This window comes from Streptomyces sp. bgisy027 (assembly GCF_057710365.1).
Window position 1 is genome coordinate 57,672 of record NZ_JBYIVZ010000038.1, and the last position, 45,314, is coordinate 102,985.

Below are 45,314 nucleotides of genomic sequence, written 5' to 3' on the forward strand. Positions count from 1 at the left end.
TACTCATCGTGTCGTCCCTTCCCCGACACCACAGCACAACCCCACCGGCCGGAGCCCGGTGCATCGAATCCACCCAGTCATCAAGAACATGCGGTCCATCCTCGCCTGTGGCTCGGCCTGCGCCGAATCCGCCCGTGCGGAACGAGGCGACCGGGCGCCGGGTCAGGCCTTCTTCACCACGCCGGACTTCAGCTGCATGGCGCCGAACCCGTCGACCTTGCAGTCGATGTCGTGCCCGTCCACTCCGTCGACCAGGCGGATGTTGCGCACCTTGGTGCCCGCCTTGATACCGGTCGGGCTGCCCTTGACCTTCAGGGTCTTGACCACGGTCACGGTGTCACCGTCGGTTAGCACGTTGCCGACCGAGTCCCTGACCACCCTGTCGCCGGAGCCCGGCTTCGTGGACTCCTCGGACGGCGACCACTCGTGACCGCACTCGGGGCACGCCAGGAGTGCACCCAGCTCGTAGGTGTACGTGCCGGAGCACTGGGGGCAGGGAGGAAGGCTGTCGTTCATGACGTACATGTCTTTCGGTCGGTGAGCGGATGGAGCGGTCGTCGGTCGGTCACGCCTGCCGGTCGTCCTCTGGGTGCAGAGAGCGCCGGGTGTGGGCGGACAGCGCGGTGGCGAGGTCGGGGTGGACGGGGATGTCGGGGCAGTTGCCGGGCGGGACCAGGGAGCCGTCGGCAGGGATGGCGGCCAGTTCCAGCCGCCGGCCCGCTCCGGCCAGCCGACGGGCGGCCTCGGTGATCGCCAGTTGGCCCTCGATCGACCAGCCGCGCAGTTCGCCCAGATCGAGGATGATCACGCCGGTGCCGCGGGCGGCGGCCCAGCCGACCGCGCCGGCGAAGCGATGGACCGCGTGCGGACCCAGGTATCCGGCGACGGTGAGTATGCCGAAGCCCTGCTCGTCGGTGTAGCGCCAGTCGATGGTCATGCCGTGAACTTCCTTGAGAGTGCGGCCCGTTGAGGTCAGAGGGGCAGGGTGATCCAGATGCTCTTGCCCTGCTGGTCGGCGTCCGCGCGGACGACCGCGGTGCCGCCCAGTTCGTGGGTGAGTTCCATGACGGTCGCCAGTCCGCCACGGATCTCGCCGATCAGAGGGGGCCGGAAGGGGTGGCGGTCGTGGACGGCGAAGGCCAGGCAGTCCCGGCCGGCCGTGTAGATCACCGTCACGTGCGGGGAGCAGACCGCGGCGTGCCGGACGCTGTTGGTCACCAGCTCGCCCAGGATCAGCAAGGCCGGGTCCACGGCGGGATGCCGCGGGCCGATTCCCCATTCGGCCAGGGCCTGTTCGGCGGTCTCGCGGGCCAGCCGCACCGCGGCCGGCTGGTTCGGCAGGGTGAGGACGTGGCGGTGGGGGAGGGCTGCAAGTCGCATGGCCGTCATACCTCCGCTCGGAGCAGGCGGAAGCCGCTCACCGTCCTGGGACGCAGGCACAGCAAGGTGTCGTGCGGGCCGTGCGTCCAGCCGGTGAGGGTGCGCCGGTAGTGGGCCGCCTCGTCGGGGTCGTCGATCACCTCGGCGGGGCCGGACAGGGTGACGGTCCAGCCGGTGCCGCCCACCACCCGGATCTCGTCCACCTGATAGGTGACCGCGTCCGGCAGGGCAGCCGCCCGGACCGGAGTCCTGACGATGAGACGTCCGTACTCCCACACGTGCCGGGCCGGCCGTACGGCGGACTGTCCCCGCTGCGGGTACACCAGCCGCCCGAGGCTGCTGCCTTCCACCAGCCACAGCGCTTCCGCGCCGGAAACCTCGGCCATGCGCAGGGCCGCGGGAGGAAGGCTCATGGCGCGGGCTCCTCACGGAACTCGGGGGACTTGGCGGGGTTCGGGACCGCCTGCCGCTCCTGGCGGGCGGCACCCGCGGGCAGGACTCCGGCCCGTTCGAGATGGTCGCGAGCGCCCCGGATGGCCTCCGGAGTGGTGGCGTAGTCCCGGCCGTCGGGCCGCAGCAGGTCCAGCGCGCCGACGGAGTCCAGGACTTGGTGCTGGCCGGGACGGATGCCGGAGGCCAGGACGAGGATGCCGCGCCGCGTCAGCTTCTCCACCGCGTCCTTCACCACGAGGGCGCCGGTGGCGTCCATCGTCGACACCCGGGACATGCGCAGGATGACGACCCGGACGTCGGCCACCTCGGTGAGCTCCAGCAGGAAGCGATGCGCGGCGGCGAAGAACAGCGGCCCGTCGATCCGGTAGGCGACGATGTGCTCGGCCAGCAGGGCATGCTCCTCCACGCTGTGATCGCCCCGGTCGAGGGGCACCTGGTCGAAGCGGGCCTGCCTGGCCACGGCACGCAGCGCGAGCATTCCCGCCACGGCCAACCCGATGATCACCGCGTACACGAGGTCCAGCGCGAGGGTCGCGACAGCGGTGAGTACGAGGATCAGCGCATCCGCGCGGGTGGCCCTGGCCATCGCCCTGAGCGAGCCGACCTCGACCATGCGGACCGCCGTGGCCAGCAGCACGCCGGCGAGGGCCGCGAGCGGGATCTTCGACACCAGAGGCGCCGCCGCGAAGACGATCACCGCGAGGATCGCGGCGTGGACGAGGGCGGCCAGCCGGGAGCCGGCGCCCGTGCGGACGTTGACCGCGGTCCGGGCGATGGCTCCGGTCGCCGGGACTCCGCCGAACAGCGGGGCCGCGATGTTGGCCAGCCCTTGGCCGAACAGTTCGCGATCGGGGTCGTGCTTCTGGCCGACCGTCATGCCGTCCGCCACCGACGCGGAGAGCAGGGACTCCAGGGCCGCGAGCGCCGCCACGGCGACGGCCGGGGCGAGCAGAGTGCCGAGCGAACCGAGTTCAAGGAAACCGATCGAGGGCGCCGGGAGCCCGGAGGGAAGGTCACCGATCGGCTCGGCCGCGTCCAGACCGGCCAGCTGGGCGACGACGGTGGCCGCGATGACGGCGAGGACGGAGAACGGCACGGCCGGCCGCAGCCGAGCGCCGACCAGCATGACCGCGGCCACCGCGACCGCGAGCCCGACCGCTGTCCAGTTCGGATGCCGCGCGAACGACTCGACGGCCCGCCAGGTCACCACCAGCACCCGATCACCCTCGGGCTTCGGCACACCGAGCGCGTTCGGGATCTGCTGGAGCCCGATCACGCACGCGATCCCGAGCGTGAAGCCCTCCACCACGGGCGCGGGCACGTACTGCATGTACTTCCCGGCCCGCAGCGCGGCCAGCGTCACGAGCATGACGCCCGCCATCAACCCGACGGTCAGCACACCGGTCGGCCCGTACGCGCCGACGATCGGCACCAGTACGACGGTCATGGCCCCCGTCGGCCCCGACACCTGGAGATTGGAACCACCGAACAGCGCGGCGAGCGCGCCGGCCACCACGGCCGTCGCCAGGCCCGCCGCGGCGCCGAGACCGGAGGAGACACCGAAGCCGAGCGCGAGCGGCAGAGCCACGATCGCCACGGTCAGACCGGCGAGCAGGTCCCGCCGGGGCGCGCGCCGCATGTCCGTCAGGTCGGAACGGGCGGGCAGCAGCGCGCCGAACCGGGCCCCTGCCCGGCCGATCATCGATGTCATCGCGCGGAGACCTCGACGTCCCGCAGTTCGGCGAGCAGTGCGCCCTGCCCGGAGAGCACCTCGGTGAGGATCCGTCGCGCGGCCCTCATCAGGTCCGCGACGTCCCCGCCCGCCATGGCGTAGACGACGGTCGAACCCTCCCGGGAAGCGGTGACGATCCCTGACCGGCGCAGCACCGCCAGCTGCTGCGACAGACCCGACGGCTCCACGTCGATGGCGACCAGCAGGTCACGTACGGGCATCGGTCCGTCCTGCAACAGCTCCAGCACCCGGATCCGCACGGGATGCCCCAGCATCCGGAAGAAATCGGCCTTGGCCTGGTACAGCGGAACGGACACAACCCCTCGGCTTCCTCTACAGCGCCCCACCTCGGAGCGGAGACAGATGCTGTGCCCGCGGCTACCGGATCTGGCGGGCACAGCTTCTATAGCATCTAGGCAGTTGCGAAATTTTGCAATTTCGCATCCCGTGGAACCTGCATGTCCATCGGACAAAGGCCGGTCGACCCATACGGCGGACCGCGGCCAGGGCCGATCGACTCAAGCGGCGGTGTGCCCCGCATGGCACGTTGGAGGCAGTACCACCGCGAGGAAGGGCGACGACCATGCGAGCTCACCTCGGCGACCAGCTCGTCATCGAAAGCCCCGCCACCGGCGCCGCACGGCGCGACGGCGAGATAGTCGGACTGCACCACGAGGACGGGACACCCCCGTACGACGTGCGCTGGTCGGACACGGACGAGGTGACGCTCGTCTTCCCCGGCCCCGACGCGCATGTCCGCCATCTCGAGCACGGCCCGCCCGGCACCGACACGAGCGAGGCGGAGCCCGAGTCCACGGCCGCACCGCGGGCGGGCACACCGAACCCCGGAGATGTCGGGCGACGCGTCGCAGTCGAACGCCGCCGGCACGGGCTCAGCCGGGAGGAGACGGCCCGCCGCGCCCGTATGTCCCCGGACTACCTGGCCTATCTGGAGGAACACCCGGCGGACCCGACCGTGGCGACGCTCATCCGCCTGGCCGACGCACTGGGCACCACCGTCACCGCGCTGCGCGGGGCGGGCATCGACACCCCGCCCGGCCAGGGTCAGGCACTGCTCCATCCCCACCTGCGGGATCTCAGCCCCAAGGAGTGCCGCGCTCTGCTGTCGACGCACGGCGTCGGGCGCATCGCCGTGACGACCCCCGACGGACGCCCGGCGATCATCCCGGTGAACTACGAGATCGTCGACGACGACATCGTCTTCCGGACCGCTCCCGGCTCTGTCGCCGCAGCCGCCGTCGGAACGGATGCGGCCTTCGAGGTCGACCACATGGACAACGCCTTGAGCCAGGGGTGGAGCGTCCTGGCGGTCGGCCCCGCGAGCGCCGTGACGGAAGCCGCCGCCGTACGCCGACTCGTCCAGCACGCTCACACCGCACCGTGGGTCGGCGGGAAGCGGGAGATGTGGGTGGCGATCCACCCGGTACGTCTCACGGGCCGCCGCATCACTCCCGCCGATGCCTCGCAGTGGTGACCCGCCGAACTCCGACAGCCTTGACGCACACGGCACCGAGGTCGTGCCGGGCCCTGGTTCAGACCCCCGTGCCGCCTTGCGCTGCCATCCGACTCGGGCCGGTCGCGTACGCGGGCGAGGGCGGTGTCGTCGTCCCCGCGCACCGGCACGGCCTGCGGCGGATGACACGGATCGAGGACATCACCAAGGCCCCGATCGGCGCCCTCACCACCTGACGAGGACGCGGCAGGGCCGTCTCCTCGGCTGGGCGACGCCGTGGTGGGCAGCACGGCGGCGCGCCCCGTGCTAACGTTCGACGTTTGCGGCGTGGCTGTGCCGGTGCGACATTCGGCGTCCCGGCCGGTGGCCGCGTCCCCGCCGCGCCTTCCTCGGTACGGTCCCTTCGGAGGAAGGCTCTCTGTGAGCGAATCAGCACGTCCCGATGCCCGGCAGCAGGACGACGCGGCCGAGGCGGCCGACGCCACTTCGGCGGTGTCCTTCGCGGAGCTGGGGCTGCCGGCCGAGATCCTGCGGGCGCTCGACGAGCGAGATGTGACCGTGCCCTTCCCCATCCAGGCGGCGACGCTGCCGAACGCGCTCGCGGGACGGAACGTGCTGGGCCGGGGCCGCACCGGCTCCGGCAAGACCCTCGCCTTCGGCCTGGCGACGCTCGCCCGGACGGCCGGGCGGCGCGCACAGCCCAAGGAGCCGCTGGCGCTCGTTCTGGTGCCCACCAGGGAACTGGCGCAGCAGGTCGCAGAGGCGCTCACCCCGTACGCCGAGGCGCTGCGGCTGCGGCTGGCGACCGTGGTGGGCGGAGTGTCCATCGGCCGGCAGGCCGCCGTGCTGCGGGACGGCGCCGAGATCGTCGTCGCCACGCCCGGTCGGCTGCACGACCTGATCGAGCGCAAGGGCTGCCGACTGGGACGGGTGCGCATCACGGTCCTGGACGAGGCCGACCAGATGTGTGACATGGGGTTCCTCCCGCAGGTCACCGAGATCCTGGACCAGGTGCGTCCCGACGGCCAGCGGATGCTGTTCTCCGCCACGCTGGATCGCGACGTCGATCAACTGGTGCAGAACCACCTCCGGGACCCCGTCGTGCACTGCGTGGACCCCTCCTCCAGCGCGGTCTCCACGATCGAGCACCACGTCTTCGTCGTGCACGGCCCGGACCGGTACGCCGTGACCACGGAGATCGCCGCCCGGGACGGCCGCGTCCTGCTGTTCCTCGACACCAGGCACGGCGTCGACCAGCTCACGCGGCACCTGCGGGCCAGTGGTGTGCCCGCCGCCGCCCTGCACAGCGGGAAGTCCCAGCCGCAGCGCACCCGGACCCTGGCCCAGTTCAAGAACGGGCAGGTCACCGCGCTGGTGGCGACGAACGTCGCCGCACGAGGCCTGCACGTCGACGACCTCGACCTCGTGGTCAACGTCGACCCGGCCACCGACCCGAAGGACTACCTGCACCGCGCGGGCCGCACGGCCCGGGCCGGCCGCTCGGGCACCGTCGTGACACTCGCCCTGTCGGCCCAGCGCCGCGAGGCGGGCCAGGTCATGACGGACGCCGGAGTCGCCCCCAAGGTCACCAAGGTACGGTCCGGCGAGGCCGAGTCGAGCCGGATCACCGGCGCCAAAGCCCCCTCCGGAGTGCCTCTCGACGGCGGGCCGGCCGCACCGCGCCCCAAGAACCACAACACCCCGTTCCGGGGCCTGGGCAGCACCAAGGACGCGACGCGCGGTTCCGGCGGCAGGTCGTCCCGGTCGTCCCGCAAGACCAGCGAGGCCGCCAGGCTCGCGGAGGCCCGCAAGGCGGCCCGGGTACGACGCGGCGCCTGACCTCGGCTTTGCGTACTGCGCGCGGCTCGACCGGCCTCGGCCGGACGGGTCGGCCGGCTCCAGGAGCGGATGAACACTCCCGGAGCCGGCCTGACGGGCTGTCGGCGGGTCAGAACCAGCCGCTGCATTCGATGGCGCCGCCAGGGCCGTCGGTGCCGCAGGCCCGCATGACGAGGCCGGCGTCGTTCCACTGGCATCCCCACGGGTCTCAGTGCTCTCCCGCGAACGTACGGACCGCACCCGCCCATCGGTCCCTGTCATCCGTCAGGATGCGCCCGGCCCGCCGGCCCCTCTGAGGCGCGGCGCGAAGTCCCGGGCGCCGTAAGCCTGTTCCCCTCTAGAGTCGGTCCTATGACGGAGGCACCGGCAATGGACCGAGGCGCGCGGTCGCGGGACGCGATACTCGACACCGGTGGTGAGCTGATGTCGCGCCACGGGTACGCCGCCACGTCGATCTCGATGATCTCCGCCGCGTCCGGCCTGCCGACCAGCTCCATCTACTGGCATTTCCGCAGCAAGGACGGGATCTACGTCGCCGTACTGGAGCGTGCCAGGACCGTGCTGTTGGCGGCCTTGCCGCCGAGTGAGGTGCCCGGCGCCGGCGTCGCGGAGCGTCTGGACACCTTTCTCAGGGAGGTCGAGGACGCGTTCCAGCGTCATCCGCGAGGTGTGAAGCTGCTGTTGGGGCTGGGCATGGTGCAGCAGGACGCCAGTGCGGCCGCCGCGGCCGAGGTGCATCAGTACCGTGACGCGCTGCTGGCCTGGGCCCGGGACTCGTTGAGTTCCGTGTTCGGCCTGGGGGACCGGCCCGAGGTGGCGAACGAGTTGGCGCGCTTCACGCTGAGGATGGCGAGCGGGACGGCGGTGGCCCGCTGGTTCGAGCCGGACACCGTGCTGGACACCGGGCCGTTGCGTGTGGCGCTGCTTGCTCTGGCGGATCACCACGGTGTTCCGGTCCGGGGCGCCCCTGGCGAGGACGCCCCCTCCGGCGACGTCACGACCGGGGAATGACGACCCGGTACTGGAGGGATGGAACCGCCGACGTCATCTCACGGCTCTTGCGGGAATCGGGGCGGCTGCCAGAACTGACAGCGGTGGTCGGCTGCGAAACCGGTCGTCGCTCCGACCCGGTCCGGTGCCAGTACCTGGATGCGGTCTCCGCCGGCCGTGTGGCGCGCCCATGGCGGAGTGCCGGGTGCGTTGGGGTTGCCGGTGGCGGCGAAGCGGGCCCAGTAGGCGGTCATCGTGGCGGACAGCCGCCGCTGGGCGGGCGTCAGGGGCGCAAGCACGTCCGTGGGGAAGAGATAGGCCAGTTCGGAGGCGTGGAAGGCGCCCTGCGGTGTGTGCGGTGCCGGGATGAACGGCGGCGCCTGGGCGTCGTGGAACTCGTAGGCGTAGACGTGCACCCGGCTGCCGTACAGATGGCTGTCGGCCCGTGCCGGGCAGGCGAACCGCTGGTCGGTGCCGACGGCGGAGTAGGCCAGGTTGGGGGACGGGTACGCCGAGGCCGGGTAGGTGGCCAGGACCGCTGCCGCTCGGTCCCCGTACTGGAGCCTGATGAGGGCGGCGTACGAGTCGGGGGTCAGGGGGCCGCCGCCGAGCAGATCCACGTACAGCGCGGTGAAGTAGCGGTATTCGTCATGCGTGCTGCCGCTCAGTGTCGGGACGGTGTTCACTCGTCCCTCGGCCCATGCTGCCTGTGGCGTGCGGGGGAGGATGCGGGGACCGGTGTTCGGGGCCCACAGGGAGGCGGTTCCTGTTCCGGGGGCGCGGATCAGATCGGTGGGGGGCACCGAACGCAGGCAGGCCGCCGCGACTTTCGGCTCGGTGCAGCCGACCGAGGCCGCGAAGTCGTTTCCCTTTCGTTCGGCCGCGCCGAGTGTGAGAGGTGTCAGGCCGCCGTCCGTGGCGCAGGCTCCGCTCTGCTGGATCGCGCGGTGGAACAGGCCTTTCGCCGTCGGCGAGGCGACGTGGAGACAGGTGTCCGCCGATCCGGCGGACTGGCCGCCGAGCGTCACCCGGTTCCGGTCGCCGCCGAAGGCGCCGATGTTGCGCCGTACCCAGCGCAACGCGGCCTGCTGGTCCATCAGGCCGTAGTCGCCCGAGGCACGGTCGGCGCTCTCGGCCGACAGGGCGGGGTGCGCCAGGAACCCCAGTGCTCCGAGGCGGTAGTTGACCGTCACCACGACCACGCCGCGCGCGGCCAGCGCGGCGCCGTCGTAGTCGCTGCCCGCACCGTACGCGTTGGCACCACCGTGCAGCCACACCAGTACCGGGAGAGGCCGGCCGTTGGTGCGGGCGGGTGTACGGACATTGAGGTACAGGCAGTCCTCCTCCGTGCTGCCGGTGCGGTTGGACTCGCCGGGCAGGACGGGGCCTCCGTCGGGGAGCAGCGTCAGCGGTAGTTGGGGGCAGGGGTGGGCTGGTGCGGTGGCGTTCCGGGTGCCCGTCCACCGCGCCGCGGGTCGCGGCGGACGCCAGCGAAGCTCACCGACCGGCGGGGCGGCGTACGGGATCCCCTGGAAGACTCGGCCGCCGTCGTGGGCTGCCGTGCCCCGTATCAGGCCCAGGTCCGTGCGTACGACCAGGGATTCGGGGCCGGTTTCGGAGCGGGCGGTGGCCGGGGGGACTGTGAGTGTCAGGAGCAGGGCGGCGAAGGCGGCCGTGGCCCGGGCCGGAGCGAGGCGCGAGCGCGGGGCGGCGATGGCGGTTGCGGCGCGGGCCAGGGCGGGGCGCGGGGCCCTGATCCGTTTCGGGCAGGAGTCCGGGGTCATGACGTGTGCTCGTAGGCGCCGATGTCGCAGGTCGTGCCCTGGGGGCGTGTCACGCCTCGCTGATCTGTGGCGGGGCAGTCGTCGGCCGCGTCCAGAGCAGGGCTGCCGGGCAGTAGCGCGACCGTGTCGGTGGGGCCGCCGTTGTCCGCCAGCGGGCCGATCAGTGGGGTGCGGCTGGGCAGGTCGCCCGGTGCGGTCAGTCGGCAACTGCCGTCACTGTCCAGATTGTTGCTCAGCGACGCGATGGTGGCGAAGGCCTTCTTGCAGTCGGCCGGCGCGCCGTCGACGGTGTTGCCCGCGATGATGGAGTTGCGCAGCGTCATGCGCCCCAGGGGCAGATCGATGACGTCAGGGATCGGCGAGGGCAGGCTGTCGAGATAGGCGGGGGCGATGTTGATTCCGCCCCCGCCGTCGCTCGAACGGTTTCCGGTGATGGTCGAGTTGAGGATCTCCACGGGCCCCCTCCCGCGGATGTCGATGCCCCCGCCGTAACCGGCGAGGCTGCCGGGGCGGTCGCCGGGGTTCGTCACCCGGTTGTCCGCGATCGTCGAGTTGGTCACGGTGCCGGTGTCGTCGAACCGGATGCCACCCGCCTCTCCCGCGGCATTCCTGCTGACGGTGCTGTCGATCAGATCGAGGTGGGAGCCGGGGACGTTGAAGACGCCCCCGCCGTAACCTGCGGAGTTCCCGGTCACGGTGACCCGGCGCAGCGTCATGTGATGTCCGTTGGCGATCGCGCCGCCGCCCGTGTCGGTGATGGGCAGTTCGCGTTGCCTGGTCACTCCACCGGTGATCGTCAGGTCGGACAGCCGGCTGTCCGCCTGCATGCGGAAGGCCCGGTCCAGGTGGTTGGCGTCGATCACTGTGGTCCGTGCGCCGGCCCCCTTGATCGTGGTCCGGGCGGCGACGTTCAGGTCACCCGTGGTGGGGTCGGGGTTGTCGCCGATGATCAGTCGTGGGTCGGGCGGGATCGTCAGCCGGTAGTGGCCCGGAGGCAGGGTGATCGTGCTGCCCGGGCGGGCGTTGGCGGCCATCACCGCGGCACGCAGGCTGCACGCGCCCGAAGCCGTGAGACACCGGCCGTCCGACGCGTCGACGTCGACCGCGTCGGACGTGGTGTCCACGGTGAATTCGGCGGGAGCGGGGGCGGGGGCGGGGGCTGTGCCGGGGGCCGGGGGAGCGGCGGCAAGGGCGACGGGATGCGCCGCGGCGGACAGGAGCAGGGCGGCAGTTGCGGCCGTGGCGGCCATGGATTTCACGGGGTGAACCCCTCTCGGCGAGCATTCCGGGCGTACCAGGACTCTGCGGCTGCGAGGACTTCGTGCTGATGAGCGGGTGCGCGGCTCGTACGGGGAACGGCGTCGGCGCGACCGGGGGCGTCTCTTGGGTACTGCCCGCGGTCTGGAGCGAGCGTTCCATTCAGAGTGCCCGGTGTCCACGGACGGGCGGGGAATGGCCGAATGAGACTGCCGTGGCCCCAGAGAGAGGAAGCGGATCGCGTGCCGTGGGCGTTGGCCACGGCCGGGCCTGGCGATCGCGGTGTGCGGACGCTTCGGCACGTCAGGCCAGGGCGGGCGCGGGGTCGGCTGAACACGGCGACCGGGACGGCCCCGCGCGGGGCATGGCCGCGGGCCGTCGCGACGTCGCACGGCGGCCCGCAGTTCCGGCCATCGGCCCTCGCCCGCCCCGGCCGGCAACCCGGCGCCTCATGCGGTCAGCGCTGCCCGGGCAGCCCGCGCCAGGTCTGCCCGTGCCGATGAGAAGCCGATCCGGTCTGCACTGCCCAGCACAGCCCGCGCCAGGTCTGCCCGTGCCGATGAGAAGCCGATCCGGTCTGCACTGCCCAGCACAGCCCACGCCAGGTCTGCCCGGCCCGCTGAGAAGCCGATCCGGTCTGCACTGCCCAGCACAGCCCGCGCCAGGTCTGCCCGTGCCGATGAGAAGCCGATCCGGTCTGCACCGCCCGGCAGCCCGCGCCAGGTCTGCCCGTGCCGATGAGAAGCCGATCCGGTCAGCACCGCCCAGCACAGCTCGCTCCATGTCTGCCCGGCCCGCTGAGCAGCCGATCCGGTGACCGGTGGCCGCCTCGTCACCACCGAGGCGGTTCACGAAGAGGCGTCAGCGCGTGGGGTCGAGAACAACCTTGCGGACGCCGTCGCCACGGCCCGCGAAGAGTTCGTACGCCGCCGGGCCCTCGGACAGTGCGAAGTGATGGGAGACCACGGCCTCGGGCTGGATCCGGCCGGCCTGGGTGAGGGCGATCAGGGGAGGGAGTTCGTAGTGCACCGAGCACAACCCGATCGCGAACTCCAGCTCCTTGATCTGCGCCAGTCCCATGTGGAAGGGGAACGCCTTGCTCTGGCTGACCCCGATGACACTCACCCGGCCCGCCTGCCGCACGGCCTTGAGGGCGAGCTCGATCGTGGTGTCCGAGCCCACGGCCTCCACCACGGCGTCCGGCCCGCGTCCGCCGGTCAGCTCCCGAATGGCCGCCCGCACATCCTCGCCCTCGACAGGCTCGACACCCAGGGTGGCGGCGAAGGCACGACGCTCCGCGACGAGGTCCGTGCCCAGCACCCGCGCGGCGCCCATCGCGAAGGCGGACTGCGCGGCCATGAGGCCGACCGGGCCGAGGCCGACGACCAGGACGGTCTCACCGGGCTGGATACGGGCGCGCCGACAGCCGTACCAGGCAGTGGGTGCGTTGTCCGTCAGGACGACGGCCGCCTCGTCGGAGATGCTCTCGGGCAGCCGCACCAGATTGACGTCGGCGCAGGGCACAGCCAGGGCTTGGGCCTGGCTGCCCTGGAGCTGCGGGCTCACGCCGTAGCAGAGCTCCATGCTGGACTTGGCGCGCTCGCACCGGGCGGTGAACCCGGCCGCGCACGAGCGGCACTGCGCACAGCCGACGGACGCGGGCACCAGAACCCGGTCGCCGGGCTTGAAGCGGGTGACCTGGCCGCCGGTCTCGACGACCACGCCGACGCACTCATGCCCCGGTGTGTAGCCCAGTTCCGGGCTGAACGGGTGGCCGCCGTAGATGTGCAGGTCGCTGCCGCAGATGCCGGCCGCGGTCACCTGCACCACCGCGTCGGCGGGGTGGGTGACGGCGGCGTCGGGGACATCCCCGAACCGGATGTCGTGACGGCCGTGGTAGGTCAGTGCCTTCATCGGATCTCTCCTCCCCTCTTCGGCCCGGTCAGTCCGCGATCTTCAGCACCAACTTGCCGCGGTTGTCACCACGGAACAGGCGCAGCAGGGTTTCGGGGAACTCCGTGACGGAACCGGACACCACGTCCTCCAAGGACGTCAGCCGGCCCTCCGCCCGCCACTCGGCCAGTTGCGCGATGCCCTCCCCGTACCGGTCGGCGTAGTCGAACACGACCATGCCCGTCATGGAGGCGCGGTTCACCAGCAGCGACAGGTAGTTGGCGGGGCCTTGCGGCCGCGTGCTGTTGTACTGGGAGATCGCACCGCAGACGACGATGCGGGCACCGCGCGCCAGCCGCAGCAGCACGGCGTCCAGAATGTCGCCGCCGACGTTGTCGAAGTACACGTCGACGCCGTCGGGGGCGTGTTCGCGCAGCGCCTTGCGGATGTCCTCCTTCTGGTAGTCGATCGCGGCGTCGAACCCGAACTCGTCGACCATCAGACGGCACTTGGCCTCGCCGCCGGCGATGCCGATGACCCGGCAGCCCAGGATCTTGGCGATCTGCCCGACGACGCTGCCTACGGCCCCGGCCGCTCCGGAGACCACGACGGTCTGCCCGGGCTCGGGACGCCCGATGTCGATCAGGCCGAAGTACGCCGTCAGGCCCGACATGCCGAGTGTGCCGAGATACGTCGGCAAGGGGGCCGCCGCCAGGTCGACCTTGGTCACGTCACGCCCGTCCGACACGCAGTACTCCTGTACGCCGAACGAGCCGGACACATGGTCGCCGACCGCGAATCCGGAGTGCCGGGAGGCGATCACCCGTCCCACCGCGCCGGCGCGCATCACCTCGCCGAGTTCCACCGGGCGGATGTAGGACCTGCCGGCGTTCATCCAGCCGCGCATCGCCGGGTCGATCGACAGACAGAGCACCTGCACCAGGAACTCCCCGTCGCCCGGCTGCCCGACCGGCTCCTCGACGTGCTGCCAGTCGGTGGGCCGCGGCTCTCCCACGGGACGCGCGGCCAGGCGCACCTGACGGTTGATCCTGCTCATCTCCGGCGGCTCCTTCGACGGTCGCGGTACGCGTTGACTCGGCGGCCGATGTCACTTACCGGCCCTCCCACGCGTCATACCGGCTGGTCGGTACGGAGAGTGAGCGTACGGGTGGGGTGCCGCCCGAGACAAGAGGGGCCGTGTGTGAGGTGCGGTGGATCATTCTGCCGGTACGAAATCCGGGACGACCGCTGATGCTTCGGTCCGCTCGCGAACGTCTGACCGGGGCCGGGCCTGTGATACGGCTGTGCTATGGAAGCGTGGCCTCCACCACGATCCGCCTCCCCCGAGCCCTGACAGGTGCCCCCCACTCGCACAGCCGCCTTCCTCTCACCAGTACTCGCCCTGGCCCTCGCCCTCGCGGGATGCGGGCAGCGATCGGGCCCGCCCGCATTCCCCGCGAGCCCCACCTCATCCAAGGACCCGCGCTTCCTGCGGCTCGCCGCCCACGACATGTCCGAATACCTCGCCCTGACCGGCGAGTTCGTTCCGGAGGATCCAAGGAGCGTGCACGCCCACCGCATCCCGAGGCGCGGCTGTCACGGTGAGGCGGACGGGGCGATCCACGGCACGTATCCGCAGGACCGGACGGATCCCGACCGCCGACGCCCGTTGCGAGCAGCGGACCGGCTGCGTCCACACCGTGCACGCCATCGACGTACGCATTCGGCATCGGCTCGTCACCCGGCATCGGGCGACGTTGGAGGCCCGGCGCCGCTGGAACGACGCCGCGCCCCGCACGGCCGACGAGATCCTGGACGACCGCTCGTGAGGGTCGGCCTCACGAGGCCGCGCTGTTGCCGGGGCGCTCCCGCACCCCGGGTCACGCGGTCGAGAGGGCCGCACACGGCTTGGCCGATCACATGATCAACGTGTGACATGGTGGCAGGCGGGCCACCACGACGCGGGTCAAGGAGAGCGCGATGGGAATGTACGAGGACGTCTTCCGGGCCAGCCTCGAAGACCCGGAGAGGTTCTGGCTGCGGGCGGCGGAAGGCGTCGACTGGGAGGTGGCGCCGTCCCGGGCCCTGGACTCCTCGGGCGCGCCCTTCCACCGCTGGTTCCCGGACGGTCGGCTCAACGTCTGCTTCAACGCGGTGGACCGGCATGTCGAAGCAGGCCGGGGCGAGCAGGCCGCCCTCATCTACGACTCCCCGGTGACCGGTATCCGGCGCACCTACACCTACGCCCGGCTGCGGGACGAGGTGGCGGCATTCGCCGGGGCTCTAGCCGGGCTCGGTGTGGGGCACGGCGACCGCGTGGTCATCTATATGCCGATGGTCCCCGAGGCCGCCGTCGCGATGCTGGCCTGCGCACGCATCGGCGCCGTCCACTCGGTCGTCTTCGGCGGGTTCGCACCGCCCGAACTCGCGGTCCGAATCGACGACGCCACCCCCAAGGTGGTCGTCTCCGCCTCCTGCGGCATCGAGGGCAAGCGCGTCATCGCCTACAAGCCGCTTCTGGACCAGGCGATCGAACTCGCCGGGCACAAGCCGTACAAGCAAGTGATCCTGCAACGGCCGCAGGAGCGGGCCGAGTTGGGGCCGGACGACCTCGACTGGGCCGAACTGGTCGCCGATGCGCCTCCGGCCGGCTGTGTTCCGGTGGCCGCGACCGACCCCCTCTACATCCTCTACACGTCCGGAACGACCGGGAAGCCCAAGGGAGTTGTCCGCGACTGCGGCGGTTGTGCCGTGGCTCTGCACTGGTCGATGGGTGCCGTCTACGACATCGGCCCGGGCGAGACGATGTTCACCGGGTCCGATGTCGGCTGGGTCGTCGGGCACTCGTACATCGTCTACGGGCCGCTGCTGGCCGGTGCCACGACCGTGCTGTACGAGGGGAAACCGGTCGGTACCCCGGACGCGGGCCAGTTCTGGCGGGTCGCCGCCGAACACGGCGTCAAGACCATGTTCACGGCGCCCACCGCCTTCCGCGCGATCAGGAAGGAGGACCCAAAAGGCACCCTCGCGGCCGGGTACGACCTCTCCCGGCTGCGCTATCTCTTCCTCGCCGGCGAGCGCCTCGACCCCGAGACCTACCACTGGGCGGGCAACCTCCTGGACATCCCTGTCATCGACCACTGGTGGCAGACGGAGACGGGCTGGCCGATCGTCGCCAATCCGGTCGGCATCGAGGCCGCACCCGTCAAACCCGGCTCGCCCACCCGCCCCCTGCCTGGCTGGGACGTCCGCGTCCTCGATCCGGCGGGGCAGCCCGTGCCGGCGGGCGTCGACGGCGCGATCGTCGTGAAGCTGCCCCTGCCGCCCGGTTCGCTGCCCACCCTCTGGAACGACGACGACCGCTTCGTAGCCTCGTACCTCTCCGCCTACGACGGCCACTACCTCACCGGCGACAGCGGGCACATCGACGAGGACGGCTACGTCTACGTGATGGGCCGCACCGACGATGTCATCAACGTCGCCGGACACCGGCTGTCCACCGGCAGCATGGAGGAGACCCTGGCCGCGCACCCCGACGTCGCCGAATGCGCCGTGATCGGCGTCGCGGACGCCCTCAAGGGGCAGGTGCCACGCGGCTTCGTCGTCCTGAAGGCGGGCACCGACCGCGACCCGGAGGAGGTCGAGGCGGAACTGGTCCGGCTCGTGCGCGAGCGCATCGGTGCCGTCGCCTCCCTCAAGGAGGTCGCCGTCGTGGCCGCCCTGCCCAAGACGCGCTCGGGGAAGATCCTGCGCAAGACGATGCGCGGTATCGCCGACGGCCACGACGAACCGATCCCGTCCACGGTGGACGACCCGAGCGTCATCGAGACGCTGCGCCCGTTGCTCCATCGCCCGGATCGCCGCGATTGAGGGGTGCCCAACCGGCACCGGGAGATGAGCCCTGCACCATGACGGAGGACATCGAGGGCAACGAGTTCTGCCCGCAGTGAGCGTCTACGGTCGGGCGCGGAGACCGTCGAGGATGAGGGCCAGCATGCGCGGTGACCGGTCCTGCGGCCCCGACGCGGCGCGCCACAGCGCCCCCGTGAGCTGGAGGAAGTCGCCGGGGTCGGCGTCCTCGCGAATGCTGCCGTCCTGCTTTCCGGCGTCCAGGAGCCGGCTGATCGCGGCGATGACCGGGCCGTGGCTCTGCTCGGTGATCGCCTGGTGCGTGCCGGAGCTGAGGGCGTCGCCGAGGCCGTGCTTTCTCCGCATGGCTTCGACGAGGCTGGTGGTCCAGTCGCGAAGTGCTTCGAGCGGAGGCATCTCGGCCAGCAGGCCGGGCACGGTGCCGACCAGGCGCTCGACCTCTTCCTGGTAGATCGCCAGGATCAACGCCTCGCGCGTCGGGAAGTTCCGGTACAGAGTGCCGGCGCCGACGCCCGCGCGCTGCGCGATCTGGTTCATCGACGTGTTGCCGTTCTCGGCGAACTGCTCGCGGGCTGCCACGAGGATGCGTGCCCTGTTCTCACGGGCGTCTGAACGGACCACTGGAGCCTCACCCTGCCAAGTGGAGAACTCTCCACTACGTTATCTGGAGAGGTCTCCACATCCTATCGGAGGAGCGTCATGCAGTACACGAAACTCGGCACGACCGGCATGGACGTGTCCCCGGTCGCGATCGGCGCGATGACCTACGGCGAGCCCGAGCGCGGGCACCCCGTCCCGCAGGCGCATCCCCGGAATGGCGCTGGCGAGCTGAGGAGGGGCAATGGCACAGGTGCTGGTCATCGGAGGGTCAGGATTCATCGGCAGCTGGTGCGTGCTCCGGCTGCTGGAGGCCGGGCACGATGTGCGCACCACGGTCCGCGACCTGGGTCGGGAGCCCGCGCTCCGCGCGCAACTGCACGCCGCAACCGGGTTCGACGACGGGCGGCCTGCCCGGACCTGCGCCGCGACCTCGGCGGCCACATCGTCGGTCGGACCGATACCGCGCGGTTGAGCAAAAACTTGCGTTGCTTGCGTTCACTTGCGCTCGGCGGACGCAAGCCCCCGCAACCCACTGACCGGACCGCAGGCCAGTGCCTGCCTGCCTGCGCAAGTCCTGTGCAAGGTCGACTCCTTGACCCCCGCGGCCCGTGCGCGCCCCGGGTGTCGTCGCCCCATCTGAGCCATGGGTGCTTCTGGTGAAACTTGTGCTGTCCCAGCTGTGGACCATCTTTCTAGCCTCTGCAATATTTCGATGAATCAACGCAAAATTCTGCTCGTGAGTCAGTCCCGAGAACCGTGCACCTCCGCCGGGCCGGCGCCGTCCCCTCGCCCCACCAGCGCCGCCCCGAGCGCGCTCAACCTGTTCAGCACCACTTCGTCAGGAACGAGCCGCCCTCGCTGCCCCCATCCGGGGCGCGAGCCTCCGTAGGAAGTGACCCCGTATGACTCGACACCAGCCGAGACCCCCACGACGGCGTGCGGCGACCACGCTGCTCGCCGTGGCCGTCATGGTTCTGGGCCTGCCCGCCGTCGGCGCGCACGCGGCCGACGTCCCCAGGGACGCCGCCGACGCCGCCACCACGGCGGGCAGTGCCCGCGCCGGTCACCAGGCCGCCCACATCACCGACGGCGACACCGACACCTACTGGCAGGCTGAGAAGAAGTCGGCCCAGTGGGTGCAGACCGACCTCGGCCGCACCCGGCGCGTCCGCCAGGTAGTGCTGCGGCTCCCCGAGCACTGGCAGACCCGCAAGCAGACGCTGGCGCTCCAGGGCAGCGCCGACGGCAAGACGTTCGCCACGCTCAAGTCGTCGGCGCCGTACGTCTTCAGCCCCGGGAACGGCAACACGGTGAAGATCTCCCTGCCGGCCACCCTCGCCCGATACGTACGGGCGGACTTCAGCGCCAACTCGGCCGCCGCCACCGCCCAACTGGCCGAGATGCAGGTCCGCACGACCGCCGCCGCCACCCCCAACCTCGCCCAGGGCAAACCCTTCAGCGAAAGCGGACACGCCGACGTCTACGGCGCCGCCAACGCCGGTGACGGCAACCGCAACACCTACTGGGAGAGCAGGAACAACGCCTTCCCGCAGTGGCTCCAGGTCGACCTGGGTTCCTCGGTCAAGGTGAATGAGGTGACACTGCGGCTGCCCGGCGGCTGGCCGAGCCGCAGCCAGACCCTCAAGGTCCAGGGCTCGACCGACAACCAGAACTTCACCGACCTGACCGCGTCGAAGGCGTACACCTTCGACAGCTCCAACGACCAGTCCACGACCATCAGCTTCGACGCGACCACCACGCGGTACGTACGTGTACTGATCACCGCAAACACCGGCTGGCCCGCCGGGCAGGTGTCCGAGCTGGAGGTCTACGGACCCGTGACCGGAGACACCCAGGCGCCCTCCGCCCCGTCCGGCCTGGGCTACACCGAACCGGGCACCGGGCAGATCAGACTGACCTGGAACGCGGCCACCGACGACACGGCCGTGACCGGCTACGACGTCTACGCCAACGGCCAGTTGAGGGCGAGCGTCCCAGGCAATGTCCTCACCTACACCGACACCCAGCCGGCCGGCAGCGACATCACGTACTTCGTGCGGGCCAAGGACGCCGCCGGCAACGTGTCGGCCAACAGCAACAGCGTCACCCGCAAGGGTTCGGGCGGCGACACACAGGCACCCACGGCGCCCGGCACCCTCGCCTACACGCAGTCCGGCAGTGACGTGAAGCTCACCTGGCAGCCTTCGACCGACAACGTCAAGGTCACCGGATACGACGTCTACGCCAATGACCAGCTCGTCAGGACCGTGGCGGGTGACGTCACGACGTACACCGACTCCCCGTCGGCCAGTGCCACGGTCACCTACTACGTGAAGGCGAAGGACGCGGCCGGCAACGTGTCGGCGGCGAGCAACAGCGTCACCCGCACCGGCTCGACCGGTTCCGGCTCCGACCTCGCCCAGGGCAAGCCCATCGAGGCATCGTCGTACGTCTTCACCTACGTCGCCGCCAACGCCAACGACGGGCAGACCAGCACCTATTGGGAGAGCGCGGGCGGCGCCTACCCGGCCACCCTCACCACCAGGCTGGGGGCCAACGCCGACCTCAGCCAGGTCGTCGTCAGGCTCAGTCCGGACGCCGCCTGGTCCACACGCACGCAGAACATCCAGGTGCTCGGCCGTGACCAGGACGCGACGGCTTTCACCAGTCTGGCCGCGGCCAAGGACTACACCTTTAACCCGGCGAGCGGCAACACGGTCACCATCCCGGTCTCCGGCGCGGCCGCCGACATCCAGCTCAAGTTCGCCTCCAACACCGGCGCCCCGGGCGCGCAGGTCGCCGAACTCCAGGTGATCGGCACCCCGGCCGCCAACCCGGACCTCAAGGTCACCGGCATCACCAACTCGCCCGCGGCCCCGGTCGAGTCGGACACCATCAGCCTGACGGCGACCGTGACCAACATCGGCAGCAGGGCCTCCAAGGCCACCGACCTCAACTTCACGCTCGGCGGCACCAAGGCCGGCACGGCCGACGTTCCGGCCCTCGCGGCCGGTGAGTCGAAGACGGTCACCGCGAGCATCGGCACCCGGGACGCGGGCAGTTACCCGGTCGGCGCCGAGCTGGACCCGTCCAACAAGGTCATCGAGCGGAACGAGGCGAACAACACCTTCACCCGCTCCGACGCCCTCGTGGTCAAGCCCGTCTCCAGCTCCGACCTGCTCGCCGCCCCGGTCTCCTGGACCCCGTCCAGCGCGTCGGCCGGTGACGAGATCAGGTTCACCGTCGCGGTCAAGAACCAGGGCACCGTTGCCTCGGCGTCCGGTGCCCACGACGTCACGCTGACGATCCAGGACTCCAAGGGCGCCACCGTCAAGACGCTCACCGGCTCCCACAGCGGCGCCATCGCGCCCGGCCAGACGACCGCACCGGTCGCCCTCGGCTCATGGACGGCCGCCAACGGCAAGTACACCGTCAAGACGGTCATCGCCGACGACGCCAACGAACTCCCGGTCAAGCGCGCCAACAACACCACCACGCAGCCCCTGTTCGTCGGCCGCGGCGCGGACATGCCGTACGACATGTACGAGGCCGAGGACGGCACCGTCGGCGGCGGCGCCAGGGTCGTCGGCCCGAACCGCACCATCGGCGACGCAGCGGGCGAGGCGAGCGGCCGCAAGGCGGTGACGCTGAGCGGGAACGGACAGTACGTCGAGTGGACCACCCGCGCGGCGACCAACACCCTGGTCACCCGCTTCTCCATCCCGGACGGCACCAACACCACGCTCAACGTCTACGTCGACGGCCAGTTCCTGAAGCCGATCGACCTCACCTCCAAGTACGCCTGGCTGTACGGCAACGAGACCGCGCCCGGCAACTCGCCCGGCTCCGGTGCCCCGCGCCACATCTACGACGAGGCGAACCTGCTGCTCGGCAGGACCGTCCCGGCAGGCTCCAGGATCCGGCTCGAGAAGGACGCGGCCAACACCTCCACCTACGCCATCGACTTCATCAACACCGAACAGGCGACGGCGGACCCGAACCCGGACCCGGCCGCCTACGCGGTCCCCGCCGGCTTCTCCCACCAGGACGTCCAGAACGCCCTCGACAAGGTCCGCATGGACACCACGGGCAAGCTCGCCGGCGTCTACCTGCCCGCCGGTGACTACGAGACCGCCGGCAAGTTCCAGGTCTACGGCAAGGCGGTCGAGGTCGTCGGAGCCGGACCGTGGTTCACCCGCTTCCACGCCCCCGCCTCGCAGGAGAACACCGACGTCGGTTTCCGGGCCGAGGCCAGTGCCAAGGGCTCGACGTTCGCCGGCTTCGCCTACTTCGGCAACTACACGTCCCGGATCGACGGTCCGGGCAAGGTCTTCGACTTCTCCAATGTCTCCGACATCACCATCGACGACATCTGGGTCGAGCACATGGTGTGCCTCTACTGGGGCGCCAACACCGACAACATGACCATCAAGAACTCCCGCATCCGTGACATGTTCGCCGACGGAATCAACATGACGAACGGCTCCACGGACAATCACGTCGTCAACAACGACGCCCGGGCCACCGGCGACGACAGCTTCGCGCTGTTCTCGGCGATCGACGCGGGCGGCGCCGACGAGAAGAACAACCTCTACGAGAACCTGACGTCGACGCTGACCTGGCGTGCGGCCGGAATCGCCGTCTACGGCGGCTACGACAACACCTTCCGCAACATCCGTGTCGCCGACACCCTGGTCTACTCCGGCATCACCATCTCCTCGCTGGACTTCGGCTACCCGATGAACGGCTTCGGGACCGAGCCGACGACGATCGAGAACGTCTCCCTGGAACGGACCGGCGGCCACTTCTGGGGCTCGCAGGTATTCCCGGCCATCTGGGCGTTCTCCGCCTCGAAGGTCTTCCAGGGAATCAGGGTCAACAACGTCGACATCGACGACTCCACCTACGGAGGCGTCATGTTCCAGACCAACTACGTCGGCGGTCAGCCGCAGTTCCCGGTGAAGGACACGATCTTCACCGACATCTCCATCACCAACTCGAAGAAGAGCGGTGACGCGTTCGACGCGAAGTCCGGGTTCGGCATCTGGGCCAACGAACTGCCCGAGCCCGGTCAGGGCCCGGCCGTCGGTGAGGCCGTCTTCCGCAACCTGCGGATGAGCGGCAACGCCGAGGACATCCGCAACCGGACGACCACTTTCAGGATCAACATCGAGTAACTCGCACCGGTTCCACACAGAGCGGGACCACCCTCGTCGAGGGCGGTCCCGCTCATCCGTAGGTCACCTGTTTACGGTGAATGGCCTGTGGCATCCTCCTATTGCCGTGCCGGAGTCCTGCATCCTGCGAACGGGAATTCGGCGGACGATGTTCGTGGGGTGGGGGTGAGTGGCGTGATCGATGTGCGTCATGGTTCTGCTTGTCATCTGCGGCGGAAGGGCGGGGACCGTAACGAATCATGGGGGGAAATCGGGGCCGCGCTGGTGAGGATTTTCCTCGACGCCCGCGAAGATCTCCTGGAGGTGCTGACGAGTGTCGCCACCTTGCAGAGCGCCGAGGATGAGTTGTTCAGGTCTCTACGTGCACTCTCGGGTGCCGGATGGGAGATCCAGCGCAATTCACCCGGCGCTTTACGCAAGGTGGCGTCGTTCCTTCCGTCCAACAACCTCCTCTATTCGTACGTGCTTTTCGGCGTTGTCCCTTCTCTCTACGCGGATCGCTTGTGCATGCGGCCGTCGGTGCGAGTGACCGACACGGCGATGGCCCTGGACGCCGTCGTCGGGCCGGCGCTCAGGGGGCTCGGATGCGGACTCGACCTGACACCCGTGTCCCAGCGCGAGTTCATGACCACCTGCTTGACGGCGGACGCGGTCGTCTTCACAGGGCAACCCCGCAACGCCGACGCGGTCGCAGAGAAGCTCGGTCCCGACACGCTCATGCTGGCCCTCGGTTCCGGCCCCAATCCGATCGTGGTCGGCCCTGAGGCGAAACTGGAACGAGCCTGCCGGGACACTGTCGAAGCCCGCGTGTACAACTCGGGCCAGGACTGCCTCTGCCCCGACATCGTCTTCGTACATGAATCGGTGACGAAGGAGGTCGTCGGGAGACTCGAAGATCTCCTCTCCCGGGTGGCCATCGGGGAACGCCATTCGCCAGGAGTCCAGGTCGCCCCGCTTGTCTACCAGGACGCTGTCGCCGGAGCTGCGGAATTCATCGACCGGCACAGGGAGAACGTGGTGAGTGGCGGGGCCGTGGACGCCGACGGGTTCGTTCAGCCCACCCTCGTGTCGCTGCCGTGGAATCCGCACTTTCATCCACCCGAGCTCTTCTCACCGATCGTCACGGTCATGGAATACAGCAGCCCTTCGGACATGGTGACCTGGATGGCATCGCCCTGCGAGTCCCAGCGGGGGATGTATGTCTCGGTGTACGGAGAACCCGCACTCGACCGGGAGCGGGTGGCCACATCGGTCGTGACGCGTGAATGCACCACCTTCGACATCGAGGACGGGAACCGGCCGTTCGGCGGCTACGGCGCGTCGGCCAGCAGCGTGCGCCACCGCGGCACGAGGGCGGCCCGGCCGGTACTGCTGTCGGCGGAGGTACGCCGCTGATGCCCGCCTGGGACCTGATCGCCGGTACCATCGCCGACGCGGGGTGCCGACTGGTCGTCGGACTGCCCTCGGACGAACCCGGCTTGCTCGACGCCGCCGACCGCCATCCCGACCTGGAGGCACTCGGCGTGCGCGATCAGCGGGTCGGCGCCTGCGCCGCCATCGGGCATACGACTGTCTCCGGCCGCCCCGCGGTACTGGCGCTGAACTCCGGACCGAGCTTCGTCAACGCGCTGACGGGCCTCCTCGAAGCGTCATCACTGGGCTGCTCCACCGTCGTGATCACCACCCGGATACCGGCGTCCGAACTCGGCCGCGGCGGTTTCCAGCAGGTCGACCAACTCGCGATGGCCGCACCTCTGGCCAAGTGGTCCTTTCTCGTCGAGCAGGCGGACCAACTGGTCTGGGCGCTACGGCGTGCCGTCCACATGGCCGTGAACGGAGCACCCGGGGTGGTCGTGCTGGAGATCGCGCACGAGGTGCTGCAGTCGGACCTCAGCGCGGCCGAGCCCATGGGCTTGGTCCGCAGACTCGCTGCCGTCGCCTCCGACGAAGCCGTCGAGGACGCGGCGCGGTTGCTGCGGCACGCGCAGCGACCCGTGGTCGTGGCGGGCGGCGGGGCGAAAGCGGCCGGAGCGGGTGAAGCACTGGTCGGGCTGGCGGAACGACTCGGCGCGCCGCTGTTCACGACAGCCTCCGGTCGGGGAGTGATCGACGAGGACCATCCGCTCGCCCACGGCCTGATCGGGCTCTACACCAGCTCCGCGGCACAACCGCTGCTGCACGAGGCCGACTTGGTGCTCGTCATCGGATCACGACTCGAGGAGACCGCGCGGATGGGCTGGTTCCGCCCGGGCTCCAGCCGACTGATCCAGCTGGACAGCGACCCAACGGCCTTCTTTCTGGCCGCGGAAGCCGACGTAAGCCTCCTCGGCGATGCGGCGCTGACGCTGCGGCGGCTGCTCGGCGTCCTGGGCGAGCGGGACCTCGGTGCGACCGGCAGCGCCTGGCGCCTGCGCATCGGACAGGTCCAGCACGAACTGCGCCCAGTTCCGGGTGCCGAAGACCGAGCGCTGACGGCCCCCGACGCCATCACGGCCGTGATCGACGCCTTCGGACGTGACCTGATCCTCGTACAGGAGAACGGCCTCCACGACATGTGGGGCTACTACTACCCGGTGGTCTCGGTCAGCGACCGCTCCACGATGATCTCGCCCGGCGAGCAGACCATGGTGGGCTTCGGGCTCGGAGCCGCTCTGGGTGCCGCGGTGACCGACCGGTCCCGACCCACCGTCGTCATCTGCGGCGACGGCGCCGCCGAGATGAGCCTGGCCGCCCTCCCGACCGCCGCAGAGCACAACTGCGGCATCACCGTCCTCATGCTCGACAACCGCGGATTCGGATGGCCCAGGTTCGTGCGCTCGCACTCCGGCAGCGATGACTCCCTGACCCGGTTCGCGACGCTGTCCCACGTCGGCCGAGTCGTCGAGAGCCTCGGCGGCTGGACAGCCGGCCCGGCCTCACGCGGTGAACTCGCGGCAGCGCTGGAGAAGGCGCGGCTGGTGACCGCTGACGGCGGAATTGCCCTGATCAGCGTGCGCGTCGCAGACGACGACATCCCGCCGGGCGTGCTCCGCGCATTCGAGCCTGCGGACAGCGCACACCAGGAGCCCCCGCCGGACGGCGTCGACTGATCCGCGGCCCGGCGTGCGTCCGGTGTGTCGCCGGACCCACGTGCACGGTCATCGGTGCGCGGCGGCGGCCGGGCCGAGGGGAGTGCCCCCGGAGCGTGATGCGGTGCATCACACGATGCCGGTCGCCGTGGTCGCGGTTGGCGGTACTGGCTCACCGCTGCTTCTCGACGTCCGTCACCGAGGTCGGCCCCAATTGCCTGGCGCTGGCGTACTCCGGCATCGTCATGGGCTTGTCGAACAGGAAGAACGACTGGTTCGTGCCGACCGTGAACTCCATGTACGCATCCGTCGTGGCGTCGAAACCGTAGTAGGCGTTGCAGGTGGAACCCGACGTGTACGTGCCGTCCATTCCGGGCTGCGTGAGGACCGCGACGCCGTTGTTGGTGGACTCCACCTTCTCCGTCGGAGTGAGCATCTTGCAACGCGGTACCGGAAGGCCCTTCATGATGAAGTACCCGTACTCGCCATTGGCATTCTGGATGTAGACGTACGAGAGTTTGCTCCGCTTCCCCCACGTCCTGATCCACTGGTTGATCGCCTCGCGGGTCGGCGAGTACTCCATGCGGCCCGCCGGCTGCTGGGCCACGAGGCGGTCGTAGTTCTCCTGCTTGGCCTTGTTCTCCTTGTCCTGGCTGGAGTCGGTGCAGGACGTCAGGGCAAGGCCCACGACGAGCGCGACGACGGTGGCCAGGGCCATGCGTGCGAACTTCTTCATGCGGTGCCGCCCTCTTCCCGGGGTGAGATGGGGATCAGTCGGTGCACGTCGTGCGCTCGGCAGCGGTATCCAGCCGATACGGCAGATCCTTGTCGCGGAAGGGCGCGCGGTGCTCCTGGCGCGCCTTCGAGTTGTACTCGTTGACCGACTCGATCCGCGTGGCCTTCAGCGCGGTGATCGACTGATCGATCTGCGTCTTGCGGGTCTCCGAAGCGTCCCTCCGCTCCTCCTGGAGCGCCTGGATCGTGCCCTCGGCGTTCTGCACGGCCTCGCACAGATCGAAGAACTGCTCGTACGTGGTCTGACGGAACTCGCCCGAGCCGACGGTGTTCTCGCGCTTGTCCGCCTCACCGCGGAACGGGGCGGTGATCCATCCCGCACCGCCGAAGGCGAACGCCCCGATCGCGTACAGCACCGCCAGGCCGATGACCCCGGCGACGGCCCAAGCCCCTAACCGTGCCCCCTCGCGTACGTGCCCCATGGCCATCCCCCTTCACAGGCGGCTCCGCGCTGTGGAACCACCTTCCGCGAAGGAGGACACGGGCGCCCGGTGAAACGGTTCCGCGTCGGCAAGAGCGCGTCCGGAAGGGGGGCGTGACTCAAGTGCCTTGCAGGCGGAACCAGTTCGGCCTTGCGGAGAGATGCCGGCGCCGACCCGCTCGCCCTGTCCGGGGGAGGCCGAAAATCTCCGCCCTCCGTGCCAATTTGCCTGACTTGCATGGTCAATTTGAGCCGTCACCTTGGCATTTGCATGACAAGTATGTGTGCACGGTGTCACTCTTCTGCGGAAGTTCACTGTTCCTTGACGTGTTCACCACTCGGTGCACCACGTTCTCGCCACCCCCCACCTCCTTCCACCCGCATGCCGTGCAGCGCTACGGACCGGCGTACCCCGCCGCTCCATCTCGTCCACGGTCCCCACCACGGGTCGACCGCCGTACTGAAGGAGAACCCGTTGTCCCTGCGACACCGCAAGGTCATCCGGCCCAGACGCACCTCCGCCGTCGCCCTCACCGCAGTCGGGGCCCTGCTGGCCCTGGCCGCCCCCGATCTGGCCACCGCCGTCCCGGCGGACCCGGGCCCCGCGAAGATCACCGCCACACCCCGGGCCGGCGCCGCCCAGGCCTCCCTGACGCCGGACCGCCGCGCCGCTCTGATCAAGACCGCCCAGTCCAAGGCGGCCGGCACGGCGGATCGGATCGGTCTCGGCGGCAAGGAGAAGCTGGTCGTCAAGGACGTCATCAAGGACGCCGACGGCACCACGCACACCCGCTACGAACGCACCTACGCCGGGCTGCCCGTCCTCGGCGGCGACCTCGTCGTCCATGACAAGAGCGGCCGTACGACTGTCACCGAGGCGAACAAGGCCGACCTCTCGCTGTCCACCCTCAGCCCGAAGATCACGGCCGCCGGTGCCGCCGGCAAGGCACTCGACGTGTCGAAGAAGGCCGAGGTCAAGGGTTCCGAGACGGAGCGGGCACCGCGGCTCGTGGTGTGGGCCGGTTCCGGCAAGCCCGCGCTCGCCTGGGAGACGGTCGTCGAGGGCACGCAGGAGGACGGCACACCCAGCGAGCTCCAGGTCGTCACCGATGCCGCCACCGGCAAGCAGCTCCTGGCCGCCGAGAAGGTGCACACCGGCTCCGGCACGGGCCAGTACGCCGGCGAGGTGCCCCTCGGTACCACCCTGTCCGGATCGACGTACCAGCTCGTCGACCCCGACCGCGCCGGGCAGAAGACGTACGACCTCAACCAGGGCACCTCGGGCACCGGGACCCTGTTCACGGACGACAACGATGTCTGGGGTGACGGCCTGCCGTCCAACCGTCAGACCGCCGGCGTCGACGTCGCCTTCGGCGCGGCGGCCACCTGGGACTACTACAAGGAGACCCACGGCCGTAACGGCATCCGCAACGACGGTGTCGCCGCCTACAGCCGTGCCCACTACGGCAACAACTACGTCAACGCCTTCTGGCAGGACTCCTGCTTCTGCATGACGTACGGCGACGGCTCGGGCAACACCCACCCGCTGACCGCACTCGACGTGGCCGCGCACGAGATGAGCCACGGCGTCACCGCCGCCACCGCGGGCCTGGTGTACTCCGGCGAGTCCGGCGGGCTCAACGAGGCCACGTCCGACATCTTCGCCGCCGCCGTCGAGTTCTACGAGGACCTGCCCGCCGACCCCGCGGACTACCTCGTCGGCGAGAAGATCGACATCAACGGCAACGGCACCCCGCTGCGCTACATGGACAAGCCCTCCAAGGACGGTGCCTCCAGGGACAACTGGAGCTCCACGCTGGGCAGCATCGATGTCCACTACTCCTCGGGCCCGGCGAACCACTTCTTCTACCTGCTCTCCGAGGGCAGCGGCGCCAAGACCGTCAACGGCGTGTCCTACGACAGCCCGACGTACGACGGGCAGTCCGTCACCGGCATCGGCATCCAGAACGCCGCCGCGATCTGGTACCGCGCGCTGACGACGTACATGACCTCCAGCACCAACTACGCGGGTGCCCGCACCGCCACCCTCTCGGCGGCCGCGGACCTGTTCGGCGCCTACAGCCCGACCTACCTCGCCGTCGCCGACGCCTGGGCCGCGATCAACGTCGGCAACCGCATCGCTCTCGGCGTCAACCTCGCACCGGTCGCCGACCAGATCAGCGGCGTCAACCAGGACGTCAGCCTGCAGCTGGACGCCTACACCACCAACACCGGAGCTTCCCTCACCTACGAGGCCACCGGGCTGCCCGACGGCCTGAGCATCAGCCAGAGCGGCCTGATCAGCGGCACCCCGACCACGCTGGGCACCGGCGACGTCACGATCAAGGTGACCGACAGCACCGGGGCGACCGTCTCGGACACCTTCAGCTGGCAGATCGCCTACGTCTACGCCAACTCCACCCGCGTGGACATCCCCGACAACGGGGCCGCCGTCGAGTCCCCGGTGACCATCACCGGCCGCGACGGCAACGCCTCGGCGACCACCTCGGTCTACGTCAACATCATCCACACCTACCGAGGTGACCTCACCGTCGACCTCGTCGGCCCGAACGGCACCGTCTACTCCCTGCTCAACCGCAGCGGCGGCTCCGCGGACAACGTCGACCAGACCTTCACGATCGACGCCTCCGCGCAGCCGCTCGACGGCACCTGGAAGCTGCGCGTGCAGGACCGGGCGAACATCGACGTGGGCTACATCTCCCGCTGGACGCTGACGCCCTGACCCCCTGACACATCGGCAGCACAGCGCCGCCGCTCGTGCCCTTCGGGACTCGGGCGGCGGCGTGGCCGTGGAGCTACTGCGCGGTGAAGGGGACGCCCGTCTCCTCGCCCAGCGTGCGCAGGAGGCGGTCCTGGAACTCCTCGTCGTACACAGCGGCGTGCGGTTGTTGACGCTGTTGGTGGTACCAGTAGCCGCCGCTGCTCAATGCCTGCGCCGCATCGCTCGTGGCGAGCCATGTCTGGGTCCGGTGACCGAGTTCCAGATCGTCCGGCGCGCCGGGGCCGCCCATCCTGGTGGGCACCCAGCCGGGGTCCACGGCATTGCTCACTGTTCCGGGTCGCAGGCGCGCCACCGCGGCCGCGAGCGTCGTGACGAACAGCTTGCTGTCGGCGTACGAGCCGGGCGTGTGTCCCCGCCAGTCGGTGCCGTCGAGGAGGGGCCGCCCCTGGTAGTGGGAGCCGCTGCTCAGGTAGACCAGCCGGCGCGGTCCGTGCAGCAGGGACGTGAGCAGGTACGGGGCGATGATGTTGACCGGCACGACCGCGGGCCCGCTCCACACACCCGCGTTGTGGATCACGGCGTCGAGGGGTGCCGCATCGCCCAGTTCGGCGGCGATGCGCCGCACCGAGGCACGGTCCGTGAAATCACCCAGGACGATGTCGGCCCCGCGGTCGACCAGCTCCTGGACACCGGCCGCGCGCTCCTCGTTGCGGGCGTGCACCACGACGTCATGGCCGGCGGACAGCAGTTCGTCCGCCGCGGCCCGCCCAAGCCCGTCCGCAGAGCCCGTCACCAGGATCCGACTCACGATCACACCGCTCTCTTCAGGGTCGTGGCTCCTCGCCGTGCGAGGACGGGAAGGCCGGGAGGCTTCAGCTCGTCGCGGATCGCTGCGCCGGCGTCGGGGCCTCATGCGTTGCCGCCCAGGACGCGAGCAGGCGCAGGCCCTCTTCGGACGCCGAGCCCGGCTCGGCGGCGTAGATGGTCAGGGTCAGGCCGGGCTCGGCCGCCAGCTCCAGGCCCTCGAAGGCGAGGGTGATCTCGCCGACGCTCTCGTGGTGGAAGCGCTTCGTTCCCGTTCCGTGGTGGCGGACGTTGTGGGCGCCCCACCGGGTGCGGAACTCCTCGCTGCGGGTGGACAGTTCACCGACCAGGTCGTGCAGGTCCCTGTCGTACGGGTTGCGGCCCGCTTCGGTACGCAGGATGGCGACGGCCACATCGGCGAACCGGTCCCAGTCGGGGTAGAAGCGCCGGGAGGCGGGGTCGAGGAACTGGAACCGAGCGAGATTCGCCTGGTTGCCGGGGGTGGCGTAGATGTCGCGGTAGAAGGCGCGGGCGAGCTGGTTCGTCGCGAGGATGTCCATGCGGCCGTTGCGCACGAAGGCCGGTCCCGCGGTGATGGCGTCCAGAGTCCACTGCAGGCTGCGGTGGGCCTTCCACTGGCCCTTGGTGCGCCGCAGCCTCGGGCGGGTGAGGGCGTCGGAGCCGTCGGCCGTCTGCGCCAGATTCAGTAGATGGGCGCGTTCGGGGTCATCCAGCTGCAGCACCCGGGCAACGGCCTCCAGGACGGCGGGGGAGACACCGGCGAGATTGCCGCGTTCGAGTTTGGCGTAGTACTCGACGCTCATGTCGGCCAGGGCCGCGACCTCGCTGCGTCGCAGGCCCGGTACGCGGCGGCGCGAGCCCGCGGGCAGCCCGGCCCGCTCGGGGCTGATCCTTGCGCGACGCGAGGTCAGGAACTCGCGGACCTCATCACGGTTGTCCATACCTCGACGGTACGGCCCGCAGGCGGCCGGAGCGATGTACTGCCGGTACACCTCTCACTGGTGACTCGCTGCCCGCGCGACATGGCGGTTTCCTGGATGACGTGGCGCTCGGCGTCCGCTGCCAAGAGCGGACAGGGCGCTCGGCCCGGTACCGCGGCACGCGAGGCGTCGCACGCACCGGGTCCGCAACCGCATTCGGCGACCGTCTGCACGACGATCCGTACATCGGCCGCCACAGTACGTAAGGAACTCTTTCATGCGCGGAGCAGTGATCCACGCCCCAGGCGACGTGCGCTTCGAGACCGTGGACGACACGAAGATCCTCAAGCCGACCGACGCGGTCGTCCGGACGGCCGTGACCTGTGTGTGCGGCTCGGACCTGTGGCCGTATCGCGGCGCGGAGCCGATCGAGCGCGCTCACCCGATGGGGCACGAGTACGTCGGCTTCGTGGAGGAGGTCGGGTCCGAGGTCACCGCGGTCCGGCCGGGCCAGTTCGTCGTCGGATCCTTCGCGACCTCCGACAACACCTGCGCGAACTGCCGCAACGGCTTCCAGTCCAGCTGTCTGAACCGTGAGTTCATGAGCACCTGCCAGGCCGAGTACGTGCGCATCCCGAACGCCCAGGGCACGCTCGTCGCCACCGATGAGGTTCCGGAGGAGCAGTTCTGGCCCGGCCTGCTGGCAGTCTCCGACGTGATGGGCACCGGCTGGTGGGCCGCCGATGCCGCCGAGGTGAAGCCCGGCTCCACCGCCGTCGTCGTCGGCGACGGCGCGGTCGGCCTGTGCGCCGTGCTCGCGGCCAAGGAACTGGGCGCGGAGCGGATCATCGCCATGTCGCGCCACGAGTCCCGGCAGAGGCTCGCCCTGGAGTTCGGCGCCACCGACATCGTCACCGAGCGCGGCGACGAGGGCGTCGCCCGGATCAAGGACCTCACGGGCGGCATCGGCGCCGACAGCGTGCTGGAGTGCGTCGGCACCGCGCAGGCCATGCGGCAGGCGCTGCACTCGGCGAGGCCCGGCGGCAGCGTCGGCTTCGTGGGCGTGCCGCACGGGGTCGCCGTCGACGGACAGGAGCTCTTCTTCTCCCACGTCGGGCTGCGCGGCGGCCCGGCACCGGTGCGCCGCTACCTGCCCGACCTGATCGGCCGCGTCCTGACCGGAAGCATCGACCCCGGCAAGGTCTTCGACCTGACCCTGCCCCTGGACCAGGTGGCCGAGGGCTACAAGGCCATGGACGAGCGCCGGGCGATCAAGGCTCTCCTCAAGCCGTGACCCCCAGGGCGGTGCGTCGCGCGGCCCGCCGACGCTCCACCGCATCCCCCTCTCACGGGTTCTTTCGTTTCCGGTGAACCACTCGGCCGGGGCCTTGCTGGTGGGCCGGCACCTGATGAATTCCGCTGGGTGGGACGTCGTCGTCGCCGGCCCGGAACCCTCCGGAATGCGGGCGAACCTCGTCCGTTTCGCTCCCGGCTCCCGTACCCATGGGCACGTGCACCCGGTGGGTCAGACCCTGCACGTGGTGTCCGGCATCGCCTTGATCGGTACTCGCGACGGCACCGTCCCTGAGGTGAACTCCCGCCCACGTAATCTCTTCCTGTGTCAGCTCCTGTGTCCGCCTCTCGCCTGCATCGCGTCGCCGTCCTCGTGCTCGACGGTGCCAAGCCCCTCGATGTCGGAATCCCGGCACAGGTGTTCACGACCCGGGCGAGCATGCCGTACGAAGTGCGGGTGTGCGGTGCGGCACCCGGTCTGGTGACCGGCGGCGACGGCCTCGCGTACTACGTCGACCACGGCCTGGACGCGCTTGAGTGGGCCGACATCGTCTTCGTCCCCGGCTACCGACACCCGGACCGCGACGACCCGCCGCAGGCCGTCATCGACGCACTGATCGCAGCCCACGACCGGGGCGCACGGCTCGCCGCCATCTCGACGGGCGCCTTCGCGCTCGCCGCGACGGGCCTGCTCGACGGCAGGCGCGCCACGACGCACTGGCACTACACACGCGCTCTCGTGGCCAGGCACCCGCTCGTGCAGGTCGACGAGAACGTGCTGTTCGTCGACGCGGGCAGCGTGCTCACCTCGGCCGGCGCCGCCTCCGGGATCGACCTGTGCCTGCACATCCTGCGCGGCGACCTCGGAGTGGCCGCGTCCAACCACGCGGCCCGACGTCTGGTCGCGGCTCCCTACCGCAGCGGCGGTCAGGCCCAGTACGTACCGCGCAGTGTCCCCGAGCCGCTCGGTGAGCGGTTCGCCGACACCCGCGAGTGGGCGCTGCACCGGCTCGGTGACCCTCTCACCCTCGACACGCTGGCGCGACAGGCGGGGGTCTCGCCGCGTACGTTCTCCCGGCGCTTCGTCGACGAGACCGGTTACACGCCGATGCAGTGGGTGATGCGCGCCCGCATCGACCTGGCCCGCGAACTGCTGGAGCGCTCGCAGCGCAGCGTCGAACAGATCGCGGCCGACGTCGGGCTCGGCACCGGCGCCAACCTGCGCCTGCACTTCCAGAGCATCCTCGGCACCACACCGAGCGAGTACCGGCGCACCTTCACCCGCGGCGAGTGACCCAGCGCCGCACCCTGTGGCGGGATGGCGGGATGGCGGGATGGCGGGATGGCGGGATGGCGGGATGGCGGGATGGCGGGATGGCGGGATCCTTTTGAACCATGGCGATGTCGCCACTGTCAGCAGCGGCTGCCTCGGACGAACCTGGTGGTGAAGGGAAGGGACATCACACATGACTCGCATCGCCATCAACGGATTCGGCCGCATCGGACGCAACGTGCTGCGCGCACTGCTCGAACGCGACAGTGCCCTGGAGATCGTCGCCGTCAACGACCTCACGGAGCCCGCCACGCTCGCCCGGCTGCTCGCCTACGACAGCACAGCCGGCCGGCTGGGGCGCCCGGTGACCGTCGACGGCGACGCCCTCGTCGTCGACGGCCGCCGGATCACGGTGCTGGCCGAACGCGAACCGGCGCAGCTGCCGTGGGCCGACCTCGGCGTCGACATCGTCCTGGAAGCCACCGGCCGCTTCACCTCGGCGAAGGCCGCCCGCGCCCACCTCGACGCGGGTGCGAAGAAGGTACTCGTCAGCGCGCCGTCGGACGGCGCCGACGTCACGCTCGCCTTCGGGGTCAACACCGACGCCTACGACCCGGACCTGCACACGATCGTCTCGAACGCCTCCTGCACCACCAACGCGCTCGCGCCGCTGGCCAAGGTCCTCGACGACCTCGCCGGCATCGAGCACGGGTTCATGACGACCGTGCACGCCTACACACAGGAGCAGAACCTCCAGGACGGCCCGCACCGCGACGCCCGCCGCGCCCGCGCCGCCGGCGTCAACATCGTGCCGACCACGACCGGCGCCGCCAAGGCGATCGGTCTCGTGCTGCCGAACCTCGACGGCAAGCTGTCCGGCGACTCGATCCGCGTGCCGGTGCCGGTGGGCTCGATCGTCGAACTCAACACGACCGTCGCGCGCGACGTGACGCGCGAGGACGTGCTGGCGGCGTACCGCGCCGCGGCGCAGGGACCGCTCGCCGGTGTCCTGGAGTACTCGGACGACCCGTTGGTCTCCTCCGACATCGTGGGCAATCCCGCCTCGTCGATCTTCGACTCGGCCCTCACCCGCGTCGACGGCCGCCACGTCAAGGTGGTCGCCTGGTACGACAACGAGTGGGGCTTCTCGAACCGCGTGATCGACACGCTGGAGTTCCTCGCCACCCGCTGATCGGGCGTGCGGGCCCCGTCTCCGGCGGCTGCGATGAGGTGTTCTGGTCGACCCGTCGGGCAACCAGAGCACCCAGACACGCCGACTACCCCTGTCGTCCCTTGGCCCGAGCGTGCCGCAGCTTCTGAGTGAAGCGGTGCATGTGAGGGTCGAGCACCTCGGCCGACTCACCGAGGACCTCCTCGTCGGTCAACCACCGGAGGGCATCGAACTCGCCTTCGTCGTACGAGGTAATGGCGCTGGCCTCGGCATTGAGGACGTACCAGAGCGAGACGTCGGTGTGTGCGCCCTGTCCCCGGGTTCGGGTGACCGTGAGGAAGAAGGGACGCGGACCGGTGATCGGCGATGCCGCAGCCTCGATGCCCAGCTCCTCTTGGCATTCGCGGACGACGGCGGCCCATGGGTCCTCATCCGGCTCGACGTGTCCTCCGGCCGGCAGCCACAGGCCTGCCTTGCGGTGGGCGACGAGCAGCAGCCGGCCGTGCGTTCCGTCGAGGACGACGAAGTAGCTCACCAAGTGCATGGCAGGGACATCAGGCTTGCGCACCCGATAGATCGGGGCTCCGCCGGCGATCCACTGCGTGGCGGTGTCCAGATGCGTGCGCTCCAGGTCGTCCCACGGTTCGATGGCACCGACCAGCTCAAGGAGGCGGAGGCGGACACGCGACTGATTGTCAGAGGTGGAGAACCGATGTTCAGTTGAGGCCATTCGCGGATGGTGGCAGCAGCCACTGACAACGTGCCGCGCGAACACGGCGCCGGGCGCGGCGGTCAGAACCAGTGCAGGCAGTGTGCCCCGAGATGGCCCGAGCCCAGTTCGCGCACGTCCAGGGACAGGTCGGGCTCCCGGTCCGTCGGGACGCAGTCGGCCTTGCCGTCCCGGACAGCCGGCAGGTAGCGGTCGCGTTCGCCGAGGAACGGAGTCCCGCGGGTGACCTGCTCGGGTGCCATGTATCCCGGGGAGCCGATGACACCCCCGGTACTCGTGCGCCGGGTGTCGTCCGAGGCCCGGGCGATTCCGAAGTCCAATGAGCAGTGGGCGGCGGCGGGCGAGCAGCACGTTGGACGGCTTCACGGCGCGGTGCGCGAGCCCCGCCCGGTGTACGTCCCGCAGTCCCTCGGCGAGTTCCGCCGCCGCCCGGACGGCGGCCTCGGGCAGCGGGCCGTCGGACGCCACCCGGTCCGCGAGGCAGGGAGCGGCCACGTACTGGGTGGCCAGCCACTGCGGCCGGTGCCCTGCGGGGCTGAAGCCGACGACCGATACCGTCCAGAGAGAGCGCACCTGATCGCTGCCGGCGATCTCGCGGGCAGGACGACCCGATGCCGTGCGGGAGAGGAACACCTGCCTCATGCCGCCCGGCGCCCAGTCTCGCCAACAGGGGGTAGCCGTCGATGGCCGGCGGATCGGTGGGATCCAGACGTTTCATGAACTCTCCGGGCGCTGCTCGGACCGCAGGGACGGTACGCCGTGGCTGCGGGCGACCTGCACCGCCGTGATGCACGCGGGCCTGTCCTGCACGCGATGCATTCACATCAGTCCATTTCCCCAGTGCATGGCGGAGAGGGAAGCCGTTCCGGGACAAAAGCATGTGCGGCCCGCCGGCATCAGATCTCCGGCGGGCCGTCGTGCGAGTCGGTGAAGGTCAGCTTCCGGTGAGGGTGACCGCCAAGGACGTGATGTTCAGCGGGAACTGGAGGATCGCGGTCGGTTCACCGGTGACGAGGTTGATGCTGTAGAGCGTCGGAGCGCTCGCGCCGTACGGGGTGAGCGAGGCGAACGCGGCGACCGATGTCGTCTTGCCGTTGGTCAGATAGCTGAAGATGTCCAGGCCCGCGTTGGGCTGCGCGTCGAAGCCGAGGGAGCCGACCGTGGACAGCGTGCCGTTGTTGGCCGGTGCCTGGAGGACGAGGTTGTCGGTCGTGGTGTCGATGCCGTACAGGAGCGTTCCGGTGGACGCGACGAGGTCGTTGTTCGTGTAGCCGGACGCCGTGACGCCCCGCGCCGGCCCGGTCAGCGGCGGGGTGGTGAGGGTGGTGTCCTCGACCGTGGTGTGGTCATTGAGGTTGTGCCGCAGGTTCTGACCGTTGTCGCTGACCACCCGGAGGCGGTCGGCCGCAGGGTTGAAGTCGAAGCCGAAGTTGGTTCCGTACAGCGCGACTTGGAGCTGGGAGACCTTGGTGACCACCACGTCGGAGGTCTGCGGCGGGGTCTTGATGGTGTAGATGCCGCCCTTGTCGCCGAGGCCGTACATCAGGCCGTTCTGGACGCGGTGGTCGAGGGCGAGCAGCTTGGTGTCGCCGCTGAGGCCGGTGACGACCCGGACCCAGTCGAGCACGTTCGGCCGGTCGGTGGTGAAGGTGGCCATCAGGGTGCCGTCGCCGGTGATCCCGAAGGCCCGCAGGCTGGGCGCGGCCGTGGCGGCCGAACCGTTGCCCGGCGCGCTCACCAGCAGGGCCGCGGAAACGGACAGGACCGCGGTCGCCGCCGCGAGTCTCTTTCTGATTCCTGCTTTCATCAGTGTTCCCCTCCCGTTCGATCGAATGCCATCGAAAGAAATTGCACACGCGACGCGGATCTCTGCGAATGCGAATTTCGGCGTATTGATGACTCCCATTTAGCCGCCTTCACCGCAGCTCCACAACCGGATCTGAGCACAACACCTCCTTGATCCCAGAACTTTGCGCACTATGACAAATAGCCGGGTGACGCAAAGAGTGCCGATTCACGCGAAGTGACAAATCGCGTCCGGATTTCGCCTGTCGACTCGCTCACCTGCGATGGCAGGCTCCCGCCCATGGGGAGCCTCTTCGCCGAACTGGCCCGGCAGGCGCCGACCAACGCCTGCCGGGAGGTCGAGACGTATCTGCGCGAGATTCCGGAGTTCCGTTCGTGGGAAACCGAGCCACGGGCCAAGGCCGAGACGATGGAATACTCGGTGTGGCTGCGGCGCCGCACGATCGAACTGTCGCCGGACAACAGCGAACTGACCGACGACGACCTCCGCTACATCGCCGCCATCGGAGAGGTACGGGCCGATGCCGGAATGTCCTCGTATTCACGACAGCAGGTACTCCAGCTGCACACCACGCTCATGCTGCGCGACATCCACGAGGCCGCCGAGAGCCTGCGCGGTGGCGAAGTCGAGGAACTCATGCAGGTGATGACGTGGTTCGCCCCGCAGGGCGACCGTGGGATCGTCGCCTACCGACAGGGATTCGTCACGGTGCTGCGCCGCCGTCTGCCGTACGTCGAGCAGGTCGCCCTGCTGGCCAGGTCACTGCTGACCGGGGATCCCATGGCCGCGGATCTTGCCGCGGCGCTCGACTTCGAACTCCCCGCATTCTGCGCCGTCACGGTGATCCGCGTACCGGAACGCCCCCTGGGCGACCATGACCTCGACACCGAGATCGAAACGCTCGTGAAGACACACCAGGTGCCCGCCGTCTGGTACCCGGAGAACGGCACGAGGGGCGGTGAGCTGATCGCCGTCGTTCCCTGTGCCGACGAGGCCGTACGGCTGCCCTCAGCGCCCGACGCCGTGGCGGACCTGGTCGCGGACTTCGCCGAGGCGCTTCGCCGCCCCTGCGCCGCCGGCACCGCCACCGCACCTCTCGACGAACTCCCCGCAGCCCTCGAACGGGCCCGCCGGATCAGCAAGTCGGCGCCGCTGGGGAAGCCCTCGCGCCGACTACGGCCGTACACCGTGGCGGACGTCTTCGTGGAACTCGCGGTCGCGGACGTGCCGTTCATCGACGCCTGGCTCCACACGGTGGCCCGGAGCCTCGATCCCGGCCCGGACCTCGTGACCACGCTCGATGCCTACTACCGCCACGACATGAATCGCGGCGCGGCGGCAGCGGCCCTCAACGTCCACCCGCGCACCTTGGACTATCGCCTGCGCCGGGTCGCTGAACTCACCGGCATCGACCCGGGCTCGACGCACGGTATACGCACGCTCAGCACCGTCGTCACGCGGCGGCTGTCGGGCTCGTGGACCTGAATCGGAGGCCTCCAGGCGGGCCTTGACCTGGTGTTCTGCGCTCACCGGCCTAGCCGGGGGCCCGGCGGACATCCATGGGAGGGCCGAGTTGAGGATCCGTTGCGCCTGGAAGGGAACGGCCCCCGCTCCGTCACGGCTTGATGCCCACCCCGGTCCACAGGCTGACCTGGGCGTCCGTCACGGAGTCTGTCCTGGCGGTCTCCTGGGGCGCGGCGTCGGGGCGCCAGCGGTGACCGACGGTGACGCCGGGCTCCAGCAGGTCGAGCCCGTCGAAGAAGCGGGCCACGTCCTTCCGGGAACGGAACTGCACCGGCGTACCGGCTCCGTGGTATATGTCGGTGACCTTCTGCCAGGTCTCCGGATCGAAGTCCGGTGTGCAGTGGCTCAGTGCCAGTGCGCTGCCCGAGGGGAGGACATCGAGCAGGTTGCCGACGATGCCGTACGGGTCCTGGGCGTCCGTGACGAAGTGCATCAGGGCGTTGAGGGACAGCGCGACCGGCTCGGTCAGGTCCAGGACCTCGGCCAGCTCGGGAGCGTTGACGAGAGCCTGCGGGTCGTTGACGTCCGCCTCGATGTAGGTGGTGCGCCCCTGGGGCGTGCTGCGCATGAGGCGCTCGGCGTACTTGAGGACGAGGGGGTCGTTGTCGGCGTAGACCACACGGGCGTCGGGCACCACGGTCTGCGCGACCTGGTGCAGGTTCGGCTCGGTGGGAATGCCGGTGCCGATGTCGAGCCACTGCCGGATGCCGTGTTCGGTGGCGAGGACCCTGGTGGCCCGGTGCATGAAGGCCCGGTTCTCGCGGGCGCACACGAAGATGCCGGGATAGGCGGCGGCGACGGTCTCGGCCGCCTTCCTGTCGACCTCGAAGTGGTCCTTGCCGCCCAGGTAGTAGTCGTACATCCGCGCGGAGTGCGGCCTGCTGGTGTCGATGTCCCGGGCGGCGTGGGGGGTGCTCATTCTGTTCCCTTCAATGGTGTCCGTGTCATGCCGGGCGGGTCACGGCCGGGGCCTGCCGGCGGCCTTCCCACTCGGATCCTGGCTCAGCAGGCCGTCAGATGATCGGCCATCCCCTTCTTGACGCCGGCGACGAACGCCGCCATCTCCTGCGGGGTGTAGATCAGCGCGGGGCCGGTGGGATCCGTCGACTGCCGCAACGCGATACGGCCGTCCGCGAGCTGCTTCGTCTGGACGCACTGGCCTCCGTTGGGACCGCTCCACGGGCTCTCCCAGCCCTGGTCGCCCAGATCCGAGGCGGGCATGCCGTTGTAGAAGTAGAACGGGTCGTCGGTGACGGTCATGAATACTCCTTGCGCATGCGATTCAAGAGGCCCCTGCTGTCCGCCGACGAGGTGAGCAATGACATCCGGTTGTGCGCCTCGAGATGGGCGACGACATCGGATCGCTGATCCAGGTACATCGAGGCGGACAGGATCTCGCTGTAGACGACGTCGGGCAGCTCCGGCTCCTCGAAACGGAAGTACGTGAAGGGTGCACATGCCCCTACATGGGCACCCGCGGTGAACGGCACGATGTCCACGCTCACATGGCTCAGCTCCGATACCTCCAGGAGCCGGTCGATCTGCTCACGCATCACCTCGGCGCCGCCCACCATCCGGTGCAGCACCGCTTCCTCCATGACCACCCACAGCGTGGGGGCGTCGGGCCTGTCCAGCAGGACCTGGCGACGCAGACGCAGATCCACTCTGCGCTCCAGGTCCTCCGCACTGTCGTTGGGGAAGCCGCCTCGCAGGACCGCACGGGCGTACCCGTGGGTCTGGAGTAACCCCGTGACGTAGTGCGGCTCGTAGGTGCGCAGCGTCTTGGCGCCGGTCTCCAGGCTGACGTAGGCGCTGAACCAGGAGGGCACGACATCGCGGTACGCGTGCCACCAGCCCGGTTCGTTCGCCTGCTCGGCGAGGTCGACGAACTCGTCGATCTCCTGCTGCTCGGCTCCGTAGGTCTGCAGCAGCTTCTCGACGTAGAGGGGCTTGAGGCTGACCTCCGCCTTCTCCAAGCGGCGGATGGTCAAGGGCGTCACACGCAGCGCCTTCGCCGCGTCGTCCAGCGACATACCCGCGTCCTCACGCATGTCGAGCAGCCTTCGGCCGAGGATCATGCGCAGCACGGTGGGTGCACTGGCGCCCGCGCTCGAACGGACCTCACTCACACCCGAACCTCCTGAGGGACTGTCATCAGCAGCAGTCTGACAGGTACTTGGTGATGCCACCAGACCGATACCGTCTTGCTGAAATTATCAGGGAGTAGCTTGCAGCATGAACTCCACTGAGAGCATAGTGAGTTGAGTGAACGACCCTGGCGAACGTCCACGCTTCAGAGCCAACAGGCCCTGTGCGCATGCGGGTTGGCTGTCCAAGGGCGTTCGAGTCTCGGGGCACGGTTCGGAACACCCCTTTCCGGCCTGCCCGTTGCTCACCTTCCCGTCATCTGACTGCGCACGCTCACCGATGGAAGGCGAACCACCGTGCCCCCCCACACGATGCATCCCCCTCGGCTCCTGGACGTCGCCGACCCTGAGCGCACCCGCTGGCTCGAACTCCCGGCCCACCGCTCCAGCGTGAGAATCGCCCGCGGCTTCGCGGGCAAGGGCCTGGCCGCCTGGCGGCTCCCCGTCGAGCCGGCCGCTGACGCCGTGCTGCTGGTGTCCGAGCTGGTCACCAACGCCGTACGGCACACGCACAGCGCACGGATCCTGTGCGGCATAGGGCTCGTCGCGACCACCTGCCTGCGGCTGGAGGTCCACGACCATGGCCACGTCGCCAGGAGCCTGCCCACGTGCGAGCCGGGCCCCGAGGACGAAACCGGCCGCGGACTCTTACTCGTGCAGGCGATCGCCGGAGACTGGGGTGTCGACCGTTCCGAGCTCACGGGTGGCAACGTTGTCTGGGTGACCATGACAATGTCGTGAAGGAGGACGGCGGAAGGCCCCTGACGGGTGACCAGCAAGGCGCGGGGGGATGCGTATTGCTGAAAGGGCCGCACTCACGCATGACGTCACGCGTGAGTGCGGCCCTCTCGGATCAGCAGGTGGCGTTCAGGCCGGCCCAGTCGGCTCGGTCGTTGTAGCCGCCGTCCCCGGCGTCGCCGACCACGAGGTCGAGCACCCGGACGCCGGACAGGTCGATGTCGGCCTCGCGGACGTCGTCGCGGCCCAGCACCCCGCTGTCGAACAGCACGCGGCCGTCACCGATCACCTGGAAGGCCGACGTGCCGCCCTCCGGGCCGACGTTGCGTACCGCATCGTCGATGCCGACGGTCGTGGTCAGCCGGGTGCACCGGTCGCCGACGTAGTAGCGGACCGTGGAAGGTGAGGCGACCCCGAGGCCGGTCGGGTATTCCTGGCCGAGCATGCTGATCGGCGTCCAGCCGCCGACGCTCCGGTCCACCGTCGGACTCATCCACCCGCTGGTCGCGCTGATCCAGTCGTGGTGCGACAGGACGACGTCGCCGTCCGGCGGCGCCGGCGCGACGACCAGTGGCGCGGCCGTCTGCTGCCGCAGCCGTCCCTTGCCGGTCACCTCGTACGAGGTGGAGGCGGTCAGGGTGCTGCTGCCCGGCGCGGCGGTGGCCGGCAGGGTGATCGTGAAGGCCGACGTCACGGAGCTGTGGGACTTCAGCAGCTTCGGCGCCTTACCGACCGGACGGACCGTCCACCCGGCGGGTACCGCGAGTTCGACCCGCGGCGCGAAGACCGGCCGCGCACTGTCGTTGCGGACGGTGACTTCGACCCGGGCCTCGTCGCCGCCGGCGACCACCGGTGCGACCCCGGCGGGCACCGTGTCGCCGCCGACCTTCGTCACCTGCGGGAGGCCGGCGACGACGTGCGGAAGACCCGGCTTGCCCGTTGCCCGGCTGACCCGGAACAGCGCCGCGCCGTGGGCCGGGACGGCGGCGCTGATGGTGCCGGCGCTCTCGGTGACCTGGTTGGTCCAGGCGTTCTTCAGGGTGAACCGGCCCCCGGACAGCCCGACCGAGGACGCCTTCGCGGTCAGGGTCGCCGGGCTGTCGCCGCGGTTCAGCAGCACCACGGCACGGTCGCCGTCGGCCAGCCGCTTCACCCAGGTCTCCGTCGTACCCGCCGGGCCGACCCGGACGGCCTGGACGCCGGCAGCGTCCTGGTTGATCGCGAGGACGTCGCGGTCCGAGAGGATGCCGAGCGAGGTCTTGCTGAGCTTGCGGACGTCGCTGCCGATCACCAGCGGGGCGGCCGCCACCGACCAGAGCGTCATCTGCGTACGGAACTCCTCGTCGTTCATGCCGAGTTCGGGTCCCAGGTAGTCCGGGTCGTTGAAGTGCCCCGGCCCGGCGGCCTCGGGATGCCGCGCGTTCGCGTCGTAGTTCCGCAGGACGTCCTTGAACTTGATCTCGCCGACGAAACCGACATCCGTGTACGTCCGCCAGGACTGCGCGATCGACGGCGCGTAGGACCAGGAGTACGTCGACTGCTGCTCCTCCGGGTAGTTGCCCCAGTCCGGGGACGTCACCGGGTTGCAGAGGTTGAAGATCATGGGGCGCCCGCCGGCGTTGTTGCGCAACGCCTGCGCGAACTCGGTGTAGACGGTTTTCGGGTCGAGGTCCGCGGCGATCCCGCAGAGGTAGTCCACCTTGACCGCGTCGAACTCCCAGGCGGCGAACTGGTTCGCGTCACGCTGGTAGTAGCCGTGGCTGCCGAGCCCGCACTTGCCCGGGATGTACGGGCCGGCGTCGGTGTAGATGCCCGCCTTCAGCCCCTTGGAGTGGATGTAGTCGACCAGTGGCTTCAGTCCGTTCGGGAACTGGCCGGGGTTGGGCACGAGGTCGCCGGCCGCGCTGCGCGGGGTCGGTGCCGCCCAGTTGCCGTCGATCCAGACGTACTTGTAACCGGCGTCGCGCAGACCGCTGCTGACCAGGAAGTCGGCTGTCGACCTGACCTCCGCCTCGGTCGGGTCGCCACCCAGTGCGTAGTAGGTGTTCCAGCCCATGTACGGCGTCGGGCTCAGCACTTGCTGAGACGCCGACGCGGCTGCGGCGACACTGTCGGCCGGGGGGACGGCCCGGGCGGGTGGCTGCACGACCAACAAGCCGGCCAGGAGAGCCAGGAGGACGGTGAGCCTTCGTTTCACATCGGATCCTTCGCTGTCCGAACAGGCGTGCCGAACCGTCCCGGTCGTGAGTCTGAGATGCCGCTGCCCAGAGGAAGGTACGGCGGTCGTTCTTCGGACCAGTCAACGCCCGCTCGCCTACGGGTTGGTTGCCAGGATCTTGCAGCGGTCGCCAGCGGGCGTCAATATTAATTACTAAATTAAGAGTTAGGTTCGCTGTTCGAGGGCGGCCCGCGGCACCGTCGAACGGGACTCCTCCGGAATGGGACCCGCGGGATGTCGAAGGCGGCTCGTCAGCTCCGTCTCCAGGGAAGCAGCGGCTACCGTGGCCGTGCGTCGCGAAGGAGGACCGGCATGACGATCCGGCGGATGGACAACGTGCTCATCGTCGTCGACGACCTTGACGCCGTCATCGCGTTCTTCGTCGAGCTCGGCATGGAGCCGGAGGGCAAGGGGCCGCTCGAATGGCGGGGAGCGGAGCGTGTCATCGGACTCGCTGACGTCCGGCAGGACGTCGCCATGCTGCGGGTCCCGGACGGTCATGGACGAGTGGAGCTGGCGAGGTTCCACCGGCCGAAGGCCATCACCCCGGAGCCGAAGGACGCGCCGGCGAACACGCTCGGTCTTCGTCGCATCATGTTCGCCGTCGACGACATCGGAGACGTCGTCGCCCGCTTGCGGGCCCACGGTGCCGAACTCGTCGGCGAGATCGTGCAGTACGAGAACGTGTACCGGCTCTGCTACGTCCGCGGCCCCGAGGGCATCGTCGTCGGGCTCGCCGAGGAGCTCGGCTGAAGGCCGTTGAAGGGGGCCCCGCGCCGCATACCGGGCCTGTGGCGTCGACACGTATGACAGCGGAGTCACCGGCCCGGACTGTCCAACGCTTGTTCCCGCTGCTGGCCGAGGGGAGGAGCGCGGAGGCGGCGGAGCTGTTCGCCGACTCGGTGTCGTTCTCCATCCCGCACCCGCCGGGCATTCCGTGGGTTCCGGAGGTCGACTCGGCGCAGGGCATGCGGACGTTCTTCGAACTGCTTCAGACCCATGTGCGGGCCAAGGAGTTCGACCTCCGTCTGGTCATCGCCGAGGGCGATGACGTCGTGCTCATCGGGTCTCTCCTTCGTGGATACCCCGGCCTTCAGGCCGGGGAGGAAACGAAGTTCCTGCGGAGCAGGGCAGGGAAGGCCGGTCCGCCCTGGCGGACCGCCCTCCACCGGTCACCGGCCGACACCCGCTG

40 protein-coding genes and 1 pseudogene (1 of these 41 only partly in view) are annotated in these 45,314 nt (G+C 69.8%); 18 read left to right on the top strand and 23 right to left on the bottom strand.

All coding sequences use genetic code 11. The annotated features are described in order from the left end of the window. The 7 genes from AC3ETA_RS32675 to AC3ETA_RS32705 form a co-directional block, all read right to left on the bottom strand. Positions 1 to 7 carry the start of an ArsR/SmtB family transcription factor gene (locus tag AC3ETA_RS32675; RefSeq protein WP_432196507.1) on the bottom strand. The gene continues 344 nt to the left of window position 1, outside the view, so only the first 7 of its 351 coding nucleotides appear in the window; the start codon lies at positions 5 to 7; the stop codon falls past the left edge of the window. Between the two features lie 155 nt (positions 8 to 162). Next, positions 163 to 516 (bottom strand): zinc ribbon domain-containing protein YjdM, encoded by a 354-nt coding sequence (locus tag AC3ETA_RS32680; RefSeq protein WP_432196508.1) that lies wholly within the window; start codon positions 514 to 516, stop codon positions 163 to 165. A gap of 49 nt (positions 517 to 565) precedes the next feature. After that, positions 566 to 937, bottom strand: a complete 372-nt coding sequence (locus AC3ETA_RS32685) for an STAS domain-containing protein (RefSeq protein ID WP_432196509.1) — start codon at positions 935 to 937, stop codon at positions 566 to 568. Between the two features lie 35 nt (positions 938 to 972). Beyond that, positions 973 to 1,389 carry an ATP-binding protein gene (locus AC3ETA_RS32690; protein ID WP_432196510.1) on the bottom strand — a complete coding sequence of 139 codons (417 nt, stop codon included), beginning with the start codon at positions 1,387 to 1,389 and terminating at the stop codon, positions 973 to 975. After that, positions 1,386 to 1,793, bottom strand: coding sequence for a pyridoxamine 5'-phosphate oxidase family protein (locus AC3ETA_RS32695; protein WP_432196511.1), 408 nt, complete (start codon positions 1,791 to 1,793; stop codon positions 1,386 to 1,388). Before AC3ETA_RS32695 ends, AC3ETA_RS32690 begins: the two co-directional genes overlap by 4 nt. After that, the gene (locus AC3ETA_RS32700; protein WP_432196512.1) at positions 1,790 to 3,544 is read right to left on the bottom strand and encodes a SulP family inorganic anion transporter; all 1,755 of its coding nucleotides are present in this window, start codon (positions 3,542 to 3,544) and stop codon (positions 1,790 to 1,792) included. The genes AC3ETA_RS32695 and AC3ETA_RS32700 overlap by 4 nt, the downstream gene beginning before the upstream one ends. Then, on the bottom strand, positions 3,541 to 3,882 hold the full coding sequence (locus tag AC3ETA_RS32705) for an ArsR/SmtB family transcription factor (RefSeq protein WP_432196513.1): 342 nt from the start codon (positions 3,880 to 3,882) through the stop codon (positions 3,541 to 3,543). The genes AC3ETA_RS32700 and AC3ETA_RS32705 overlap by 4 nt, the downstream gene beginning before the upstream one ends. A gap of 266 nt (positions 3,883 to 4,148) precedes the next feature. Between AC3ETA_RS32705 and AC3ETA_RS32710 the strand changes: the two genes are divergently transcribed. The 4 genes from AC3ETA_RS32710 (at position 4,149) to AC3ETA_RS32725 (ending at position 7,889) form a co-directional block, all read left to right on the top strand. After that, positions 4,149 to 5,060, top strand: a complete 912-nt coding sequence (locus AC3ETA_RS32710; protein ID WP_432196514.1) for a pyridoxamine 5'-phosphate oxidase family protein — start codon at positions 4,149 to 4,151, stop codon at positions 5,058 to 5,060. A gap of 68 nt (positions 5,061 to 5,128) precedes the next feature. Further along, positions 5,129 to 5,275 (top strand): hypothetical protein, encoded by a 147-nt coding sequence (locus AC3ETA_RS32715; RefSeq protein WP_432196515.1) that lies wholly within the window; start codon positions 5,129 to 5,131, stop codon positions 5,273 to 5,275. Between the two features lie 184 nt (positions 5,276 to 5,459). Beyond that, positions 5,460 to 6,878: a DEAD/DEAH box helicase gene (locus AC3ETA_RS32720; protein WP_432196516.1), complete on the top strand. Its 1,419-nt coding sequence runs from the start codon at positions 5,460 to 5,462 to the stop codon at positions 6,876 to 6,878. 351 nt (positions 6,879 to 7,229) lie between these two features. Next, positions 7,230 to 7,889: a TetR/AcrR family transcriptional regulator gene (locus AC3ETA_RS32725; RefSeq protein WP_432196517.1), complete on the top strand. Its 660-nt coding sequence runs from the start codon at positions 7,230 to 7,232 to the stop codon at positions 7,887 to 7,889. Positions 7,890 to 7,927: 38 nt separating this feature from the next. On the opposite strand, the gene AC3ETA_RS32730 is transcribed toward AC3ETA_RS32725, so the two are convergent. The 4 genes from AC3ETA_RS32730 to AC3ETA_RS32745 form a co-directional block, all read right to left on the bottom strand. Next, a complete protein-coding gene (locus tag AC3ETA_RS32730) occupies positions 7,928 to 9,652 on the bottom strand; it encodes a carboxylesterase/lipase family protein (RefSeq protein WP_432196518.1) in 1,725 nt (574 codons plus the stop codon). Beyond that, a complete protein-coding gene (locus AC3ETA_RS32735; protein ID WP_432196547.1) occupies positions 9,649 to 10,902 on the bottom strand; it encodes a choice-of-anchor Q domain-containing protein in 1,254 nt (417 codons plus the stop codon). The genes AC3ETA_RS32730 and AC3ETA_RS32735 overlap by 4 nt, the downstream gene beginning before the upstream one ends. Before the next feature lie 868 nt (positions 10,903 to 11,770). Next, entirely contained in the window at positions 11,771 to 12,823 is a 1,053-nt protein-coding gene (locus tag AC3ETA_RS32740; protein ID WP_432196519.1) for an alcohol dehydrogenase catalytic domain-containing protein, read from the bottom strand. A gap of 28 nt (positions 12,824 to 12,851) precedes the next feature. Beyond that, on the bottom strand, positions 12,852 to 13,859 hold the full coding sequence (locus AC3ETA_RS32745; RefSeq protein ID WP_432196520.1) for an NADP-dependent oxidoreductase: 1,008 nt from the start codon (positions 13,857 to 13,859) through the stop codon (positions 12,852 to 12,854). Between the two features lie 544 nt (positions 13,860 to 14,403). Here AC3ETA_RS32745 and AC3ETA_RS32750 point away from each other — a divergent pair. Then, on the top strand, positions 14,404 to 14,631 hold the full coding sequence (locus AC3ETA_RS32750; protein WP_432196521.1) for a hypothetical protein: 228 nt from the start codon (positions 14,404 to 14,406) through the stop codon (positions 14,629 to 14,631). 151 nt (positions 14,632 to 14,782) lie between these two features. Further along, the gene (locus AC3ETA_RS32755; RefSeq protein ID WP_432196522.1) at positions 14,783 to 16,672 is read left to right on the top strand and encodes a propionyl-CoA synthetase; all 1,890 of its coding nucleotides are present in this window, start codon (positions 14,783 to 14,785) and stop codon (positions 16,670 to 16,672) included. A gap of 84 nt (positions 16,673 to 16,756) precedes the next feature. Here AC3ETA_RS32755 and AC3ETA_RS32760 read toward each other — a convergent pair whose 3' ends face one another. Next, complete coding sequence (locus AC3ETA_RS32760) at positions 16,757 to 17,293, bottom strand: TetR/AcrR family transcriptional regulator (protein ID WP_432196523.1); 537 nt, start codon at positions 17,291 to 17,293, stop codon at positions 16,757 to 16,759. Positions 17,294 to 17,513: 220 nt separating this feature from the next. Between AC3ETA_RS32760 and AC3ETA_RS32765 the strand changes: the two genes are divergently transcribed. From AC3ETA_RS32765 to AC3ETA_RS32780, 4 genes are all read left to right on the top strand, one after another. Further along, positions 17,514 to 17,744 carry an NAD-dependent epimerase/dehydratase family protein gene (locus AC3ETA_RS32765; RefSeq protein ID WP_432196524.1) on the top strand — a complete coding sequence of 77 codons (231 nt, stop codon included), beginning with the start codon at positions 17,514 to 17,516 and terminating at the stop codon, positions 17,742 to 17,744. Between the two features lie 430 nt (positions 17,745 to 18,174). Further along, the gene (locus AC3ETA_RS32770) at positions 18,175 to 22,449 is read left to right on the top strand and encodes a discoidin domain-containing protein (protein ID WP_432196525.1); all 4,275 of its coding nucleotides are present in this window, start codon (positions 18,175 to 18,177) and stop codon (positions 22,447 to 22,449) included. A gap of 264 nt (positions 22,450 to 22,713) precedes the next feature. Next, a complete protein-coding gene (locus AC3ETA_RS32775; protein ID WP_432196526.1) occupies positions 22,714 to 23,844 on the top strand; it encodes an aldehyde dehydrogenase family protein in 1,131 nt (376 codons plus the stop codon). Beyond that, complete coding sequence (locus AC3ETA_RS32780) at positions 23,844 to 25,538, top strand: thiamine pyrophosphate-binding protein (RefSeq protein ID WP_432196527.1); 1,695 nt, start codon at positions 23,844 to 23,846, stop codon at positions 25,536 to 25,538. The genes AC3ETA_RS32775 and AC3ETA_RS32780 overlap by 1 nt, the downstream gene beginning before the upstream one ends. 151 nt (positions 25,539 to 25,689) lie before the next feature. Here the strand turns inward: AC3ETA_RS32780 and AC3ETA_RS32785 are convergent, their stop codons facing one another. Continuing rightward, positions 25,690 to 26,253 carry a hypothetical protein gene (locus AC3ETA_RS32785; RefSeq protein WP_432196528.1) on the bottom strand — a complete coding sequence of 188 codons (564 nt, stop codon included), beginning with the start codon at positions 26,251 to 26,253 and terminating at the stop codon, positions 25,690 to 25,692. A gap of 34 nt (positions 26,254 to 26,287) precedes the next feature. Then, complete coding sequence (locus tag AC3ETA_RS32790; RefSeq protein WP_432196529.1) at positions 26,288 to 26,740, bottom strand: hypothetical protein; 453 nt, start codon at positions 26,738 to 26,740, stop codon at positions 26,288 to 26,290. A gap of 468 nt (positions 26,741 to 27,208) precedes the next feature. Here AC3ETA_RS32790 and AC3ETA_RS32795 point away from each other — a divergent pair, with 468 nt between their 5' ends. Continuing rightward, on the top strand, positions 27,209 to 29,476 hold the full coding sequence (locus AC3ETA_RS32795) for a M4 family metallopeptidase (protein WP_432196530.1): 2,268 nt from the start codon (positions 27,209 to 27,211) through the stop codon (positions 29,474 to 29,476). A gap of 73 nt (positions 29,477 to 29,549) precedes the next feature. Here AC3ETA_RS32795 and AC3ETA_RS32800 read toward each other — a convergent pair whose 3' ends face one another. Both AC3ETA_RS32800 and AC3ETA_RS32805 read right to left on the bottom strand, forming a co-directional pair. Further along, a complete protein-coding gene (locus AC3ETA_RS32800; protein ID WP_432196531.1) occupies positions 29,550 to 30,284 on the bottom strand; it encodes an SDR family NAD(P)-dependent oxidoreductase in 735 nt (244 codons plus the stop codon). A gap of 64 nt (positions 30,285 to 30,348) precedes the next feature. Further along, positions 30,349 to 31,242 carry a helix-turn-helix transcriptional regulator gene (locus tag AC3ETA_RS32805; RefSeq protein WP_432196532.1) on the bottom strand — a complete coding sequence of 298 codons (894 nt, stop codon included), beginning with the start codon at positions 31,240 to 31,242 and terminating at the stop codon, positions 30,349 to 30,351. Between the two features lie 256 nt (positions 31,243 to 31,498). On the opposite strand from AC3ETA_RS32805, the gene AC3ETA_RS32810 reads away from it, so the two are divergent. The 3 genes from AC3ETA_RS32810 (at position 31,499) to gap (ending at position 34,979) form a co-directional block, all read left to right on the top strand. After that, a complete protein-coding gene (locus AC3ETA_RS32810) occupies positions 31,499 to 32,515 on the top strand; it encodes a zinc-dependent alcohol dehydrogenase family protein (protein ID WP_432196533.1) in 1,017 nt (338 codons plus the stop codon). A gap of 336 nt (positions 32,516 to 32,851) precedes the next feature. Further along, positions 32,852 to 33,808, top strand: a complete 957-nt coding sequence (locus AC3ETA_RS32815) for a GlxA family transcriptional regulator (RefSeq protein ID WP_432196548.1) — start codon at positions 32,852 to 32,854, stop codon at positions 33,806 to 33,808. 172 nt (positions 33,809 to 33,980) lie between these two features. After that, complete coding sequence (gap, locus tag AC3ETA_RS32820; RefSeq protein ID WP_432196534.1) at positions 33,981 to 34,979, top strand: type I glyceraldehyde-3-phosphate dehydrogenase; 999 nt, start codon at positions 33,981 to 33,983, stop codon at positions 34,977 to 34,979. An 85-nt stretch (positions 34,980 to 35,064) separates the two neighbouring features. Here gap and AC3ETA_RS32825 read toward each other — a convergent pair whose 3' ends face one another. The 3 genes and pseudogenes from AC3ETA_RS32825 to AC3ETA_RS32835 form a co-directional block, all read right to left on the bottom strand. Further along, positions 35,065 to 35,688 carry an NUDIX hydrolase gene (locus AC3ETA_RS32825; protein ID WP_432196535.1) on the bottom strand — a complete coding sequence of 208 codons (624 nt, stop codon included), beginning with the start codon at positions 35,686 to 35,688 and terminating at the stop codon, positions 35,065 to 35,067. Positions 35,689 to 35,750: 62 nt separating this feature from the next. Then, positions 35,751 to 35,900: pseudogene (locus AC3ETA_RS32830) on the bottom strand (GNAT family N-acetyltransferase); the annotation flags it as partial. Between the two features lie 722 nt (positions 35,901 to 36,622). Beyond that, positions 36,623 to 37,495: a DUF4394 domain-containing protein gene (locus AC3ETA_RS32835; protein ID WP_432196536.1), complete on the bottom strand. Its 873-nt coding sequence runs from the start codon at positions 37,493 to 37,495 to the stop codon at positions 36,623 to 36,625. A gap of 279 nt (positions 37,496 to 37,774) precedes the next feature. Here AC3ETA_RS32835 and AC3ETA_RS32840 point away from each other — a divergent pair, with 279 nt between their 5' ends. Continuing rightward, the gene (locus tag AC3ETA_RS32840) at positions 37,775 to 38,980 is read left to right on the top strand and encodes a PucR family transcriptional regulator (protein WP_432196537.1); all 1,206 of its coding nucleotides are present in this window, start codon (positions 37,775 to 37,777) and stop codon (positions 38,978 to 38,980) included. Between the two features lie 130 nt (positions 38,981 to 39,110). Here the strand turns inward: AC3ETA_RS32840 and AC3ETA_RS32845 are convergent, their stop codons facing one another. The 3 genes from AC3ETA_RS32845 to AC3ETA_RS32855 form a co-directional block, all read right to left on the bottom strand. Beyond that, a complete protein-coding gene (locus tag AC3ETA_RS32845) occupies positions 39,111 to 39,938 on the bottom strand; it encodes an SAM-dependent methyltransferase (RefSeq protein WP_432196538.1) in 828 nt (275 codons plus the stop codon). 83 nt (positions 39,939 to 40,021) lie between these two features. Further along, positions 40,022 to 40,279 (bottom strand): DUF397 domain-containing protein, encoded by a 258-nt coding sequence (locus tag AC3ETA_RS32850; protein WP_432196539.1) that lies wholly within the window; start codon positions 40,277 to 40,279, stop codon positions 40,022 to 40,024. Continuing rightward, positions 40,276 to 41,148, bottom strand: a complete 873-nt coding sequence (locus tag AC3ETA_RS32855; protein ID WP_432196540.1) for a helix-turn-helix domain-containing protein — start codon at positions 41,146 to 41,148, stop codon at positions 40,276 to 40,278. The genes AC3ETA_RS32850 and AC3ETA_RS32855 overlap by 4 nt, the downstream gene beginning before the upstream one ends. Before the next feature lie 315 nt (positions 41,149 to 41,463). Here AC3ETA_RS32855 and AC3ETA_RS32860 point away from each other — a divergent pair, with 315 nt between their 5' ends. Then, positions 41,464 to 41,907 carry an ATP-binding protein gene (locus tag AC3ETA_RS32860; RefSeq protein WP_432196541.1) on the top strand — a complete coding sequence of 148 codons (444 nt, stop codon included), beginning with the start codon at positions 41,464 to 41,466 and terminating at the stop codon, positions 41,905 to 41,907. Between the two features lie 112 nt (positions 41,908 to 42,019). Here the strand turns inward: AC3ETA_RS32860 and AC3ETA_RS32865 are convergent, their stop codons facing one another. Then, positions 42,020 to 44,101, bottom strand: a complete 2,082-nt coding sequence (locus tag AC3ETA_RS32865) for an NPCBM/NEW2 domain-containing protein (RefSeq protein ID WP_432196542.1) — start codon at positions 44,099 to 44,101, stop codon at positions 42,020 to 42,022. 333 nt (positions 44,102 to 44,434) lie between these two features. Here AC3ETA_RS32865 and AC3ETA_RS32870 point away from each other — a divergent pair, with 333 nt between their 5' ends. Continuing rightward, positions 44,435 to 44,875, top strand: coding sequence for a VOC family protein (locus AC3ETA_RS32870; RefSeq protein WP_432196543.1), 441 nt, complete (start codon positions 44,435 to 44,437; stop codon positions 44,873 to 44,875). An 89-nt stretch (positions 44,876 to 44,964) separates the two neighbouring features. Continuing rightward, positions 44,965 to 45,314, top strand: a 350-nt coding sequence (locus AC3ETA_RS32875; RefSeq protein ID WP_488187653.1) for a nuclear transport factor 2-like protein, incomplete at its 3' end; no start/stop codon positions are given.

What these genes read in the sequence shown, in the direction of transcription:
- AC3ETA_RS32810 (WP_432196533.1), top strand. Translation starts at nt 31,499, where the DNA reads ATGCGCGGAGCAGTGATCCACGCCCCAGGCGACGTGCGCTTCGAGACC.
- AC3ETA_RS32835 (WP_432196536.1), bottom strand. Translation starts at nt 37,495, where the DNA reads ATGAAAGCAGGAATCAGAAAGAGACTCGCGGCGGCGACCGCGGTCCTG.
- AC3ETA_RS32840 (WP_432196537.1), top strand. Translation starts at nt 37,775, where the DNA reads ATGGGGAGCCTCTTCGCCGAACTGGCCCGGCAGGCGCCGACCAACGCC.
- AC3ETA_RS32825 (WP_432196535.1), bottom strand. Translation starts at nt 35,688, where the DNA reads ATGGCCTCAACTGAACATCGGTTCTCCACCTCTGACAATCAGTCGCGT.
- AC3ETA_RS32700 (WP_432196512.1), bottom strand. Translation starts at nt 3,544, where the DNA reads ATGACATCGATGATCGGCCGGGCAGGGGCCCGGTTCGGCGCGCTGCTG.
- AC3ETA_RS32780 (WP_432196527.1), top strand. Translation starts at nt 23,844, where the DNA reads ATGCCCGCCTGGGACCTGATCGCCGGTACCATCGCCGACGCGGGGTGC.
- AC3ETA_RS32785 (WP_432196528.1), bottom strand. Translation starts at nt 26,253, where the DNA reads ATGAAGAAGTTCGCACGCATGGCCCTGGCCACCGTCGTCGCGCTCGTC.
- AC3ETA_RS32805 (WP_432196532.1), bottom strand. Translation starts at nt 31,242, where the DNA reads ATGGACAACCGTGATGAGGTCCGCGAGTTCCTGACCTCGCGTCGCGCA.
- AC3ETA_RS32725 (WP_432196517.1), top strand. Translation starts at nt 7,230, where the DNA reads ATGACGGAGGCACCGGCAATGGACCGAGGCGCGCGGTCGCGGGACGCG.
- AC3ETA_RS32730 (WP_432196518.1), bottom strand. Translation starts at nt 9,652, where the DNA reads ATGACCCCGGACTCCTGCCCGAAACGGATCAGGGCCCCGCGCCCCGCC.
- AC3ETA_RS32745 (WP_432196520.1), bottom strand. Translation starts at nt 13,859, where the DNA reads ATGAGCAGGATCAACCGTCAGGTGCGCCTGGCCGCGCGTCCCGTGGGA.
- AC3ETA_RS32870 (WP_432196543.1), top strand. Translation starts at nt 44,435, where the DNA reads ATGACGATCCGGCGGATGGACAACGTGCTCATCGTCGTCGACGACCTT.
- AC3ETA_RS32695 (WP_432196511.1), bottom strand. Translation starts at nt 1,793, where the DNA reads ATGAGCCTTCCTCCCGCGGCCCTGCGCATGGCCGAGGTTTCCGGCGCG.
- AC3ETA_RS32740 (WP_432196519.1), bottom strand. Translation starts at nt 12,823, where the DNA reads ATGAAGGCACTGACCTACCACGGCCGTCACGACATCCGGTTCGGGGAT.
- AC3ETA_RS32765 (WP_432196524.1), top strand. Translation starts at nt 17,514, where the DNA reads ATGGCACAGGTGCTGGTCATCGGAGGGTCAGGATTCATCGGCAGCTGG.
- AC3ETA_RS32680 (WP_432196508.1), bottom strand. Translation starts at nt 516, where the DNA reads ATGAACGACAGCCTTCCTCCCTGCCCCCAGTGCTCCGGCACGTACACC.
- AC3ETA_RS32735 (WP_432196547.1), bottom strand. Translation starts at nt 10,902, where the DNA reads ATGGCCGCCACGGCCGCAACTGCCGCCCTGCTCCTGTCCGCCGCGGCG.
- AC3ETA_RS32685 (WP_432196509.1), bottom strand. Translation starts at nt 937, where the DNA reads ATGACCATCGACTGGCGCTACACCGACGAGCAGGGCTTCGGCATACTC.
- gap (WP_432196534.1), top strand. Translation starts at nt 33,981, where the DNA reads ATGACTCGCATCGCCATCAACGGATTCGGCCGCATCGGACGCAACGTG.
- AC3ETA_RS32770 (WP_432196525.1), top strand. Translation starts at nt 18,175, where the DNA reads ATGACTCGACACCAGCCGAGACCCCCACGACGGCGTGCGGCGACCACG.
- AC3ETA_RS32755 (WP_432196522.1), top strand. Translation starts at nt 14,783, where the DNA reads ATGGGAATGTACGAGGACGTCTTCCGGGCCAGCCTCGAAGACCCGGAG.
- AC3ETA_RS32850 (WP_432196539.1), bottom strand. Translation starts at nt 40,279, where the DNA reads ATGACCGTCACCGACGACCCGTTCTACTTCTACAACGGCATGCCCGCC.
- AC3ETA_RS32690 (WP_432196510.1), bottom strand. Translation starts at nt 1,389, where the DNA reads ATGACGGCCATGCGACTTGCAGCCCTCCCCCACCGCCACGTCCTCACC.
- AC3ETA_RS32845 (WP_432196538.1), bottom strand. Translation starts at nt 39,938, where the DNA reads ATGAGCACCCCCCACGCCGCCCGGGACATCGACACCAGCAGGCCGCAC.
- AC3ETA_RS32790 (WP_432196529.1), bottom strand. Translation starts at nt 26,740, where the DNA reads ATGGCCATGGGGCACGTACGCGAGGGGGCACGGTTAGGGGCTTGGGCC.
- AC3ETA_RS32710 (WP_432196514.1), top strand. Translation starts at nt 4,149, where the DNA reads ATGCGAGCTCACCTCGGCGACCAGCTCGTCATCGAAAGCCCCGCCACC.